This window comes from Streptomyces asiaticus (assembly GCF_018138715.1).
In the GTDB taxonomy this organism is placed as follows: domain Bacteria; phylum Actinomycetota; class Actinomycetes; order Streptomycetales; family Streptomycetaceae; genus Streptomyces; species Streptomyces asiaticus.
Genome location: NZ_JAGSHX010000002.1, coordinates 168,179 through 210,381 on the forward strand (window position 1 = coordinate 168,179; position 42,203 = coordinate 210,381).

At 67.8% G+C, this 42,203-nt stretch carries 52 protein-coding genes and 5 pseudogenes (1 of these 57 cut by a window edge); 41 read left to right on the forward strand and 16 right to left on the reverse strand.

Annotation, left to right across the window (positions count from 1 at the left end):
- The 3 genes and pseudogenes from KHP12_RS06460 to KHP12_RS06475 form a co-directional block, all read left to right on the forward strand.
- Nucleotides 1–68 carry the final stretch of a GGDEF domain-containing protein gene (locus tag KHP12_RS06460; RefSeq protein WP_211831869.1) on the forward strand. Its footprint begins 610 nt before the window's first position, so only the last 68 of its 678 coding nucleotides appear in the window; its start codon lies beyond the left edge, outside the window; its stop codon occupies nucleotides 66–68.
- Nucleotides 65–706, forward strand: coding sequence for an ASCH domain-containing protein (locus KHP12_RS06465; protein WP_372455174.1), 642 nt, complete (start codon nucleotides 65–67; stop codon nucleotides 704–706). Before KHP12_RS06460 ends, KHP12_RS06465 begins: the two co-directional genes overlap by 4 nt.
- Before the next feature lie 60 nt (nucleotides 707–766).
- Nucleotides 767–910, forward strand: a pseudogene (locus KHP12_RS06475) (ATP-binding protein); the annotation flags it as partial.
- Nucleotides 911–960: 50 nt separating this feature from the next.
- Here the strand turns inward: KHP12_RS06475 and KHP12_RS06480 are convergent.
- A pseudogene (locus KHP12_RS06480) lies at nucleotides 961–1,558 on the reverse strand (DinB family protein).
- Nucleotides 1,559–1,772: 214 nt separating this feature from the next.
- Between KHP12_RS06480 and KHP12_RS06485 the strand changes: the two are divergent.
- The 3 genes from KHP12_RS06485 (at nucleotide 1,773) to KHP12_RS06495 (ending at nucleotide 4,068) form a co-directional block, all read left to right on the forward strand.
- The gene (locus tag KHP12_RS06485; RefSeq protein ID WP_211831873.1) at nucleotides 1,773–2,996 is read left to right on the forward strand and encodes an RNA-guided endonuclease InsQ/TnpB family protein; all 1,224 of its coding nucleotides are present in this window, start codon (nucleotides 1,773–1,775) and stop codon (nucleotides 2,994–2,996) included.
- Nucleotides 2,997–3,214: 218 nt separating this feature from the next.
- Nucleotides 3,215–3,604, forward strand: a complete 390-nt coding sequence (locus tag KHP12_RS06490) for an Lsr2 family DNA-binding protein (protein ID WP_308016687.1) — start codon at nucleotides 3,215–3,217, stop codon at nucleotides 3,602–3,604.
- Nucleotides 3,604–4,068, forward strand: coding sequence for a hypothetical protein (locus KHP12_RS06495; RefSeq protein WP_211831874.1), 465 nt, complete (start codon nucleotides 3,604–3,606; stop codon nucleotides 4,066–4,068). Before KHP12_RS06490 ends, KHP12_RS06495 begins: the two co-directional genes overlap by 1 nt.
- A 574-nt stretch (nucleotides 4,069–4,642) precedes the next feature.
- Here KHP12_RS06495 and KHP12_RS06500 read toward each other — a convergent pair.
- Entirely contained in the window at nucleotides 4,643–5,764 is a 1,122-nt protein-coding gene (locus tag KHP12_RS06500; protein ID WP_211831875.1) for an asparaginase, read from the reverse strand.
- A 323-nt stretch (nucleotides 5,765–6,087) separates the two neighbouring features.
- Between KHP12_RS06500 and KHP12_RS06505 the strand changes: the two genes are divergently transcribed.
- The 12 genes and pseudogenes from KHP12_RS06505 to KHP12_RS06560 all read left to right on the forward strand — a co-directional run bounded on the left by KHP12_RS06505 (nucleotide 6,088) and on the right by KHP12_RS06560 (nucleotide 12,558).
- The gene (locus tag KHP12_RS06505; RefSeq protein WP_211831880.1) at nucleotides 6,088–6,663 is read left to right on the forward strand and encodes a hypothetical protein; all 576 of its coding nucleotides are present in this window, start codon (nucleotides 6,088–6,090) and stop codon (nucleotides 6,661–6,663) included.
- Nucleotides 6,664–7,027: 364 nt separating this feature from the next.
- Nucleotides 7,028–7,249 (forward strand): hypothetical protein, encoded by a 222-nt coding sequence (locus KHP12_RS06510; protein WP_211831881.1) that lies wholly within the window; start codon nucleotides 7,028–7,030, stop codon nucleotides 7,247–7,249.
- On the forward strand, nucleotides 7,246–7,542 hold the full coding sequence (locus KHP12_RS06515) for a hypothetical protein (protein ID WP_211831882.1): 297 nt from the start codon (nucleotides 7,246–7,248) through the stop codon (nucleotides 7,540–7,542). Before KHP12_RS06510 ends, KHP12_RS06515 begins: the two co-directional genes overlap by 4 nt.
- 54 nt (nucleotides 7,543–7,596) lie before the next feature.
- Nucleotides 7,597–7,878, forward strand: a complete 282-nt coding sequence (locus KHP12_RS06520) for a hypothetical protein (protein WP_211831885.1) — start codon at nucleotides 7,597–7,599, stop codon at nucleotides 7,876–7,878.
- Nucleotides 7,879–8,049: 171 nt separating this feature from the next.
- A pseudogene (locus tag KHP12_RS53905) lies at nucleotides 8,050–8,184 on the forward strand (hypothetical protein); the annotation flags it as partial.
- A gap of 81 nt (nucleotides 8,185–8,265) precedes the next feature.
- Nucleotides 8,266–9,075, forward strand: a complete 810-nt coding sequence (locus KHP12_RS06530; protein WP_246648461.1) for a hypothetical protein — start codon at nucleotides 8,266–8,268, stop codon at nucleotides 9,073–9,075.
- Between the two features lie 460 nt (nucleotides 9,076–9,535).
- Nucleotides 9,536–9,742: pseudogene (locus KHP12_RS06535) on the forward strand (GNAT family N-acetyltransferase); the annotation flags it as partial.
- A gap of 88 nt (nucleotides 9,743–9,830) precedes the next feature.
- Nucleotides 9,831–10,070: a hypothetical protein gene (locus KHP12_RS06540; RefSeq protein WP_211831888.1), complete on the forward strand. Its 240-nt coding sequence runs from the start codon at nucleotides 9,831–9,833 to the stop codon at nucleotides 10,068–10,070.
- A gap of 284 nt (nucleotides 10,071–10,354) precedes the next feature.
- Nucleotides 10,355–11,656: an MFS transporter gene (locus tag KHP12_RS06545; protein WP_211831889.1), complete on the forward strand. Its 1,302-nt coding sequence runs from the start codon at nucleotides 10,355–10,357 to the stop codon at nucleotides 11,654–11,656.
- A 130-nt stretch (nucleotides 11,657–11,786) separates the two neighbouring features.
- Nucleotides 11,787–12,227, forward strand: a complete 441-nt coding sequence (locus tag KHP12_RS06550) for an HIT family protein (protein WP_211831890.1) — start codon at nucleotides 11,787–11,789, stop codon at nucleotides 12,225–12,227.
- The gene (locus KHP12_RS06555) at nucleotides 12,224–12,400 is read left to right on the forward strand and encodes a hypothetical protein (protein ID WP_211831979.1); all 177 of its coding nucleotides are present in this window, start codon (nucleotides 12,224–12,226) and stop codon (nucleotides 12,398–12,400) included. The genes KHP12_RS06550 and KHP12_RS06555 overlap by 4 nt, the downstream gene beginning before the upstream one ends.
- The gene (locus KHP12_RS06560) at nucleotides 12,397–12,558 is read left to right on the forward strand and encodes an ASCH domain-containing protein (RefSeq protein WP_211831980.1); all 162 of its coding nucleotides are present in this window, start codon (nucleotides 12,397–12,399) and stop codon (nucleotides 12,556–12,558) included. The genes KHP12_RS06555 and KHP12_RS06560 overlap by 4 nt, the downstream gene beginning before the upstream one ends.
- Here the strand turns inward: KHP12_RS06560 and KHP12_RS06565 are convergent.
- Nucleotides 12,524–13,522: a hypothetical protein gene (locus tag KHP12_RS06565; RefSeq protein WP_211831891.1), complete on the reverse strand. Its 999-nt coding sequence runs from the start codon at nucleotides 13,520–13,522 to the stop codon at nucleotides 12,524–12,526. The two genes, KHP12_RS06560 and KHP12_RS06565, sit on opposite strands and share 35 nt — an antisense overlap.
- A gap of 190 nt (nucleotides 13,523–13,712) precedes the next feature.
- On the opposite strand from KHP12_RS06565, the gene KHP12_RS06570 reads away from it, so the two are divergent.
- Both KHP12_RS06570 and KHP12_RS06575 read left to right on the forward strand, forming a co-directional pair.
- The gene (locus KHP12_RS06570; protein ID WP_211831892.1) at nucleotides 13,713–14,051 is read left to right on the forward strand and encodes a hypothetical protein; all 339 of its coding nucleotides are present in this window, start codon (nucleotides 13,713–13,715) and stop codon (nucleotides 14,049–14,051) included.
- A gap of 34 nt (nucleotides 14,052–14,085) precedes the next feature.
- Entirely contained in the window at nucleotides 14,086–14,406 is a 321-nt protein-coding gene (locus KHP12_RS06575) for a hypothetical protein (protein ID WP_246642996.1), read from the forward strand.
- A gap of 71 nt (nucleotides 14,407–14,477) precedes the next feature.
- Here KHP12_RS06575 and KHP12_RS06580 read toward each other — a convergent pair whose 3' ends face one another.
- Entirely contained in the window at nucleotides 14,478–15,128 is a 651-nt protein-coding gene (locus tag KHP12_RS06580) for an SMI1/KNR4 family protein (RefSeq protein WP_211831893.1), read from the reverse strand.
- Nucleotides 15,129–15,474: 346 nt separating this feature from the next.
- Between KHP12_RS06580 and KHP12_RS06585 the strand changes: the two genes are divergently transcribed.
- Nucleotides 15,475–16,011 (forward strand): hypothetical protein, encoded by a 537-nt coding sequence (locus tag KHP12_RS06585; protein WP_308016686.1) that lies wholly within the window; start codon nucleotides 15,475–15,477, stop codon nucleotides 16,009–16,011.
- Nucleotides 16,012–16,170: 159 nt separating this feature from the next.
- On the opposite strand, the gene KHP12_RS06590 is transcribed toward KHP12_RS06585, so the two are convergent.
- On the reverse strand, nucleotides 16,171–16,617 hold the full coding sequence (locus KHP12_RS06590; protein ID WP_246642997.1) for a CYTH domain-containing protein: 447 nt from the start codon (nucleotides 16,615–16,617) through the stop codon (nucleotides 16,171–16,173).
- 356 nt (nucleotides 16,618–16,973) lie between these two features.
- On the opposite strand from KHP12_RS06590, the gene KHP12_RS06595 reads away from it, so the two are divergent.
- Together KHP12_RS06595 and KHP12_RS06600 are read left to right on the forward strand one after the other, a co-directional pair.
- Nucleotides 16,974–18,236: a ParA family protein gene (locus KHP12_RS06595; protein WP_211831896.1), complete on the forward strand. Its 1,263-nt coding sequence runs from the start codon at nucleotides 16,974–16,976 to the stop codon at nucleotides 18,234–18,236.
- Nucleotides 18,233–19,306 carry a ParB/RepB/Spo0J family partition protein gene (locus KHP12_RS06600; protein ID WP_211831897.1) on the forward strand — a complete coding sequence of 358 codons (1,074 nt, stop codon included), beginning with the start codon at nucleotides 18,233–18,235 and terminating at the stop codon, nucleotides 19,304–19,306. Before KHP12_RS06595 ends, KHP12_RS06600 begins: the two co-directional genes overlap by 4 nt.
- Nucleotides 19,307–19,460: 154 nt before the next feature.
- On the opposite strand, the gene KHP12_RS06605 is transcribed toward KHP12_RS06600, so the two are convergent.
- Nucleotides 19,461–19,961: a hypothetical protein gene (locus KHP12_RS06605; protein ID WP_211831899.1), complete on the reverse strand. Its 501-nt coding sequence runs from the start codon at nucleotides 19,959–19,961 to the stop codon at nucleotides 19,461–19,463.
- Nucleotides 19,962–20,357: 396 nt separating this feature from the next.
- Here KHP12_RS06605 and KHP12_RS06610 point away from each other — a divergent pair, with 396 nt between their 5' ends.
- Complete coding sequence (locus KHP12_RS06610) at nucleotides 20,358–21,512, forward strand: MFS transporter (RefSeq protein WP_211831972.1); 1,155 nt, start codon at nucleotides 20,358–20,360, stop codon at nucleotides 21,510–21,512.
- A 225-nt stretch (nucleotides 21,513–21,737) separates the two neighbouring features.
- The gene (locus tag KHP12_RS06615; protein WP_308016685.1) at nucleotides 21,738–22,211 is read left to right on the forward strand and encodes a DUF6233 domain-containing protein; all 474 of its coding nucleotides are present in this window, start codon (nucleotides 21,738–21,740) and stop codon (nucleotides 22,209–22,211) included.
- On the opposite strand, the gene KHP12_RS06620 is transcribed toward KHP12_RS06615, so the two are convergent.
- Complete coding sequence (locus tag KHP12_RS06620) at nucleotides 22,208–22,450, reverse strand: hypothetical protein (RefSeq protein ID WP_211831900.1); 243 nt, start codon at nucleotides 22,448–22,450, stop codon at nucleotides 22,208–22,210. The two genes, KHP12_RS06615 and KHP12_RS06620, sit on opposite strands and share 4 nt — an antisense overlap.
- Before the next feature lie 556 nt (nucleotides 22,451–23,006).
- Between KHP12_RS06620 and KHP12_RS06625 the strand changes: the two genes are divergently transcribed.
- From KHP12_RS06625 to KHP12_RS06635, 3 genes are all read left to right on the forward strand, one after another.
- Entirely contained in the window at nucleotides 23,007–23,549 is a 543-nt protein-coding gene (locus KHP12_RS06625) for an RNA polymerase sigma factor (protein WP_308016684.1), read from the forward strand.
- A gap of 3 nt (nucleotides 23,550–23,552) precedes the next feature.
- Nucleotides 23,553–24,242, forward strand: coding sequence for a hypothetical protein (locus tag KHP12_RS06630; RefSeq protein ID WP_211831902.1), 690 nt, complete (start codon nucleotides 23,553–23,555; stop codon nucleotides 24,240–24,242).
- A 109-nt stretch (nucleotides 24,243–24,351) separates the two neighbouring features.
- Nucleotides 24,352–24,537 (forward strand): hypothetical protein, encoded by a 186-nt coding sequence (locus tag KHP12_RS06635; protein WP_211831982.1) that lies wholly within the window; start codon nucleotides 24,352–24,354, stop codon nucleotides 24,535–24,537.
- A 25-nt stretch (nucleotides 24,538–24,562) separates the two neighbouring features.
- Here KHP12_RS06635 and KHP12_RS06640 read toward each other — a convergent pair whose 3' ends face one another.
- Nucleotides 24,563–24,856: a hypothetical protein gene (locus KHP12_RS06640; protein ID WP_211831903.1), complete on the reverse strand. Its 294-nt coding sequence runs from the start codon at nucleotides 24,854–24,856 to the stop codon at nucleotides 24,563–24,565.
- Between the two features lie 372 nt (nucleotides 24,857–25,228).
- Between KHP12_RS06640 and mobF the strand changes: the two genes are divergently transcribed.
- The 7 genes and pseudogenes from mobF to KHP12_RS06675 all read left to right on the forward strand — a co-directional run bounded on the left by mobF (nucleotide 25,229) and on the right by KHP12_RS06675 (nucleotide 32,370).
- Complete coding sequence (gene mobF / locus KHP12_RS06645; RefSeq protein ID WP_211831904.1) at nucleotides 25,229–27,118, forward strand: MobF family relaxase; 1,890 nt, start codon at nucleotides 25,229–25,231, stop codon at nucleotides 27,116–27,118.
- A 223-nt stretch (nucleotides 27,119–27,341) separates the two neighbouring features.
- Complete coding sequence (locus KHP12_RS06650; RefSeq protein ID WP_211831908.1) at nucleotides 27,342–28,073, forward strand: hypothetical protein; 732 nt, start codon at nucleotides 27,342–27,344, stop codon at nucleotides 28,071–28,073.
- A gap of 208 nt (nucleotides 28,074–28,281) precedes the next feature.
- Complete coding sequence (locus KHP12_RS06655; RefSeq protein WP_211831909.1) at nucleotides 28,282–28,482, forward strand: hypothetical protein; 201 nt, start codon at nucleotides 28,282–28,284, stop codon at nucleotides 28,480–28,482.
- Between the two features lie 1,136 nt (nucleotides 28,483–29,618).
- A complete protein-coding gene (locus tag KHP12_RS06660) occupies nucleotides 29,619–31,019 on the forward strand; it encodes a replication-relaxation family protein (RefSeq protein ID WP_211831910.1) in 1,401 nt (466 codons plus the stop codon).
- Nucleotides 31,020–31,102: 83 nt separating this feature from the next.
- Nucleotides 31,103–31,377 (forward strand): annotated as a pseudogene (locus tag KHP12_RS06665) (hypothetical protein).
- 82 nt (nucleotides 31,378–31,459) lie between these two features.
- Entirely contained in the window at nucleotides 31,460–32,071 is a 612-nt protein-coding gene (locus KHP12_RS06670) for a 2'-5' RNA ligase family protein (RefSeq protein WP_211831911.1), read from the forward strand.
- The gene (locus KHP12_RS06675; RefSeq protein ID WP_211831912.1) at nucleotides 32,068–32,370 is read left to right on the forward strand and encodes a hypothetical protein; all 303 of its coding nucleotides are present in this window, start codon (nucleotides 32,068–32,070) and stop codon (nucleotides 32,368–32,370) included. The genes KHP12_RS06670 and KHP12_RS06675 overlap by 4 nt, the downstream gene beginning before the upstream one ends.
- Nucleotides 32,371–32,451: 81 nt before the next feature.
- Here KHP12_RS06675 and KHP12_RS06680 read toward each other — a convergent pair whose 3' ends face one another.
- Both KHP12_RS06680 and KHP12_RS06685 read right to left on the reverse strand, forming a co-directional pair.
- The gene (locus KHP12_RS06680) at nucleotides 32,452–33,282 is read right to left on the reverse strand and encodes a hypothetical protein (protein ID WP_211831914.1); all 831 of its coding nucleotides are present in this window, start codon (nucleotides 33,280–33,282) and stop codon (nucleotides 32,452–32,454) included.
- A 106-nt stretch (nucleotides 33,283–33,388) separates the two neighbouring features.
- The gene (locus KHP12_RS06685) at nucleotides 33,389–33,976 is read right to left on the reverse strand and encodes a hypothetical protein (RefSeq protein ID WP_211831916.1); all 588 of its coding nucleotides are present in this window, start codon (nucleotides 33,974–33,976) and stop codon (nucleotides 33,389–33,391) included.
- Between the two features lie 170 nt (nucleotides 33,977–34,146).
- On the opposite strand from KHP12_RS06685, the gene KHP12_RS06690 reads away from it, so the two are divergent.
- Nucleotides 34,147–36,021, forward strand: a complete 1,875-nt coding sequence (locus KHP12_RS06690) for an FtsK/SpoIIIE domain-containing protein (RefSeq protein ID WP_211831919.1) — start codon at nucleotides 34,147–34,149, stop codon at nucleotides 36,019–36,021.
- Nucleotides 36,022–36,091: 70 nt separating this feature from the next.
- On the opposite strand, the gene KHP12_RS06695 is transcribed toward KHP12_RS06690, so the two are convergent.
- Nucleotides 36,092–36,409 carry a hypothetical protein gene (locus KHP12_RS06695; protein ID WP_211831920.1) on the reverse strand — a complete coding sequence of 106 codons (318 nt, stop codon included), beginning with the start codon at nucleotides 36,407–36,409 and terminating at the stop codon, nucleotides 36,092–36,094.
- 186 nt (nucleotides 36,410–36,595) lie between these two features.
- On the opposite strand from KHP12_RS06695, the gene KHP12_RS06700 reads away from it, so the two are divergent.
- The 3 genes from KHP12_RS06700 to KHP12_RS06710 all read left to right on the forward strand — a co-directional run bounded on the left by KHP12_RS06700 (nucleotide 36,596) and on the right by KHP12_RS06710 (nucleotide 38,579).
- Nucleotides 36,596–37,195: a hypothetical protein gene (locus KHP12_RS06700; RefSeq protein WP_211831922.1), complete on the forward strand. Its 600-nt coding sequence runs from the start codon at nucleotides 36,596–36,598 to the stop codon at nucleotides 37,193–37,195.
- A 330-nt stretch (nucleotides 37,196–37,525) separates the two neighbouring features.
- Nucleotides 37,526–38,041, forward strand: coding sequence for a hypothetical protein (locus KHP12_RS06705; RefSeq protein WP_211831925.1), 516 nt, complete (start codon nucleotides 37,526–37,528; stop codon nucleotides 38,039–38,041).
- A gap of 241 nt (nucleotides 38,042–38,282) precedes the next feature.
- Nucleotides 38,283–38,579: a hypothetical protein gene (locus KHP12_RS06710; protein WP_211831926.1), complete on the forward strand. Its 297-nt coding sequence runs from the start codon at nucleotides 38,283–38,285 to the stop codon at nucleotides 38,577–38,579.
- A 52-nt stretch (nucleotides 38,580–38,631) separates the two neighbouring features.
- Here KHP12_RS06710 and KHP12_RS06715 read toward each other — a convergent pair whose 3' ends face one another.
- Nucleotides 38,632–38,856 carry a hypothetical protein gene (locus KHP12_RS06715; protein ID WP_211831927.1) on the reverse strand — a complete coding sequence of 75 codons (225 nt, stop codon included), beginning with the start codon at nucleotides 38,854–38,856 and terminating at the stop codon, nucleotides 38,632–38,634.
- Between the two features lie 88 nt (nucleotides 38,857–38,944).
- Here KHP12_RS06715 and KHP12_RS06720 point away from each other — a divergent pair, with 88 nt between their 5' ends.
- On the forward strand, nucleotides 38,945–39,556 hold the full coding sequence (locus KHP12_RS06720; RefSeq protein WP_211831929.1) for a hypothetical protein: 612 nt from the start codon (nucleotides 38,945–38,947) through the stop codon (nucleotides 39,554–39,556).
- 10 nt (nucleotides 39,557–39,566) lie between these two features.
- Here KHP12_RS06720 and KHP12_RS06725 read toward each other — a convergent pair whose 3' ends face one another.
- Entirely contained in the window at nucleotides 39,567–39,935 is a 369-nt protein-coding gene (locus KHP12_RS06725) for a DUF6233 domain-containing protein (RefSeq protein ID WP_308016682.1), read from the reverse strand.
- A gap of 244 nt (nucleotides 39,936–40,179) precedes the next feature.
- Between KHP12_RS06725 and KHP12_RS06730 the strand changes: the two genes are divergently transcribed.
- On the forward strand, nucleotides 40,180–41,076 hold the full coding sequence (locus tag KHP12_RS06730) for a hypothetical protein (RefSeq protein ID WP_211831932.1): 897 nt from the start codon (nucleotides 40,180–40,182) through the stop codon (nucleotides 41,074–41,076).
- A gap of 121 nt (nucleotides 41,077–41,197) precedes the next feature.
- On the opposite strand, the gene KHP12_RS06735 is transcribed toward KHP12_RS06730, so the two are convergent.
- From KHP12_RS06735 to KHP12_RS06745, 3 genes are all read right to left on the reverse strand, one after another.
- A complete protein-coding gene (locus tag KHP12_RS06735; protein ID WP_211831933.1) occupies nucleotides 41,198–41,647 on the reverse strand; it encodes a hypothetical protein in 450 nt (149 codons plus the stop codon).
- A 37-nt stretch (nucleotides 41,648–41,684) separates the two neighbouring features.
- Complete coding sequence (locus tag KHP12_RS06740; RefSeq protein WP_211831934.1) at nucleotides 41,685–41,951, reverse strand: hypothetical protein; 267 nt, start codon at nucleotides 41,949–41,951, stop codon at nucleotides 41,685–41,687.
- Nucleotides 41,944–42,203 (reverse strand): hypothetical protein (locus KHP12_RS06745; RefSeq protein ID WP_211831935.1); only part of this gene is annotated, 260 nt, incomplete at its 5' end. The genes KHP12_RS06740 and KHP12_RS06745, both read right to left, overlap by 8 nt.

The window sequence follows — 42,203 nt, forward strand, 5'->3', positions numbered from 1 at the left end:
CGGTGCCGTCCGTCAACGGCCGACGTGCGGGCCGCCCGGGCACGCACCTGTGGGGGCGAGCCGCATGAGCGCCGCCAAGCCCGTGCTGCCGGAAGGCGACTGGATCCGCGGCATCACCATCAAGCAGCCGTGGGCCACCTGCATCCTCACCGGCGCCAAGACGATCGAGAATCGCTCCGGGCGGCGGAGGCCGGGCTGGAAGCCGGGCTGGGTGCTGCTGCACGCGGGCCAGCGGATCGACCGGCCCGCGCTGCGCATCCCGCTGGTCGCCCGCACGATCCACGGCCGCCAGATGCCGACCGGCGCCGTGATCGGAATCGCCCGCATCATCGACTGCCACCAGGACCCCGCCGGGGAGCAGCCCTGCACCGAGTGGGCGGAGCCCGGCGCCTGGCACCTGGCCCTCGCCGACGTCCAAGGGCTCGCCCTGCCCGTCCCCGCCGGCGGACAGCTCGGTCCTGGAAGCCGTCGCCGGACCTGGTGGCGCAGGTGTTCCAGCAGCTGTCCGCCTTCCGGCCGTGAGCACGCGACGCAAGAACAAGAAGCCGCTGTTCGAACCGGGCCTGATCCCGGCTCCCGGCGGCCTCCTCGAATGGCGCGACAGTCAGCACTTCGACCGCTGGCAGGACCGCCCCTGCGCGCTGTGCGACCTGCCCACGCCCATGCGCTCCCACTACGGCGAGTCCGTGCACAAGGCGTGCGCTGAGAACTGGATCGCCGCGAACGCTACCGAAGCCCGACGCCAGGGGCGGTTCGCCTCCGACATTGGACGAAGACGTTCACCGATCCCCGGCTCTGCGCGGCCATCGTCGACCGGCTGACCTTCAACGGCGCCATCATCCAGACCGGCACCGAGTCCTACCGCCTCGCCCACACCAAAGCCCTGGCCGAACAGACCGCAGCTGGCTGAACGGCGCCGCACGGCCGACCCGAGCCAACCGGGTCGGCAGCGGGGCGAGATCAGCCGTTGACTTCCCGCGCCACGCGCTCAAGTCGGCTCCGGTAGTCTTCCCACCACGCCTGATCCTCTGGTGGCATGTTGTCCTTGCCTTGCAAATATCCGACGGATCCATCGATGAGCTCTCGCACGATGTCGGCGTGACCAGCGTGCCGCTGAGTATCGGAGATCACGCGCACCAGGATGTGGTGCAGCGTCACCTCTCGACGTTCCTCCGGCCACCACGGGACGTGACCGATCGCGTCAAGCGTCAGCGTCGCGATCGTGCTGTTGGAGTGCTCCCACGCCTGGCGATACAGCCCAACGATGTGTTCCCGTGATTCGTCTGCAGTGGCCCACATGTCCGAGTTGGGCTCTGACTCCTCGGTATACCACCAGGATGGCGGCCCCGCGTCAAAGAACGGCCGCCCAAACGTGTCGCCGAAGTACCCCAGCTCCACGCTGGCGACATGCTTGACCAGCCCCAAACAGGTTCGTACCCGTGAGGGTCAGCGGACGTCGGATGTCGTGCTCCGAGAGACCATCGAGCTTCCACACCAGGGCGTCACGCGCCTCTTGCAAGTACCGGAGAAGATCCGCTTTCGGGTTCGGTTCGACCATGCCGAGCAGCCTCCCACCTGGCACTGACAGCCGACAGTGACATTAAAAGCCACTGACATTGATCTTGCCTGCCGACGCGAAACCACTCCCCAAGTCACCTCGAAACGACTCCCCGCGAAAGTGACACAGCCAGCGTCCGCTCTGCGGGGTGATGAGGCAGGCCAGAAAGGCTGAGAGCCCTCAACTGTCCTACCTCATAGGTAAGTTCATGGCCATGACGACCGATGCGAAGGCGAGCGGCGAGGCCGGGCACGCCCGGTACACGTACCGTCTTCGGGTATCCGCTGGTGCGTCCGGGCTTCTCGAAGCGGAGTGGGCACGCTGCCGGTGGGTCTGGAACGAATGTGTCGCGAAGTCCAAGGCTGTGTATCTGCACAACAAGGTGACCGGCGAGAGGCTCACCTGCGGTCCAGCGCAGCTCGATAAGATGCTGACCGAAGCGCGCCAGATGACCCCGTGGCTGGCGGAGGGCTCCAGCGTCCCGCAGCAGCAGGTGATACGCGACTTCGCCAAGTCCCGAGCCAAAGCCTTGAAGGACATCAAGGACCGGCTTCCCATACACCGCCGGACAGGGATGCCGCGCTGGAAGAAAAAGCGGGATGCCCGGCCGAGCCTGAACTACACCCGGCGTGGCTTCCGTCTGAAGGACGGCCGTCTGCACCTGGCGGGCGGCATTTCCTTGACGGTGGTGTGGTCTCGGGACCTCCCTGCCGACCCGTCCAGCGTGCGAGTGTACAAGGACACGCTCGGGCACTGGCACGCCTCGTTCGTCACTCTGGCACTGATAGAGCCGCTGCCCGCGACGGGGCGGGTGCTCGGGGTGGACTGGGGTGTGAAGGACACTGCGACCACTACATCCGACGCCCATGATCTTCCCCACGCCGAGCACGGTAGGAAGGCCGCACAGCGGCTTGCCAGCTACCAACGGAGGATGGCCCGACGCCGCCCGGCCAAGGGGCAGGCAGCCTCTCGTGGTTACCAGGAGGCGAAGCGGCAGACAGCGAAACTGCATGCCAAGACGGCCCGGCAGCGCCGAGATACTGCTCGCAAGTGGGCCAAGACGGTCGTCCGTGACCACGATGCCATCGCGGTGGAGGACTTCCGCCCGAAGTTCTTGGCGAAGACGTCGATGGCCCGCAAGTCCGCCGACGCAGCGATCGGCGTCACGAAGGCCGTACTGATCGAGATGGGTCGCAAGCACGGGCGCGATGTGCGCCTGGTACATCCCGCGCACACCACCATGGACTGCGCATCGTGCGGAGCGAGAACCAAGCACGCACTACCTCTTTCCGAGAGAACGTATGCCTGCACCGCGTGTGGAGCCGTATCCCCCAGGGATAAGAACTCTGCCCGCGTGATGCTGGTCCGGGCAGGTCTGAGCCCGGCAGGCGTCGAGGGTGTAAGACCCGCACGTCCGCTGGACGCGCAGGCAGCCTGAGCCTGGAATCCACCCCTTTCAGGGGACGGAGCAGTCAACGACATGAAAGAGGCCCTCGAAGCCGAGGATCTCGAACTCATCCCCACCAGTGTCGGCCAGGCCGTCGCCGCTTCCGCAGTGATCGCCTGCCGCTCCCGCGATAAGGACGACCTTGTCGAGCTGCTGGGCGCGCTCGGACTGCCCTGCGGCGAGCTGTCCCGGCGGGCACCGAAGGCATCGTGCCGCTGCTCGCCTCGGCGGAGAACCACTCCGCCGCCGACATCCGTAACCGGGCCGCCTGCGTCCGGAGCGACCTCACCGAGCTGACCGAGCGCCACGCCACCGACGCCGCCCAGCGGGATGCGGAAGAACGGGTCGCCAAGGCCAAGGCCGAACTGGAAGCCGCGCAAGCGAAGCTGCGTGAGGTGAAGACCGGCGGCCGCGCCACCACATCCCTGTCCCCCACCCCCGCCTCGGCCTTGGGTCCCACGGGCAGGCGCAGCAAGGAGGAGCTGGCCGCGATCCGGACGTGGGCGCGGGCCAACGGCTACCAGGTCGCAGACCGGGGCACCCCGGCCAAGGCCATCCTGGACGCCTACGACGCCGCCAACCTGACCGAGGCGAGCTGATGGACGCCACGCACCTTGCTGTCGACGGCTACCTCGACACCGTCCCCACGCCCGGCGACAGCCCGGGCACCGCCCGGTTTCAGCTGATCGTCTCCCCCACCGACACTGTTGCGGACGACGTCGTCTGGGCCTGCGCCACCGGCGAGCCCCGCATCGCGCAGGTGCTGCTCACCGAGGTCCAGCCCGGTGACCTGCTGCGCGTCACGGGATTCCTCACCCAGCCCGACGACGCCGCCGCACCCGTCCATCTCAGCGTCGATGCCCTGGAGGTCCTGGCCGCCGCGCCGATGGGAGCCCTGCACGGCATGGTCCTCGACCGGTACGGCCCCTACCGCTGCGTATTCGACGCCGACACCACGACCGTGCCCGTCTTCACCGAGCATGGCGCCTGGGTCGGCGAGGCACCGAACCCGGTCCGCCACGCGCTCCGCGGATTCTTCGCACGACACCTGGCCGCCAGCTGACCCGAAGAAGCGGGCCACAGCTCCGGAGGCGTCTCATCCGTCCATCGGTCGCGGGCCCGCTCAGGCACTACGCCAGGCACCGATGGAAGACCGCCCAAGCGCGGGCCAGGCCCGAAACCAGGCACGAACAAGCGCCCAAGGCTCACAACCGGACCGGGGCCGCTCAAGCCATGCCTGTCAGGGACACAGCCCGGGGACCCTGGAATCCCCAACCTAGCCACCCGATCCGTTCCGCAGGCACAGACACACACGACTTCATGGAGGCCACGGCAGAAGTCACTCGACAGAGGTGCCCTCATTCTCATTGCCGATCACGACGCTGCGACGATGTCCGCCTGGGACACGGCCCTGCTGCTCGCCGAACTCGGCCTGGGGCGGGCCGTCGCACCCGCCCTGCCGGGGCTGCCGGGACGGCGGGGCTGCCGGGGTCCGGGAACGGCCGCCCTCTGCCTCCGGTGCCCGTCCCCGCGCCGCCGCCCCTGTCGTTCGGCTGGGCCGTACGCCGCTGGGACGCGCTCTCTCCGCCGCCGGGCCTTCGCCGGCACCCTCGCCCGCAGCTGCGCGAAGTTGTCCCCTACCGCCGGGTGATGAACTGCGCGGTGCCCAGGGTGGCGAACCACTTCCGGATCTGGCTCTGGTCATCCGTCGCGGCGAGCGAGAGGAGGAGCAGCAGACGGGCCTTCTGCGCGGTCAGGTCCTCCGCTCCGATGACGCCGTCGGTGTGGTCGTCGTAGACGGAGCCGTTGCCGGTGCGGGTCGTGGCGGCGAACAGCACACCGTTCTTGACGGCGTCCTCGCGCGCTTTGGACATGGCCGGGGAGATGCCGCCCGCGCCGGTTCCGGCGGTGACCACGCCGTCCGCGCCGGAGTCGGCGAACGCCTTGACGGCGTCACCGCTCGCGTCCTGGTAGCTGTAAGCGATCTCGATCTTCGGCAGCGCTTTCTTGGCGATCCGGTCGAGGTCGAACGGCGTCTTCCAGGTCTTCTTCCCGCACTTCTGGACCCGGGCGGGGGCCCGGTTCAGCCGGATGTTGTCCTGGTCGATGACGCCGAGCTCACCGCTGTCCCCGCTGGTGAAGGTGTCCATCCGCAGGGCGTTGGTCTTACGGACCTCGCGGGCGGCCTGGATCTGGTCGTTGAGCATCAGCACGGTGCCGTAGCAGGTCGTCTTTCGGCTGGCGGCCAGGTGGATGGCGTTGTAGAGGTTCGCGGGGGCGTCCGTGCCGATCACTGTCCACGGGCGCATGGCGCCGGTGAGGATCACGGGCTTGTCGCTGCGGACCGTCAGATCCAGCCAGTACGCGAACTCCTCCATCGTGTCGGTGCCGGTGGTGACGACGGCCGCGTCGTTCTTCTCCAACTGGGCGTCGACCGTGGCTGTCAGCCGGCGGTAGTCGGCGATCGAGTAGCCGCTGGAGCCCTTGTTGCCGAACTGCTCCGTGGTGACGTCGGCGACGGAGTCCACCTCCGGCTTGAGGTCGCCGACGAGCTTCGCTATCGGCAGTTTGCCCGCCTCATAGTCCTGGAAGGACACCCGGCTCTTGCTGACACCGGCGATAGTGCCTCCCGTGCCGATGACGGCGACCTTCGGAAGGGCCTTCTTCTCCTGCTCCGCGCCGGCGACCGGCGCGGTCGTGCCGACGGCGGCGGTCAGGAGGGTGAGCAGCACGGTGGAACGGCGGGTGAGCGTGCGCATGGGCGGCGTTCTTCTCCTCGGCGGGATGTGCACTGCCACGACCTGGACGGATGCGGCGGAAAGAAACATTCCGCATGCATGTTTCTCGGGAATTCGGTGATCGTGAACAGATGATTGCGGCACGACTCGCACACCATGTCGAGTTCGAGTGTCTCCGGCTCCTGCGCGACCTACGGCATCGCGCTCGCCGAACTCCGCATGGACAACGCCTCCTGAGCTGACGGCCGCCCGCACCGCCCCGATCGCCACAGGTTGGGGCGGTGCGGAGGACTGGACAGACCCGCCCGGCCCCACCCCCACCCACGAGAGGAGGACCACGCCTCATGACCGTTGTACAGCTCGCCTCCGCCCGCCGGGACCAGGACGACCGCCCGCACCACGTCGATGACACCGGCCTGGAGCCGATCGCCGCCCTGCACCAGCGGGTAAAGGCCTTTGACCTGGCCCAGCGGGAGCGGGAGTGCGGTGAGGAGGCCGCCTTTCAGGCTGTGCTGACCGCCAACGCCGTGCTCACCGGCTCCTTCCCCGACACCCTCGACACCGTCGTGCAGTCCATGTCCTGGACCGGGCACCCGCCCTCCCCGGACATGCGGCTGATGGCCTCTGCGGTCACCTACCTCGGCTCCGCCGACGGGCAGCGCGGCTGGTGGCTCCACTACACCCGCCGCGAGGAGAGCATGGGCGAGGACGGCGACCTGGCCCACATCCTCACCCTCATTGCCCCCTGCTCCTGCGGCACCTACCTCACCGTGGAACTGGCGGACGAGGACCACCTGATCGTCCTGCTGGACGAACTCCACACCCCGCCCGGCGCCCCGGTCGACTGCGACTACCGCTTGCGGATCCGCGCCGGCAGCTACGCCGACCCCACCCACACCAGCACCGAGCCGCCCTTCTGAGCTCGCCCATACAGCTATGCACAGGCGCCAGCGAGGCACTCCGATCCGCGGCTGGAGATTCTCCACCTGGCCGATGAGGCCGGTTCACGCCACAGCTACGTGAGCAAAGACGCCGCCAGCGCGGGCCCCGGCCAAGACGACATCCCTGGCCTTCACCCGCACTTCGGTGCCAAGACCATCCCACCTGAATCCGCCCCGGGACGGCCGCCTACGGCCTGAGAAACCAGCCGGCCGCCCCCCGGCCACAGCCCCCCGGCCACACCCATCCCGCCCGCAGGCGAGAGGAGCACCCACATCATGCCGTCCAAGCGCACCACGCCCCACTCCCCCCACCCGCACAGCCCGCCAGGCCGCAGCCGCCGCGATGCGCGCCATCGGCCTCAACCGCCCCCGCCCCCTGCCCCACCGCGGCCCCAGCCTCCTGTGCTCGCGCTGCTCCACCTGCTGGACCGGTGCGGAAGCCGACTGCTTCTCCTGCGGGCTGCCCGCCACCCAGGAATACAGCCACCCCCACGCCGCCCTCCAGGCGCTGCTGATCACCGCCGGCCGCACTCCCGCCCTCAAGCCGGAGCAGGAGACACGGTGACCGCCACTCTCGCTGCCGCATACGACGCGGCCCTGTACCCCCGGGCTCGTCACGAAGCCGAGCCCACCGGCGCACTCTTCACCGCACCCCAGCGGCCACGGACGGCGCCACCCACGCCTGAGCAGCAGCGCCTCAACCTTGAGCTGTTGCAGCAGGGCATCAGCTCCCGCCACCATGCCGCCCCCGAGGACCCTGAGCCCACCGCGATCCGCGCGCTGACCATCCAGCCGCCCTGGTCGGACCTGATCGCCCTCCAGGACGGCCTCGCAAAACGCATCGAGAACCGCGTATAGACCAGGACCTGGCGAGGAACCCTGCTCATCCACGGCGGCCTCACCGTCGACCAGATGGCGCTCGCGCTGCCCGCCGTACGGGCCGCGCTGCCTGACGACTACCAGCCGGTGAAGGGATTCGTCATCGCGATCGCCGACCCCACTGGCATCCCCTCCGACGACGGCGAGTGCACCCCCTGGTCGGAGCCAGGCTGCTTCCACTGGGAGCTCACCAACGTTCAGCGCCTCCACCCGGTCAAGGCCCGCGGGATGCAGGGCCTGTGGGCCCCCAAGCGGCCACTGCTCGACCAGATCGCCACCGCCAACCCGGCCCTCGCAACTCGGCTCGCCGCCTAGGCCCCGCCACACTCCACACCCGCCCAGAGCGCACAAAGGCGCCAGCTCCCTTCCAGGCCTGACTCTCCCGACCGCTGACACCACAGACAGGAACCCGTTCGTGAAGCTCATCGTGGAACACGCCGCCCTCGCCGCCGCCGCGTCCACGCCGACCTCGGATGTCTCGAAGTCCGTGACCTGGCCTGCACCTGCCCACTGCCTGGCGACGGTGAGCCCGACCACTGCCACGCAACCGTGCTCCTGGAACTGGACAACCCCCGAGAGGGCCCGCAAGTGACCGGCCCCGTGCAGGTGCCGACACCGTAACGTCGTGGCGAGTCGAGTTGGAACGAACGACATTCTCTGATTCACATTCTGTGAATCGCTTTCGGCGGGCAGACTCGGAGCATGGCAGGACGAACCTCCCGACCGTCAGTCCCGGCGACGAAACCACTGGTCAAGCCGCGCGTTCGGATCGGCAACCTTGACGCCGCTGCTCTAGTCGGACAACTGCGCCAGCTGCATGAGGACGCCGAGGACGAAGCGGTGGACCGGATGCCGGCAGACGAGGAGCTGTACCAGGCCCTCCTCCATCTCGAAGCCCACGCTGGCGCCTTGAAACACGAGTGCGCGCGACGCGAGGCAGCTGTCGCGCGCGTGAAGTTGTGGGAGTACCTCCGCGAGCAGGCGGACATCCATCAATCGAAGGCAGTCGAGGACGCCAGGGAAGCGAACGTCGAATGGACCGGCCTTGTGTCGGGGCTCGCCGTGAAGACCGCTAGCGCGGCATACAACAAGGCGACCCGGCTCCGAGCCGCAGTGCTGACCGAGGGCTCACACGGCAGCGACAGCCCGGTGCGTCGCACACCAGAGGCAGTGCTCGACGCCGAACGGCGCGCGAGTCTCCGGGCAGCCGAGGAACGTCGTGCTGAGCAAGAGGCTGCGCGACGGCACGGGCTGCTCGCTCCGGTTGCGCAGCGGCTGATCGAGCACCGAACAGGCCTGGACGACGGCGGGGACGTCTCTGACTGGCTCGACGAGATCGCCATGGTCCTCCGAGACTGCCGCACACCAACCCAGATCGTCAGCCTACAGACCTACGTTGAAGCCGCAGTCCGAGCACTCAGGAAGATCGAACGGACGAACGCGCGCCCCGCGGCCTCGACCCTCGATGCCCGGCTTGCGTATGAGGCCGCGGCTGAACTCGTCGACAGATGACCGAGTACCTGGGCGCCTCGGGCAGCGTGCTGCTCGGCGTTCCCACATGATCAACCAGCGCTCCGTCTCATCCCTCCCACACGGCGCTGAACCAACCGCAGTATTCCGACGGAATACCCGAACGGGCTGCTGCGCCGCTGCGCGGCCCGCGACATCGATCCCCCGTCAAGCGGCGCAAGCCACAACAAGTCCGTGACACTTACTGCACGAAACGGAAAACCATGGCACCCATCAAACTCACCGCGGGCCCCGACATACGTCGCGCCGCTGTCTTCTCTGACTGCGGCCAGTACCGCTACCTGCTCGTCCGGCAGTGGCTGAGCGGTGGCCCCACCCCCGGCCCGGCCGGAAGCACCCCCTCATGCCTGCGGGGCGACCGTCGACACCGACCCCGGCCGCCCTGCAGCACTACCTCCCCGCACAAGGAAGAGCCCACGGCCCATGACCGCATTCACCGAGCTGGGGCCGAGGAGCTGCTACCGCCGCGCTGCGAGAGCTGCTCGGCGTCGCACCGCGGCGTCCGCTGCACGCCCGCGTGGCTGCGGACAACGTCGGCTCCATCCAGGTCCTGAAGAAGTACGGATTCGTGGTCACCGGCAGCGAGCGGGATTACGCGAACGGGCGAGGCGAGGAAGTCGACGAGGTGCTCTTCACCTTGCTCGGCTGACCCACACTGTCAAAGTCATCAAGAGAGGTAGTAGGGGCGGGGCCTGAAGTAGTTCAGAGAAGCCTGCATCCGCTGCCCAGTCCTCCAGATGGACCCCCGCCAGAAGCCCCGCCTCATCGAGATCATCCAGAACCTCCGCGAACGCATCCGCGAGGCCCGCGCCAACGGCTGGCTCGGCGAGGTCGAGGGACTCCGGGTCAGCTTCGACGCCGCGATGGCCAAACTCAAGAGCCTCAAGAACACCCCCACCGACGGACGCCCTCAACTGGTTGACCTCGGCATGCCTGTCTTCACTGACGACGCACCACCGCTTCAGTCAGATGAGTAGGTGTTCTTCTCCTAGTGCGTTGAAGCACGGCGCTCCGAGATCCAGATGGTCAGCAGATCGAGCTCGCCCACTGTGACGGATCGTCGTTGCGGAGGGCTGGTGCCCGAGGTCACAATGCGTGGAGGTGCCGGGTGGTCATCCCGGCGAAGTGTTGGAGGCGCTGCTTGTGAACACCGCACCGCGGTGCGCCTCGCCATGCGCGCCAGACGCTGACCACTTCGCTTCGCCCGCCGGCTGATCTGCTTCGTTCACGGCGGGCGCTTCCCCTTTGGGAGACCACCGTAGTGTCCGAAGACTTCGGGACGGTTGATTGCCGTCCTCTGGCAACGGTTCTTGCCGCCAACCTCGTTTCGCTCGCAGGCAATTGCCTCACCTACATGGGCGTGCCGTGGTTCGTGCTGCAGAGCACGGGCAGCGCCGCCAGGGCCGGGATCGTCGCGTTCTGCACGCTGCTGCCCGCAGTGCTCGCTGCGCTCGTCACCGGTCCGGTCATCGACCGGATGGGGCGACGCCGGGTGAGTGTCGCCTCGGATCTCGCCTGCGGGGTCGCCGTTGCGGCGATCCCGCTGCTGCAGTTCGCCGGCATCCTGCTGTTTTGGATGCTGTGCGTGCTGATGGCGATGACAGGGCTGTTCCGGGCGCCGGGTGAAACCGCTCGCGGCGTGCTGTTGCCCACGCTCGCCGAACGCGCCGGAATGCCGCTGACCAGGGCTGCCGGGCTGTACGACGGTGCGGCACGCTGTGCGGCGCTGACGGCATCCGCTCTCGGAGGTGTGCTGATCGCCGTACTCGGAGCCGAGAACGTCCTGTTGGTGGATGCCGCGACCTTCGCCGTGGCGGCGCCACTGTTCGCGTTCGGAGTGCGTGGCCTGCCCGAGGCGCAGGCCCAACGACGGGCCGAGCCGACGTCGCTGCGTGCCTACCGTCGTGAACTCGCGGAAGGATATCGCTTCGTGGCGATCACGCCGCTGCTGCTGGGCCTGTGCCTGATGACGCTGGTCACCAGGGGCCTCGACCAGGGGTGGAGTGCTGTGCTCCTGCCCGTGCATGCCCGTGAGGAGCTTGATGGTGCCGTCGATCTTGGTCTGCTGAACGCGGCGTTCGGGGTTTGCGCTCTCACAGGGGCGCTGGTTTGTGGGGCGGTGGGTAGCCGCTTTCGGCGGTGGCCCGTGTTCACGATCGCCTTTCTCATCGGGGGCCTGCCGCGCTTCGTGGTGGCCGCCTTCACCGACACCTTCACCCCGTTAGCCGTGATCATGGCGGTAGAGGGTCTTGCCTTCGGTGTGCTCAACCCCATCATGGCCACCGTGACGTATGAGACGGTGCCGGAGGACCTGCGCAGCCGCGTGCTGAGCGCGACAACGGCCTCGGTGCAGCTGGTCACTCCGCTGGGCGGACTGGCCGCGGGCTTCCTAGTGGATTCGGTCGGCTTGTCCTCCACGCTGCTGGCGGTTGGCGGTGTGTATCTGCTTGCCACGCTGTGCCCGGTGATCTTCCCGGCCTGGAGGCAGATGGACCGTATCGGTTCTCCCCAAGGCAGGGCGGAGGGCTCGCTGCCGCAGGGTTCAGGGGCGAAACGGGTGTAGTCACGAGATGGCCGTTTCGGCGCTGCTCACGAACACCTGACGTCGGTGCTCCCCGTCGCGCTCAAGCGGGGGCCCGGCCTTCTTAGTCCGGAAAAGAGCCCCCGCCATAGCTGATGCGCTCGGACGGCGCATGCAAGCGGTTGACGCCCGCGTCCAGGTCACCCACCACCACATCAACCGGCCCCCGGTCCCCCGCAAACACCCGCGGAAGGACTGTCCCTTCTGCGTCATCGTCCACGAAGGCGCAAAGGCCACGATCATCCGCGAGTGGAGTGACACGATCGCGATCGTGCCCCGCAGCGGCGGCTGCGTCCCGGGTCACCTGCTCGTCATCCCGCGATGTCACGTCGACGACTTCACCGTCGACCCCGTCGTCTCCGCCACCACCCAGCACCGCGCGGCCGAACTCGCCGCAGACATCGGCGGACAGTGGGACTACCTCACCTCCTGCGGACCGGACGCCACCCAGACAGTGATGCACCTGCACGGCCACCTCGTGCCCCGCACCGCCGACGACGGCCTCGCCCTCCTCTGGACCCACTCCGCCAGTGAAAAGGAGCCCGCCCGATGAAGCGACTCTTCCGCCGCTGCGCCACCGCACCCGGCGCTCTCACCCCCGAGGACCAGGCGGCCGTCGACGCGTTCCGTGCGATGCTCGCCACCAAGAAGCACGTGACGGTGCCGTCCGTCAACGGCCGACGTGCGGGCCGCCCGGGCACGCACCTGTGGGGGCGAGCCGCATGAGCGCCGCCAAGCCCGTGCTGCCGGAAGGCGACTGGATCCGCGGCATCACCATCAAGCAGTGGGCCACCTGCATCCTCACCGGCGCCAAGACGATCGAGAACCGCTCCGGGTCCACAAGGATGCCTAGGAAATCCTTTGTGTCTCAAGTAGGTAACTGAACGGGGATTCTGGCCTGGCAGGTCGTGAGAAGCCTGCCGCTGCTCCCAGCGCAGCGAAAACGGCCCCCCAGACATCGGCTTGGTGCAGTGTCCAGGCCGCACCAGCACCCGCAAACGCTAGCGCTGTCACTGGACGTCCCCACGCGCGGCGAGCCCGGCGAAGCTGTGAGGCGTGGTCCGCGATCGACTCTGACCGCTCGTGCAGCATCCGTGGGCGGTCAATAGGTTCGGCGGCTTCGAGCCCGCGGACGAACTGCCGAAGGTCTTGAGCGTAGGCCTTGTACGACGCACCATGTTCGCGCCGATAGTCCAAGATCTCGTTCAACGGGACCTGGGACAGGTCGATGCCGACATTCAGGATGTCTTGGTGCAGAATCTGTGCTGTCCTTTCAGCCTTGCCGCTTCGCGCTCTAGTCGCCTGGCTTAGGTCACCGACCAGGTGGATCCGGTGATCGGACACTTTCGTCTGCGCGGCAAGGCCTACAGTCAATAGGACGGCAGCGCGTACTCGTTCCGGCATGTCGACCATGTCCGGTCCCAGGTCTGGCCGTCGACGGATGACAGTTCCTGAGCGCAGCATCTGCTCTACGACGAGGTGAGCGCTAGCGAGTTCGGCGACGAGGTGGGCAGTGGAGATGGTTTCCGTCGCCGCCAAATGTCCCATGCTGATGAAAGCGGGGCCGCCTGCCCGGCGGCTGTGTGCCGCCGCCTGTTGGATGGTTCGAGCAGTGTCAGTATCCAGCCAGGTTCCTGGCGCAAAGTTGTGCAGCAGGCCAGCCTGTTGCAGGGGCTGCGCTAGCTCCGCCTCTTGAGCCACCGTTGCACAGAAGTGATCTTCGGGCAGAAGAAGCGCGAGCCCGTCAAAGTAGAGCAGAAGGCTCTTCATCTGGCCCACGGACCGTTCATCCCAGATCCAACCGGGGTAATAGTGTGCAAGTTCGGATGGAACCCCCTGAATCGTCATACGGTGAGTCTGGCACCGCGACGCGCTTGTCGGCTGGTGAATCTCATGAACTGGGCAGCATTGGACACCGCTGTGACAGCAGCCTGATGCCACCAGTCGTACAGGACGCGAGCCCTCTCGGGCGTGAAGTACGCGGGGGTCGGCACCACCCAGCTCTGCGGTGCTCCCCCCCTCCCCGCCCAGTCTTTACGTGGCGTCCGGGAAGACCGCAGAGGTCACCGTCCCCTACGGGAAGCTTAAGCCGGGCACGACCTACACCTTCCACACCTCCGCCTACGACGGCAGCCTGTATGAGACGACATGGTCACCGTGGGCGAAGTTCCGCATCCGCAGCCGGTCCGTGGACATCAAACTCCCCGAGCCGGACAAGAACGCGCCGAAGGTCGACCTGGACGCCTACCAGGAACCACAGGAGGGGCGACCGGAAGGTCATCTGCCCGGACGGCTGGGCAGCCAAGTCCGGCAACCCCGACGCCACCACCGTGCCGGAGCTGACACCGAACAACAAAGACTCGGCGAGTTGCGATGAGTTCGCCTACGCCGCTTCCTACAACAGCGGCGGCATGCCGGCTGCCAAAGGCGGCCTGAACGAGGTCACCTCCGGCGACAAGTGCGTGCAGACCTACGCCACCCGCTCCACCCAGGGGGAATGGCACCTGTACGACGACATCCGCACCGCCGCACCGATCTGGAAGGAGGTCTGCGGCCGCTCCACGATGTCGGGCTGGATCAACTCCGGTTCGATGGCCGGGTTCCCCGGGAACTTCTCCGCCCCGGGCAAGTTCCACCTGCTGGACAAGGACGAGTACTGGGTGGCCTTCCCCGAGTTCGCGCACTGCGACGCCAGCAAGGCGATCGTGACGTGCACCGTCCCCAAGCCGTAAGGCACCCCTGAAACACAAGCGGCCGGTGCGGGGAATCAGCCTCCCTTCGCCGCACTGGCCGCCGTGATCACCTACAGGTCCGTAAGGCGCCGCATGCCGTCCTCGACGCCGGTACGGGCGTGGACCCAGTCCAGTCCGCCCCGGTTCAACACCGGCGTCTCATGGATGTTCTCGGTGCCATCCGGCATCCGCAGACAGCGGCGTTCCTCCAGGGCCGCGGCAGTGGCCTCCAGCCAGTCCGCAAGCGGCCAGCCATCGGTGCCGCCTGGCAGGGGCTCGCTCTCCTGATCGACCGCCCAGGTGCCGAGGTTCCCATATGTGGGCTCGCCTTCACGGGCGTCGAGATACAGGCCGTACCAGCCGTCGCCGGGGTTGCAGGCAATCGGGATCAGACCGGGCTCGCGCTCCCAGTCCTGGACCTGCGTCAGGTACAGGCGCTTGACCTCCTCAAGCCTTAGCCACGTCCGGTGCATCGGGAGCCAGCCAGCCACCGCCCACTCTTCAATGGCGTCCTCGGGCCAGGAACCGATCGCACCGTCGTGGAGCCGGTACCAGGCGCGCAGCACGGGCGGCAGGCGCAGCCCAATCTCTTCCTCCAGAGCAGCAATCTCCTCCTCGCCAGCGGGAGACCGCAGTAGGGCGGCCGAGGCCGGAGCATACTCACACAGCCACGCCTCGACGCGAGCCCACGCTTCCGCCATCCGCGTTATGTCGTCGGTCATGAGGCTCACCGTACCGAGGGCGCGGATTTGAAAGAGGGAAGATCACATCCGATGCGGCACCGCACAGGGCCTGGGTGCAGATCGAGGTCCCTGGCGGCCCTCCAAGCAGCCACAACCAGCCCAGCCCACCCGGAACCGAGCGGCTTCACCAGCAGCCCCCACTCCCCCGCGACTCCGCCGTGCTCCAACTATCACGCCGTGATATGCACCCTTCTTGGCCAGCGCTGCACTCTGTCTCACAGCACCCGCATCCGTCCGCGGTCATGGCAGAGTCATGCGCATGCTTACCTTGATACTGGGAGCACGCAGACACTTCGCTGCGACCGCTCTCTTACTGGGTGCTGTCGTGTCCCTGACCGCCTGCGGTGAGCAGCGCGGCACGGACGTGGCAGTCGGCTCTTCGACCACACCCCCGAGTTCCAGTTCCAGTTCCCCCGGCGCTTCTCCTTACGTGGAGCCCGGGATCGTCGACGGTGCCCCGCACCACGGGGACAACAATGCCTACCGTCGCTCTGGTGAGATGTCCGCCGCCAGTGCCAAGGACGCTCAGAAGGAAGCCGACCGTATCGAGCCCGTGCTCAAGCGACTGTGGGGGCAGAAGAAGTGGGATCCCAAGAGCGTGCGCGCGGCGTTGCTTGAACTGGGGTACGAAGAGGAGCGGACCGGGCCGAAGGGAGAGCACTTCGGCGGGACGCTCACCGTACGGGAGATGGATCCGCGCTACGAGGTCGACCACAACGTCACTCCTGAAGGCGCCTTGATCGGCCTTCGCGTTCATGACGACGCCTGCGTCACAGCGTTCGTCCAGAAGATCAATTACGAGGTCAAGACCAACGGGCCATTCATGGAGACCGGCTGTTTCGAGCCGTCCTACGGCCACTGAGAGCCGGTGCGGGGCACGTTTCGGCGAGGCTCCCTGGACGGGCTCAAGCCGTCTGCATGAACGCGTCCGGCCTCTCGGCATCGATTATCACGCCGTGATAGTCGGAAGGCGCTTGCACCGATACCTCGTACCGAAGGCGTGATTATTGTCCCTTCCCCACTACTGAGGAGTCTCCGGGCGGATTCCGTACTCGGCCAGCCACGCCAACAACTCCCGCTGGGCAACCCCGACAAGTCTCCCTCCGGTGAAGCGAACGTCATCCGTCACCTCAGCCACGCATTCCGGAGGCGGCACGAAAGCCAGCGCCTCTTCATCGCTGGTGAACTCGGCCTCCCCCAGGACCAAGCCCTCCAGAGGGCCGTCGAAGACATCAACGCCCAGGGGAGGAACGCTGAACCGTGTCTTGGACAACACCGCGGCCGGCAGCGAGGCGAGCACGTCGTACTCGGCCTCGGACAGGTACGTATTCGTGATCAGCCCTTGCACGGCACCTGGCCGATCAGCAGGCACTTTCTGGGTGAGCTTGAGCTCACAACCGCCGATATCCGGGCGCTCTGCCCGCCTCAGACGCAGACGTGTCCCTACCAGATACCGGTCCGTGATCATACGAGTGACTGTGACCGACGAAGGAGCCGGAGGCCCCGCAAGCAAGAACCGTCGCTCCCGCTCGACACGCGCGTACTTCCCCTGGCTGACGACCTCACCCTGCACAACACCAGCCCGCTCCGTCATGGAACGAGCCTCTCAGATCAAGCTGATCGGCACCGGACGCCCACGATCAATTGAGACATGAAGCCCGCACTCGTCTCATCCGATCGTGGGCACCCCAGGTCACCGGCTCCACTCTGCCCACGATCGTTTGAGACAGGACAATTATCACGGCGTGATACCTCAGAGCCGGTTGCTACCTAGGTAACGTGTCTGTGCTTGATTGGATCACGCTCGTTAGTAAGGTGTCAGGCATGGCTTATCCCGCTTCCGCTGGCGACCGCGAGAAGGTCGTCTCCAAACTCCCCGGGTGGCTCCGCCAGGACCTCAAAGTCCGTGCAGCCCAACTCGGCACCGAGATCCAGAGCGCAGTGACGCAAGGCATCGCCTACTGGTGCGACCTCGCGTCGACCCCGCCCAATGTCGACACATCCGGCGCCGACTCGTTCTCCACCTGGCTCCCCCAAGGCCAGTGGGAAACCTTCAAGACCACGGCATCCGATCGCAAGGTCTCGATCACCCAGGCCCTCGCCCAGGCCGTACAGCTCTGGCTGCAAAAACACCCTGCGCCCACCGTGCAGAGACCAGAGATCCCCCGCCGCATCATCACCTGCAACCAAAAAGGCGGCGTCGGGAAGACCGCTGTCGCCGCAGGCACCGGCGAGGCCATGGCGGAAGACTCGAACGCTCTCTACCCGGTGCGCATCTCCAAGCACTTCGCTGCAGCGCTGCTCAAGGAGAGTGCGGGCGATACCAGCGACAGCGGCTCAGACCCGCTGGCCATAGAGGACCGGCCCGGCCTCGGCCTGCGTGTCCTGCTCGTGGACTTTGACCCCCAGTGCCATCTCACCCAGCAACTCGGGCACACCCCGCTGCCCATGGACGGTGACAGCCTCACCAAGCACATGGGCGGCGAACCCGCCGGCAAGCTCCGCGACCTGATCGTCCCTATCGAAGGCGACCAGTTCGGCGACCGCCTGCACCTCCTGCCCAGTTGCAACGACGCCTTTCTCCTTGACGTCAAACTCGCCGGCGTCCGGGCACGTGAAGCCGCTCTCGAACGAGCCCTCGCACCGATCGAAGCCGACTTCGACGTCATCATCGTCGACTGCCCGCCCAGCCTGGGCCTGAGCATGGACGCCGCCGTCTACTACGGCCGCCGCCGCGAGAACGAACCTCCCGGCTCCTCCGGCGCCCTCGTCGTCGTCCAGGCCGAAGACAGCTCAGCCGACGCCTACACCCTCCTGACCACCCAGATCGAAGACCTCGGAACAGACCTCAGCCTGGACATCGACTACCTCGGCATCGTCGTCAACCACTACGACGCACGCCGCGGCTACATCGCCACCTCCTCCCTCGAAGCCTGGATGGACATAAGGGACCCCCGAGTCGTCGGCGTCATCGGCGACCTCAAGGAACAGAAAGAAGCTGTCCGCGTGAAACGCCCCCTCCTCGCCTACTCCCCCAAGTGCGATCAGGCGGTAGGCATGCGCGCCCTGGCACGGGAGATCTCATGAGCAGCAAGGCATCGAAACTCGGAGCGAGCGCCTCCTTCGGCCAGGCCCGGCCCGTCAGCGCCCGGAGGGCCGCGATCAGCGCCGCCACCGGAGCACGCACCGAAGGCGTACCCGACCCCACAGAGCTGCCCGTCGGGCAGATCAGCCAGAACCCCGACAACCCCCGCGACCATCTGCGCGATCTCGAGGACATCACGCAGAGCATCAAGGAACTCGGCGTCATCAACGCCATCACCGTCGCCAGCATCGACGCCTACCTACAGGAACGCCCCGACCGCGCCGACGACTTGGACGAAGGCGCCAAGTACGTCGTCGTGGACGGCCACCGTCGCCTCGAAGGCTCACGCCGCGCAGGCAAGGACACCATCAAAGTGATGGTCGACGACGCCCGCGTGGCAACCGATGAGGCCCTCCTCGAGGCCGCGTTCGTCGCCAACTTCCACCGCGACGACATGACCGACCTCGAGCAGGCCCACGTCCTGGATTCGCTGGTCAAGTTCTACGGCAGCCAGACCAAAGCCTCGCAACGGCTCGGCCTCCCCCAGGCCACCATCTCCTCCAAGCTGTCACTGCTCAAGCTCTCCCCCGACCTCCAGGCCGAACTGGCCAGCGGAGAGCGGCAAGTCGAACACGTCCGGAACCTTGGCAAGCTCAGCCCCGCCGAACAGCGGGCTGCCGCGGACACCCGAGCGGCAGAAGCCAAGCGGCGAGCAGAGCAGAAGCGAAACAGCCAGAAGGCGGCAACTCCAGCCGCAACCCCCGGCTCTACCCCAAAGCAGAAGACTGACGACTATCACGCCGTGATAACTCAGGACGCAGGTCAGACGACCACAGAGGCATCGGCGGAGGGAGCGACCACCCAGACGCCGGCCAAGACGGCGACTGGTACAACGTCTGCCCCCGTGCCGGCGCAGCCCGCCGATCGGGGAAGGGACTCCACGGATCGGAGCGAGGGGCAAGACGCTGTCCAGATGGTGCCATGGCGTGATGTACCTGCGGTCGCCAAGCTCATCCACGCTCGTATGACGGATGACGAACGTCGTGAGTTGGTCGCCCTGCTCCAAGCGTGAACCGCTCGTCGCGATGTCTACCACAGCCGCGTATGGAGTGAGCAAGCCAACGCAACCTTGAGGACACCGATACAGCACTGGTGACCGCCTGCCACCCCGGCGCCGAAGACCCCGGCCCCGGAGCGCGTCCTTCGAGAATGTCTGATCTCCGTGATCACTGCAGCAGGCCAGCCTCGGCCGCCCGATGGAAGACGTCTCCGCACGTGGGGGACGGCATCGGCGAGCGTTCGGCGAGGACGAGCAGTGCGTGGTGCAGTTCCCTGCTCAGTTGGAAGAGCCAGCGACTGGCTTGCTCGCCTTTGTAGGCGTACAGGCGGAAGAGGTCGACGGCCTGTCCATCACGGCCGTCGGCGAAGGTGTCCGGGAGCCCGGCGAGCAGTTCGATGTCGCGCTTGCCGGTCGCCGCCTCGGCCACGGCACTGAGGGGTAGAGCGTCGAATTCTGCGGTGGACATGGCAGCTTCGGCCGCGACGGCGTGGGCAGCCATAGCCGCGAAGATCTCGATCAGGCGCTCACCTTCGACCGTGTCGATGCCCCAGGTCCGCAGGTTCTCGTGGCGACGTACCCGTCGCCATGGTTCCTGGTCCATCAGTGGCAGCAGAACACGGCCCAGGTGCGCACAGCGGCGCCAGAGCATGTCGTGGTCCGAGATCACGGTCGATCCTCTCTACGGCGAGTGGAAGCCCTGGGGCCGAGGATCACCCGAATGCCACTGGCCCTCCAACGTCCCACTACGCGCAGAGCACGTACAGGACGGGGCTGTTTGCCGTGCCATGGCCCGTAGAGCCGCTCGAGCTCACAATGGCCGCGACCGTAGTGGTACGCCAGCCGACCTTCGGGTCAGCGGGGTGGTTCACGCAGGCTGCCGCTGCGGTCGACGACCGCAGCGGCGGCACGCACTATGAATTCGGTTGCGGCGTGACCGGAGGCCCAGTGAGGTAGCTCCATGGAGGGTGCCACGGAGCAAGAGCAACGAGCGAGGGCAGCAAGGGGCCATACGGTCACGCGGCAACCGGCTCTATGGCACAGGTCAGCGGTGCTCGCGGCCCTGATGCTCGCCGCCTTCACCTTCAACACAGCCGAGAACCTGCCGATCGGCCTGCTGGAGCTCATCTCCGCAAGCCTTCGGGTGTCAGTGTCAGCGGTCGGTCTCCTGGTCACCGGCTACGCCGTGGCGGTGGCACTCGCGTCTCTGCCGCTCGTCCACGTCACGCGGGCCGTGCCCCGACGCCATGTGCTCACAGGGCTACTGACCGCGCTTGTCGTGTCCAGTCTGATCGCGAGCCTGGCCCCCTCCTACTGGCTTTTGCTCATGGCGCGGCTGCTGACCGCGCTCGCCCAGGCGCTGTTCTGGGCCGTAATGGGGCCGGTCGCGGTGGGCCTGTTCGCGCCCGAGGTCCGCGGGCGTGTGGTCGGTGCGCTGTCCGTCGCAGGTTCTCTCGCCCTCGTGCTCGGTGTTCCCGCCGGGACCTGGCTGGGCCGACAGAGCGACTGGCAGGTGCCCGTCGCCATGCTGGCGGCTCTGGGACTCGTCTCTCTGGTGACGATCGCCGTTCTGCTGCCGACCTCGCCTCCGGAAGAAGAACCCGCCGCCTACGCAACCAGTCCCGACGTCCGGCGGTTCGCGACCGTGCTGACGGCCGGGACCCTGTCCGCCACCGGGGCCTTCACCGGATACACGTACATCGTGAAGTTCCTGGGCGACGTGAGCGGATTCTCCTCGAGCACGGTCAGCGTCCTGCTCGTGGTTTTCGGTGTCGCCTGCCTGGCCGGGGTGAGCATCACCGGAGCGCTGCTGGACCGCTTCCCACAGTCCGCGCTACCCACGGCCATAGCCACGCAGGCGGTAGGCATGCTCGGCCTGCACGCAGTCGGCACTCATCCGGTCGCAGCGGTGACGTTCATGGTCCTCATGGGCGGAGCGCTCGGACCGGTGTTCATGGTCACCCAGAACGAGATGCTGCACTGCGCGCCGGGCCGCACGGATATCGCCCTCGCGGCGAACTCAGGCGCCTACAACGCCGGCATCGCGGCCGGCGCCGCAATCGGGGCACTGGTCCTGCCACTCGCCGACGTGCGAGGGGTCTTCCTCGCCGGCGGGCTGCTGACCGTCGGGGCCTGCGCAGTACTACTCGGCAGTCGGCTGCTACCTGTGAGCCCGCTTCAACACTCCCGCGGCCAGTCCTCCATTGACGACCTGCGTTGACGAGACTGACCTTACGTCCCTCAGCCATTCACGCTGCTCTGACCCGGGCAGACAGGCGCCAGGTCTAGATAAAAATCGTCACCAAGCCGAAGCTGACTGCTCCGCTCCATACGGGGCGCATGGCTACCTCCACAGGCACCCCCCTGGGGTTTCCCAGCCTATGCGAGGCATGGGGGTGATGCCCCGGGGCAGTCCGCACCCCCATATTCGAACTAGAATCGAACGGTGAGCGTTGAGGAGGAGTGGCGGTCGAAGGCCGGACCGTGGGCCAGGGCGACGATGCCGGACGGTCAGGAGCTGGATGTCGTGGTCACTGTCCGCCATCGCTCGAGGGACGGCCGCTGGTGGTATGAGTGCGAGGCCATCCTCCCGGCGCGGCACGAAGGGGCTGATGGCACCACGAAGACGATGGGAGCCCCGACCCCGATCAGCGTCGAGTCTGAGCGGATCGCCAAAATCCCGGGCGAGGACTACTCGCTCGTGCCGACGGACGGGGCGATCGCGGGTCGCCAGTGGGTGATCGAGCGGCTCCACCAGTACACCGAGGATGCCCCCTCCCGCCGCCTTCACCGCCGCGACTGCTGGCAGGTCCGCAACGAGCACACACTCATTCCCACCCGCGAAGCGGCCGAGAGTCAGGCCCATCCGGACATCGCGATATGCGACGTCTGCCGCCCGGACAAGGCGCTGCCACGCTAAGCCCCGGCAGCGTCCTCTGAGTGCCGTGCGGCCTTCTTCACCGCCTGCTCCACCTCGCACCTTTTCAACCCGGCCGATGCGGCGTGTTCGGTCACCGCCGCCTGCACCCGCTCGGCCGCCACGCGCCACTGCTCCCAGCGGGCCCGATGCTCTTCACCGTCGAGCCCGGCGAGCCCTGCGTGCTCAGCATCTGCGGATTTTTGCAGGTCAATCAGCTCATCGGTCGCCAGATCAGACATGTGCGCGATTCTACGTGCAGGGGGCAACGGACGGCCCGGTCCTCGATGGGCGCGGTGTCGCGGCAGGGCTGGGGCCCGTGAAGACGTGCGGTCGAGGCTCGCGGCAGGACCCCGGGCTGGGGTCGAGGGCGGCCCGCGGTGGCGGCTGGCGGGGCTCGCGCGGCCGCTCGGGCAGGGCCGTGCGGAGGCGACATGGTCGGGGTTGTCGTTCCAACGCGCTGGTGGATGCGGTGATTCACCCGCACGGGGGGTATTAGGGGGCGCGTGCCACTTCCTGCACGCCCCCTTCAAACTGTGATGTGCAACACGGCGGCGGCCGCGCCCGACGGCGCTCGGCGGGGCGCCGCAGTCGTAAACACTCAGCTCATGAGCGGTTACTTAGCGGTATCGAATATCACCTTCCGCATTCGTAGTGTTTCGCGTAGTGATTTTCCTTGGGTCGTTCATGCGTCTCTACGCGTCAATACGACTTAGGTGGTGTCCAGGCCCCCTCGGCCTAGGCATCCGCGAACCCGGGTGCCGCACCCCCGCCATGTCTTCAAAGAAGAGGACCTTCGTGACCGCAAACGGCGACCTGTTCGAGGATGACAGCCCGTCGCTCGGGGAACCCCTCACGCTCCCCTTGGAGTTCGAGGCGCACTACATCACCAACCAGGAGGCGTATCACCAGTACGCGCTGGCCTACCTGAAGACTTTTGAGGCCGCCGAGCAAGCGGTGCACCGGGCCTTCATCGAGATCCTGCGGAACTGGAACACCCTGCTGGCGGAGAGCAACCTCCAGCAGCAGACCTGGGCCATCATGCGCCGGGTCGTCATATCCCAGGCCCTGCTCGACACGCAGGCCAGGCTCGCCAGCGGCGACCACCCGGTCCACAAGGCACTCGCCAAGCTGCCGCCCAAGCAGTTCGACGCCATCGTGCTGCGGGGGTGGATGAACAAGAGCGCCGAGGAGATCGCCTGGTACATGGGCATCACCACCAGCACCGTGGACTACCACTGCCGCAAGGCCCGCGAGCGCCTGGCCCAGGCGCTGGGCAGGACCAGCCGGACGAAGAAGACCGGCAGGACCACGCGCAAGACCAAGAACCAGGGGGAGTAGCCCATGACCACCATCGACCAGCTGCTGGCTGACGCGGCTCCGCCGGTCCGCGAGCACCACTTCGACGTGGCCGCCGGACTCCGGCGCCTGGCCCGTGAGGCCGGCTACATCCTCCCCGGCCTGGAGACACAGCGGGCGCCGGAAGCCGGACAGCGGCTGAAGGCCGTTGCCCGCTGGTGGCTCACCAGCCCCCAGGCAGCCGCCCACGTCGATCAACTCGTCACCGAACTGGACGAGAACGCCCCCGACCCGCTCCACACCGCCACGCCGCTGGACGTCCACGGCGTCCAGGTCTTCGCCTGCCTGCTCCACCTCACCGGCCACCCCGAAAGCGCCCAGTTCTGGTGGGAACTGGCCGCCAGCGCCGACGTCCGCGGCGCGGCCTACTGCCTCCACCTCCACCACCTCAGCCGCGGCGAGGAACGCGAAGCAGCCCACTGGCTGCTACAGGCCAAACGGGAACGCGACCAGGACATCGGCGACGACGGACCCCCCGAGGACATCGAGATCCTGGACAACCGGTTCTTCAAGACCTTCGAGCAGTACGTCCGCCACCACGACGCCGCCACCATCGCTCCGACCGCCGACCTCGACGCAGAAGTCGACCGCCTCGCCCGCGCACGCGACGGCCTCGTCGGCCATCCCGACCAGCAGCTCGCCGAGCGCCTCCACGCCTTCGCCAGCCGCTACTGAAACGCCCTCGAAAAGCACAAGGAGCCCAACTCCCGACCCCCGGTTCCGAGGCCAACGGGTCGAGACGGGCCCCTCGCGACGATGCACCCCCAGCAGAGGAGCACCTCCGGTGAAGAATAGCTTCAATCCCGAACCATCGGGAAGTAAACGGCGAATCGGCCGACTGAAGCGCTGGGTCGCCCGACGTCGACGCACCATCGCCGCCCACATGCTGCGCGGCGCCTGCTACGGCATCGGCACCGGCGCCGCCGGCCTCGGCTTCTGGTGGATCGAATGGTGGGCTGAGCACCACTGACCGACCACCTCCAACCGCCCTCGGCTCAGGGACCGGTGAGGATGGTGTGGGTGCCGATGCGGCGCCACACGATGTGGCGGGCACCCTTCACCTTCTCCCGGCCGTAAGACCAGGTGGCGCGTCCGTCCGGTGCCCAGGTGAGTTCGTAGACGCCTGGTAGGCAGCGGACGCGCTTGATGCGCAGGCCGGGGCGAAAGCACCCGGCGCGGAGGTCTGGGACGAAGGCTCGAGTGACGACCTGGCAGAAGCGTCGGCGCTGTTCGGGTGTGAGGTGGTGGAGGTCGGTGGTGAAGCGGGGCAGGGCCTCGTAGGTCGGCACGCGGTCCTCCAGGAAGCACGAAGCCCCCGGCGAGTGCCGGGGGCGGTGGGTGTCTTGTCTGGGGTGAAGGGAGTCGGTGACGTGGTGCAGGGTGGAGCGTCTTTGGCCGGTGGGCGGGGGAGCGGTACGTAGGTGCGCGGTGGTTGACGGTGGAGGCGGCTGCTGTTGGTTTTTTGGGTGTGTGTGGTGTGGGTGGCTGGTCGTCGCGCAGTATTTGCATGGGCCCTGAGCGTTAAAAGCGGTGCCCGCCGGGCGGGCGCGACGTCGTTGCCGGTGCCCGCCGTGCGGGACCGGCGGTGAAGTTCTGCTGAGCCCTCCCGCCCCATGGGATCGGGGCTTTTTCGCAGGTCAGAGCCGGTGTTCCCTGTGGGGATGATCAGTGTTGCGAAGGTGCAGCCGGGGAATGCGTGGCGGTACTACCTGCGGGGCGTGGCCGTTGGGGATGGTCGCCGTCCGGCCCGCAAGCCGCTCAAGGCCGCTCAGAAGGAAGTTGGTCTCCCGCCCGGGGTGTGGATGGGCCGTGGTCTGCCCGCGCTTGGGCTCACGGCCGGGGAGACGGTGACGCAGCGGCAGATGGAGCTGCTGTTCGGCGAGGGCCGGCATCCGGATGCCGACCGGATGGAGCGTGAGCGCCTGGACGACGGCGTCGACCCCGACACGGCGCGGTTGGATACCGTTCTTGGGCAGCCGATCGAAGAGATCGAGAAGCGGAAGCAGACGCCGCTGCTCGCGCTCGACTTCGTGTTCCGGCCGCAGGCGTCCCTGACCGTGCTGTGGGCGCTGGGTGACGACCACACCCGGCGGGTCATCGAGCGGGCGCACGAGCGGGCCATCGCCACCGTGCTGCGCTGGCTGGAGGATGAGATTGCAGAGACTCGGTGGTCCTCCGGCCGCAAGCGTGCAAAGACACCGGCTCTGATCGTCGCGAGGTTCAGGCACTTCGACAACCGAGACGGCTCTCCGCTACTCCATGACCACTGCCTCATCTTCAACCGGGTGCAGCGCCCCGACGGTGCTTGGTACGCGCTGGACACCCGGCGCCTGTACCAGCACGTCGTGGCGGCCGGGACGCTCTACACCCTCACGATGACGACGGAGGTGTGCGAGGAGCTCGGACTGGCAACCGTGCCCCGCGAGGTCACACCCGGCCTGCGTCCGGTGATGGAAATAGCCGGCGTCGGCCAGGAGCTGATCGACTGGTCCTCCACTCGCCGTCAGCAGATCGAGGACGCCCTGGAGGGCATCACCGACCAGTACGTGAAGGACCATGGACGGCTGCCCGGCGAGCGCGCCCGTCACGGGCTCGGGCGGTGGGCGGCGCAGAACACCCGCCCGGAGAAGAAGACCCCGCGTCCCCTGCACCAGTTGCGCGCGTGGTGGCGCGCGTCCGCGATCCGGCGCTTCGGGCAGCAACTGGTCGACGGACTCCTTCGGCGGTGCCGTGCGGCAGGTGCGGCGATCCGGGCCCGGGTACAGCCGCTGGTGGACACCGGGCTCGCCGCCATCGACGTCGCCGCCGTCGTCTACACCGTCCGCGGTGCGCTCGCCCGACGCCATGTCCTCGCCGAAGCCCGCCGGCACCTCGCCGAGACCCTCCGCGGCCGCGCGTGCCCGCCCGGCCTGGACGACTACATCGCCGACCAGGCCCTGACCCGCCACACACGCCAGCTCACCGTGCCCCGGCCCGGCCGCCGGAGCCCGGAACTGGATCAGATCACCTACACCGCCGACTTCCGCCGCCCCGCCCGCTGGTGGATCGCCGGTACGGGTAAGCCGCCGCGGGCGGCGACCAGATACGAGCGGGCCCAGGTCGCCAGCCTCGCCCTGCAGAACGCAATCCGCACCGCCCGCGCCGCCCCCGCCGCAGCGCGGGACGAAGCCCACGCCGCGACCGCTTCAGCCACCGCGCACACCGAGGACCACAACCACGACCAGGCGGCGACCACACCGCACGCCGTCGACCACCCGGACCGGCCCACCGTCCTCACCCCCGCGCATCCGGCCGCCGCCCACCACGCCCACCAGCAGGCCGCGATGCCGGAGCACCTGGAGGGCCGGACGACGGACCCCGCGACGTGGCTGCGCACGCCGGAGAACCTCAGCCGGCTCGCCGCCTTCACCCGCGAGGCCGACGCCCGCCGCCGCGCTATCGCCGACCGGCAGCGGCCGGAGCGACCGGCCGCCGCGGACCGTCCCACCGACCAGCAGCAGCACCACACGCCCCGGCCTGACCAGGGCAGGGGAGCGGCCCGTGACCGCTGATGGATGCAGACCGGCCAGCGTGTGGCCGATCTGCGCCTTCACTCCGTCGTGGCCTCGGTGCGGGTCGAGAATCGAGAAGCGTTGGCACCCGAGCCGGGAGGCCCTCGGGCCCGGGTCGGCCGACACCGAGCAGTTCCTGCACCGCGGCCTCACCCTGCGCCCCGAACATCGCGTCTCCTGATCCCGCCGCCCACCAAGTACAGCCTCGTATTGGAGCGCCACGTTGACCTTCGAGCCAGTCGACCTGAACCTGACCGATCCGACCAAGGGTTACCTGCACTTCGTCCTCTACACCGAGGCGCGCCTCGGCGTCGCCTCGGGATCGCTGAACGCCGGGGTGTCCATCGAGGCGTCCCAGACCCGGACACCCCACTTTCAGGAGTGGCTGAGCAGGCTGGTGCGCTGCGAGCCGAACGCGATGCACTGCACGCTCGTGGAGCGGGCGCAGATCCCGGCTCTGTTCCACCCGTGCGTTACGGAGGACAAGGACAGCCCGTCGGCCGTCGGCGGCTCGGGCTGTGTGTGCCGCCGGGCCTTCTACGACCCCGAGTTCGGGCTGCCCGTCGTCGGCGAGCACTTCAAACACCGCGGTGAGGGAGGCACGGACCAGTGGACCTACCAGACGTACGCGCCGCTCGACCTGCGTCCTGACGACACCTTCAGCTCCTTCATCACCGGCCGCGGCCTGTTCTGGGCCCGGACGGAGAAGGGGCTCCTGTCGATCCTGCCGCAGCGCAACGCCCTCGGTTACAACCTCGGCTACAGCGGCGGCGGCCCGCACGCCCTGGCCGCCTACCTCACCCAGGTCGCCGACTCCGATGGACAGAACACGGCCGCTGGCGCCCCGTATGAGAAGGCGCACCCCGCGATCCTCGCCTGGACCGAGAGCAGCGCGGCCGACCGCGGCAGGAACGAGCTGACGCTGCGGGACCTCAAGGCCATGCAGCAGAGCTGACAGACGCCACGCGCTGATGCCCACGGACCCGCCCGTGGGCGTCAGCGCGTGCGCCGCCTGGTACGCCGGGCCAGCGGCGGGCCCCGTCTCGCGGGACGGGTGACGAAGTCGCCGGAGCGTCTGCCGGGACGCGGCCGACGCGCACGTCCTGGAGGTGACGGAGAGGGGCCAGGGTGCACAGGACCAACACCCGAGTAGGGAGGCCCGCATGGCTGACCCAGCCCCGCTGTACCTCTCGCCGGAGCGCCTGGAGCAGCTCCAGCGAATCACCGACGCGATCCGGCTGCGAGCGGCGCTCTACCCGCCCCCGAAGCCGCCGCAGCGCCGTCGCCGCACGCGGCAGTACCCCAACGGCAAGCCGAACCCGCCGTGGCAGCCCCAGCGCTACCACGGGCGACGCCGGGGATGAACCGAACGACGCGGTGCGCACCGCGTCCGACGACGAAGCACATCCTGCGCACCGGTGCGCGCACCGGCGATGGCGTTCACTCCCGACCGCCGCACCGGTGCGCAGGACGATGCGCCCCGGCGATGCGCACCGCACCGCGATGCGCGCACTCACGGTGCCTGCGCAAGGGTGGCGCGGCCGATTGCGCACCCCTCCTTGCCGGGGTGCGCAATCGGCGACGTTCTTCCTAGACCACGTTCGCTACCGCCCGCATCCTCTCCTTATGCGTGCACGATGCTGCGCATCAAGGAGAGAACTCTTCCGCCCGTCCCCGCCCTCAAGCCCTTCACGCTGAGCGAAGCGGTGCGTGGCGCGGTGCGCACCCCACACCACGATGCGCACCGCCGGGAGGGAGGACACAGCGTCGTGCGCACCCGGGCAGGAGTGAACCGCGCCGAATCCGTACCGCTGGCGGGGGAGCGCCGTTCATCGCGCACCGCGCACTGCACCGGTGCGCACCACAATGCGCACCGGTGGCACCGCAGCGGCCCGTCGGATCTGCTCCGGGGCGGGGCGCGGCCCATGACGTCGATCACGGACAGACCCGCCCGGACCAGGAGCAGTCAAGGCGAAATCGGGCACCCCTCGGCGGTGACCGTCAGACCGCGGACAAGGGGTGCCTCCTCACGGTGGGTCCGGCCCGTACGCAAACCGGCGTGCGGGCCGGACAACCGACGCCCCGGCCATCAGGCCGGAGAATCCGAGGACACCGTGCCCGCACCCGACCGGCCCGCCCCTTCCCGCCGCCGCGCCCGTCCGCGATCCTGGAGCCCGGCCCGCTGCCGCCTCACCGTCCGACCCGGCCGCGCGTATCGCGTCGGCTGCTGGGCAAGTCCCGGTGAGGCCCTGCCGCCGGCGCTTGCGTTCCCACTGCCGAAGCCACTTCCGTGCCCGGCACCCGCGCACCCGGCATTTCCCCTTGTCACCACAGGTTTGCGGGCCCGCGCCGGGTCGTCACAACCCTCTTCTCTCCCCTTGTCCTTGAGTTGGTTGTCGGTGGTGGGGGAGAGCATCGGGTCCGGGGGCCCGGTCCCCTCCACGGCCGGGGGCCGGCGCCCGGCCGCTGGCCGGTCGCGGACGACGGGAGGGCGAGCCTGATGGCCAGCAAGCGCAAGGCGAACGAGGCGGGATCGTCCAACGACCTGCGCGGCGATGTGCTGCGCGTCCTCGGAGTGCTCAAGGTCGCCACCGCCGACCAGATCCAACGGCTGTGCTTGCCGCACCTGACCTACCGGCACACGACCAAGCCGACGGCGGCCAAGCAGAAGGAAGCACGCACCGCCTCCCACCGGGCCGCAGCGAACGACCTTCGCCACCAGGGCCAGCTCCTGGACGGCGGCCGCACCAAGAGAGGGGAAGAAGTCCGCATCCTCACCGCTGCCGGGCTGGCGGCCGCCGGACTCGAGCTGGACCGCGAGCCGGAAGAGATGGGCGGCATGCCCAAGGGCGCGGGAAGCTCCGGGGCCTCCCACCCGATGACGGTGAACGAGACAGTCATCGCCCTGATCCGCCCGAAGCCGAACCTGGACCTGGTCGCGGGTGAGCCGCCCGAAGCGGTCGCCGCCGCACAGGCCGCCGTCGACGCCTCAGACGGGATCGGCACCCTCGCCTCCTACGCCACCGAGGTCGCGCTTCCGGTGAAGGGCACCTGGAAGAACCCCGCGATCGGCAGCGCCCGCGCCGACGTCGTCCTCACCGCCCCGGAAGCCGACGTGCCGCTGCTGTTCATCGAGGTCGACAACTGCACCGAGGACGCCGTCCTCATCGCCGCGAAGTTCGACAAGTACGCCCGGTTCTTCAAGCGCAAGGAGAAGGACACCGACGGCATCGAGAAGCCGCTGTGGCGCACCCGCTGGGATGTGTCCGCCCCGTGGTGGTACCACCAGGTGCACCCGCCGGTCCTGCTCGTCTTCCACCAGGTCGGCAAGCGCCCCGCCCTGGGGCAGATGAAGAAGGTCGCCGACCTCACCCGCCGTCACTGGGAGGGCCAACGGTACGACGGGTACGGCGGCTACCACTGTTACCCCGGCTGTATCCCGATCGTCGCGACGACGCTGCCCTGGCTGCGCGAGCACGGCCCGGCTGGCCCCGCGTTCTGGCGGTTCGGCCGTCAAGGACGGCAGCCGCTGCTGGAGGCGATCAGCAACCCCCGCCAGGACGCTGCCCTCGCTCGTCAACGCGCAGCTGAGCGCGAGCGGGAACGGCGCCGCGCGGAGCAGGAAGCCGCGGCCCGCGAGGCGCGGCGGCCGGTATGCGCGGACTGCGGCTGCAAGTTCAGCGACGACCGGTGGAAGGCCGTCGAGCGGCGCGACTGGAGTCTGCCGCGCCAGTCGCACCCGCGTCTGTGCGAGGACTGCCAGAGCCGGGCCGTCGCAGCCGAGCAGCAGGCCGAAGCCGACGAACGCAAGCGCCAGGAGCAGGAGCGCCTGCGCCAGGAGGCGGAGGAACAGGCCGCCGCACAGAAGGCCAGCGGCTGGTTCTCCCGCTTCCGTCCCTGACCCGGGCAAGCCCCAACCGGCGGCGCGGGCAAGCCACGCAGGGACAAGCCCGCGCTGTCGGTGGCGGCTGGAACGCTGAACGGATGAACGGCGACGATGAGCAGCTGCTGTGTGGCAGGGTCTACGGCCGCGACCACGACGGCCCTGACTCGGGCCTGCGGCCGGGGCATACCTACGTCGAACTGACCGGCGGTCCGCTGGACGGGCTGTTCCTGGACGTCACTGGCTGGACGACCGATGAGATCGATACCGGCGCCGCACTGCCCACCGAGCTCGGGCAGTTTCCCGGTGGTCGCTCGCTGTACGACCGCGTCCCGGCGACCCGGACCACTTCGACTGGTCGGGCGACACTCCCTGAGCACAGCACTGCCAAGGGGCATAGTGCCAAGCTGCGCGGCACCGAGAGGATGGGGCAGATACCAGGCGACAGGAAGGCGCAGATGGACAACTTCTTTGAGTGGGTGGGGCGCTTCTGGCCAACAGGCCGCCGCGATCTGCACTGGCACATCCTGCCGTCTTCGGAGGAGGCCAACGCTCTCGCTACGCCGTACACGGGACTTGCTCGGCCGGGGCTGCAGAGCGTGCCGACGCAGTGGATGCACTGCACCCTCCTGCACGCCGTTGGACTGAGCAGCAGCGACGTCGACACGGACGCGCTGCTCAAGGACGTCGGAAGCTGCACGCAGACGGTGCAACCCTTCAGGTTGACGTTCGACCGGCCCGCCGTGGGCAATTTCGCGGTGGAGATCAGTGGATGGCCCGGACGTCCTTTCGCCGCGATCGTGGATACCCTCACCCAGGTGATGACCCGCACAGGAGCCGCTTTCAAGGCCGCACCGAGTCGCTACCCCCACATGTCCCTCGCCTACGCCTCGGACGGCGCTGAGGACGTCGACGCGGTCATCCTGAAGGCTGCGCTGGCAGACATCGAGCAGCCGCTCTCCGGGACGGTGGTCGTGGATCGGCTGCATCTCGTCGAGCAGCACCACGACGGCGCGCACATCATGTGGCATCCGATCGCCGAGGTGCCGCTTGCGGGGGTGCCAGCATGATCCTGCCCCCCAGCAACCGCCCGGTGCACGGTGACACCGTCGAGATCATTGCCTCCACCACCTCACTGACCATCACCGGGAGCATCACGTCCCAAGGTGTTCTCCGCGACGGCTGCGGGCTCGTGGAACTGACGTTGCCCGATGCTGATCCGCAGCAGCGGCGCGATATGGAACGGAGCACCTGGATCCAGTACAAGCTGTACCGCGGTGGTGCCCTGGTCTACTCATCCGGGCATCTCGAACTCAGGGAGACTCGGAGGGACGACAACGGAGCGCTGGTGCTGAGCGCTTCTCCCTGAACCCGCTGCTGAGGCGACCTTCGCGCGACGCCGGGGCCCGGACCTCTCGTTGGAGGACTGGGCCCGGCGCTGTGAACTGGCTCAGGCGTGCATCTTTATCGGGTAGTCCATGTCGTCGATGTCGCGGAGCACGCTGACGGCAAGCATGACTGCGGTCACGGCGTTGACTGGGGTGTACTGGGTGGTCGCGGCGGCGTGAGCGGTGGCGTGCCGGTTGAAGTTCTGAGGGACTGGGTCCGGCGGCCAGAACGTTTTCAGCGCCTGCGGGAACGGCAGGAAGGCTGCGGCCTCGCGGAACTGGCGGATCGTGGGGTCGTCGTCCTCCACGGCCGGGATGTTCTCCAGGACCTTGGGGTATCCCTGCCACTGGCCGTTGGGCTTGAGCCATTCGGGATTGGCGAAGGCCAGGCCGCGGATGAGGGTGTCCCACACGTTGGCGGCCAGGGCCTGGGCGCCGTTGAACATGCCGTGCTCAGCCATGCGCACGCACTCTTCGAGCAGTGCCCTCTGCGCGATGAACCGCGTGTCGGTGACAGATGCGAGAGCCGCCTCGCAGGAGGCGAGGATCGTCGGGCGGCAGTCGTCGATGACCTGCGCACGGGAGGCTGGGGCGTCGGTGGTGAGCAGCTGCTGGATGACGTCGGCCGGGGGCACCCAGGCCAGTGGAACGCCCTCTTGCATCAGCGCGATCATCTCCGAGTAGTTGAGGCGGCTGCCCCGCCAGTTGGCGGGCATCATCGCGTCCAGACGTTCCAGCGTCGGCTGGAGCGGGGCGATGGCCGCGGCTAGGTGATCCATCGCAGGTATGCGGATCTCCACCGGCGGCACGACCGCCGCCGCGACGGTTCGCCGGATGTCCTCGGTGGCGGCAGCCAGAATTCCCGTCAGGTCCGGCCCGAAGCTGTTGTTCATCTTGATGCCCTCCCTTGTGCGTGGAGGGCATCATCCGGCACGAGGGCGCCTGGAGGAATCCGGTCCGGGCACCTTACGGCGACCCAACTCGCCCTCCTCAGCGCGGTTAGTCGGTCGTGGGCGGCCCGATGTGTAAAGACCAGGACCCGGTGTAGTCGTCCAGGTCGATCCTTAGCGGCTCCAAGACATCGTCGTCGAGGACATCAGCTTGGACGATGCCGCCGGCCCCCAGGTGCACCGATACACGAAGCTGCCGGCCTATCCGGTCAGGCACCTCCAACCCCATGAGTGGCAGCGACACCATGGAGCCGGCCTTGAGAACGAATGGCAGCTCGATGCACTCAGCATCGCTCCCGATCTGCACCGGTGCCCCGAAGTGCACAGAAGGGTTGAACAGCATCTGGGTACGCCGCGCCTTTCTCCACCCCAGTCGCTCGATTGCCCGCAGCCGCCATAGCGCCCGCTTCAGACGATGGCCGGTGATGTCCCGCCAGATCGAGTAGCCGACGATCGTTACGTCTAAGCGGCCCACGTTCGACACGCTGGTCCGCACCCACCATCGGCCTTCTTGCTTGAGGCGGGTGGGCCAGACCTCCACCCGGCCGCCCGTGAGGCGGTGACTCCACATCTGCCAGCCCAAGCCGCTGGCCCCAGTGACGGCGCCGAAGACCGCCAGCGCGTTGGTCCAGTTCATAGTCGGAGCCTAGAGAGCTCCGCCACAGCCATCCGGCGACAGATCAGACCCGTTCCCAGCGAAATCTATCCACAGGGAGATCGTCTTAGCGTCCTGCCCAGGGTGGGTGTCCGGTTCCGGCGACACCGTGACGCCCCACGCACACCCCTCACGAGAGGCGTTGGACAGCCATGGCGCAGACGAAGTTCGACCGGCAGGTGGAAGAGACCGCCGAGGCCCTCATGTTCGGCATCGGCCGCTTCCTGGGCGGCCGGGACATGGACGGCATCAGGCGGACTGACGCCACGTTCTGGCACTCCGGCACCCGCGTCCTGCCCAAGGTCGAGGGTCGCGTCGCACGTTCGTCGTACCGGGCCGGGTGTCAGCGCCTCACCTTCCGCGTCAGCTTCCTGAGCGCGGCCGGCGGGGGCAACTCCTGGATCTGGGCGCACCAGGACACCGCCCAGGCCCTGTGGGAGGACAAGGAGGGCACGCTCCACGCCCTCCAGACCGGCGGGATCGGCGCGGCCTCCGTCGCGGCCGTCGGCGGCCTGGCGTACGGGATCCTCACCCGCAAGCGCCGCGAGCTGATGCGCGAGTGGGTGGTGCCGCTACACCAGGCACTCGCCGTACCGCTGGGCATCGCGGAGCAGACCGACCCGCGCCGCTACCTCCACGTCCCCGTCAACTTCAACGACGACGACGCGGCGATACGCATCGACGTGCCCGCCCATCTGCGGTTCAACGAGGACCTGGTGGCCGACCTCATCGTCAAGAAACTCGCTCTGGAGAACGTCTCCTTCACCTGGCGCCGGGCCGGGAAGGACACGCACGTCATCGTCAAGAAACGGCACATCCCGCCCAAGGCGCTGCGCCTGTCCGACCCCGGCATGCGCGAGATCCTCGCGAAGATGCCCGAGTCCGCGCCGCTGATCGGCCTGGGGGCGAACAAGAAGAAGGTCTCCGTCGACCTGGACCACGACTCCCCGCACGTCCTGATCTCCGCGGGCACCGGCGGCGGCAAGTCGACCATCCTGCGCTGTATCTGCTGCCAGTTCATCCACCATGGCGCTCTGGCCTACGTCCTGGACTACAAGCGGATCTCCCACACCTGGGCCCGCGACGTTCCCGGCGTGACGTACTGCCGGGACATCGCCGAGATCCATGACGCCCTGATCCAGCTCGTTCAGGAAGGCCGGCGCCGTATCCGGCTCGCGGAGCAGCTGGGCGACGACGTCCTGGAGAAGGAGCCCTGGCGCGTCGGCCCGCGGCTGGTGATCCTGCTCGAAGAGGTCAACGCCACCATGGCGCAGCTCAAGCGCTACTGGCAGCGGATCCGCGAGAGCGGCGACCCGAAGGTCTCCCCGGCCATCGACGCACTCGCCGAGATCCTGTTCATGGGCCGCGCGGTCCGTCTCCACGTGCTGCTGGTCGCCCAGTCCGCCACGGCCCGCGCGATCGGCGGGCCGGAGATGCGCGAGAACTTCGCCACCCGCATCCTGGTCCGCTACACCCTCAACGCCTGGCGGATGCTGGTCCCCGAGGTCAGTCCGGCACCCGCCCCCACCCGGCACCCCGGCCGCGTCCAGGTCGTCCTCGGCGGCCGCGCCCAGGAGACACAGGTGCTGAACCTATCCGACGCCGAAGCCCGCGAATGGGCGATCTCCGGCGTCCACACCAGCGGCGAGGCCGGTCCACCCCTGCCCAAGCCGCCCACACCCACACCCACACCCGAACCCGCGCCCGTCCTGCCCGCCCCGGCCGCCGACCCCGACGTCCTCACCGACGTCCAGAGCACCACCCCCCAGGCACCGGCCCCCGAGCCGCCGCCCGCCGCGCCCTTAGCCCCGGCGCCGGACGACGCCGTCGTCGGGCTGCGCACAGCCCAGGCCGAGCACCTGCCGCAGCTCACGCTCGCCGCGCTGCGCTGGGCTCGTGCCAACGACCCGGACTTCCCGGCCTCGGTCGACAAGCAGGGCACCGAACTCCTCTACCGCGTCGGCGATCTCAAGCGCTGGGCGCGCAACCGGCCCCGCGGCGCCATCGGCTCCACCGACCCGTCCTGACTCGTATCGCCGGACACGCCACGGGTCCCGGGATGTCAGCCACGACAACGTCGGGGCCCGGATGGAACGTTCAGTCTTCCCCGTCCTGGGCGGGCTCGTTCTGGTGCAGGCAGTACACGCACATGGACTCCGTGTTGACCAGCCCCATGCACCGCCGGCAGGTGCCTCGCTCGAGGACTGGCCCGCGACCGTCCGCACATCCCGGGCAGGTCATCACCGGCTGACTGAACCCGAAGCTGATCACCCAGCCGTCGCTCTGGGCGGCGTCGCGCGCCATCTGTGAGACCTCGGAGGCGGAGCGTGCGTCTCCGTCGTCTCCGGTCCCCACCGCCAGATAGACGGCAAGACAGTCATCGGCGTCGCATACGACAGCTACCCCTGTAGGCATCCGGTTTCCTCCCCGCCGTGGCACCCGCAGCCACGATCCAGCGGCGGCCTGCAACCGGCCGCGCCCAATATGACCATCTTGCTGAAGCGGCAGGCTCACGCGCCGGATTCCCGACGGGATCGGCCGACGCCGCTCCTGGCCATCCTGGGTGCCTTCCACGGATAGACCACGACGAGCAGCAACGACGTGGACCGCTACAACACCGCCCACGTCCGGGCGGCCGCCGACTATGTGATGTCTGCGGCCCGCCAGCGGCCTGGCTCCATGAGCCGTGGATGGCTCGCCGAATTCGAGGGTGGACGAGACTCCTGGTCGTTCGGTGACCGGGATGGCAGGCTCTGCCTCCAGTTGGAAGGGAGCGCCGCGATGACCGAGATGCCGGAGACGGAACGTGAGGAATGCACCGACTGTTTCGCCCAGCCGGACCCCGACAACACCCGTATCACGTACGCGATGAAAGACGGTGGGATTCACGAAATCTGGCACACCCCGGACTGTCCAGAGCTCACGATCATGCGGATCAACCTTGAGGAAGGGCACAAGCAAGTCCTGGAACAGGACGCCTGGGCCAAGGACGTCTTCCCTGCCGCACACGAGCGGCTCAAGCAGACCGCCGCTGCTATGCCCGGCGAGGCCGCTGCTCAGCCGTTTGTCGCCGCCTTGACCGAGCTGGTCCAGGCGCAGGCGGACAACCTCGTCGGTTTCGTCGCTCTGCACCGCTGGGCAGAGATTCTGGAACGGCACTTCCCGCCGGAGCTCCCCGACCCTGGCCACGCCGCCGAATAGCCACACCATCGGTGGCACACACCACCCGCTCCGGGCCTCTCTCAGAGCCCCGGAACCGGCGTGAGCTCGTGCGCAGGCCCCGACCGATTCGGAAACAATCCTGGGTCTTCCGGCGCAACCTGCAACTGAGATGTCTCTCAAAGATCGCTCCAGCCCTTCGCGGCGCCGCCGCTCAGGGGGGAGGTCTGGAGCGTACTGGCTGCGTCAAGCCGCCATCAATAGATCAACCGGCGGACAGAGAACACGGCATAGGCTTGACCACGCGGGTGTCCCGCTCGGCGAACCCGGCTATCTGTCGCAGACGGACAAACTCCACCACACTTACAGGACATGGGGGATGCCACGCTGTGGGTAGCAGTGTTGACGGCTGTGACGGCGATAGCGGCAAGCTGGGTGACCAGCAGAGGCAATGCACAAGCGGCACGGGTCCAGGCCCTTGCCGCAGCAGAAGCTCAGCAGGCCGCGACCAGGCGTGACGCCATGCGCACGGCTCATCTTGCGTTCAGCGAGCAGATCAATCACATGGGCGCTCTCTATCGGAAGACTCCTGCGTTCTTGGGAATTGGTGACCCATCGGAACGGTCGCCCGCTCTTGATCGGCATTTAGAAGAGTTGCGTACGGCGTACGGCGAGTTTCACCAACAGCTCAACGTCATCACGCTCGATGGTGGCCATTCCTCTCGGCTGGCCGCCGACGCTGTACATGCTGCTTCCACTCACGTGTACAAGACGTTGCTGGGCATAGCGGCTGGTACTCAAGGGCCCGAGGACTTCGCATCAGCCGTACGTGCGTACTGGGACACAGCTACAGCGTTCCTTCACGCTGCGCGGCAGGCCGACGAGTAGCGATGGGCGCAGAGACCGAACTCTCCGGCGGGTCCATTCACCTCCTCGCATACGACGCTGAGGGCCACGATCAGGGGCCTCCCTCGACCCGGAGGCCGTACGCGATGTCGCCACGGCGGCCGCCGACGCCGGCGCCGCCGCTGTCTCGGCCAACGCTGAGATCTGGGTCCGTGTCCAGGACCGACACGTCTGTCCTGGACAAGCCCGCGGTGATGTCGGTGGTGGCTGGAACGCTTGGGGGATGAACGGCGATGAGCAGCTGCTGCGCGGCCGGGTCTATGGCTGCGACCACGATGATCCCGACCCGGGCCCGCTCCCGCACCAGACCTACGCCGCGCTCGTAGGCGGGCCGCTGGATGGGTTGCTGCTGGACATCACGGGTTGGCTGCTCGAGGAAGTCGACGGTGGGGCGGCCCTGGTTACCGAGCTCGGTCAGTTTCCCGGCGGGCGGTCGCTGTATGACCCGCGCCCCGGCGAACCTTGCACACCGGGCCCGGGCGTGAGCTGCCGCTTCTACTACTCTGGCGACACCCCCTGACCGACCCGACCACGGCAGGTCAGCGGTCGGTTTCGCCTGCCGCACCCTCCGGCTACGACCTGCCTTCGGTCAGCTGGCCCGCGGTATTCTCGATCCACAGCAGCGTCCACTCGACTCCGGCCTGCCACCCCGGCTCCGCGCCGGCGTACCGGCCTTCTGCCTCGGCCCGGATATTGGCGGCGAGGGCACGCAGATCCTTCTGCAGTCCCTGCCGGCGGGCCATGTCCATCGCCTCGCGCATCTCGTCAGTGATCTCACCGGGTCGGAACTCGCTCATCGCCCCACCTTGGACGACTGTCCCCGCCGAGGGCCAGACCCCAAGGCTGTGGCCCGGGAAAGTTCGGTGCCCGATAGCGTCCTGCCCCATGACCACCACCGACACGATCGCGGCCCTGGCTCTGGGTGTTGCGGTCGTCGCTGCCGTTGCCGCCATCGGGTCCTGGAAGGCGGCGCGCAACGCCAACGGGGCCGCGCAGACTCTGTCCCGGATCGAGCAGCAACGCCTGCATGCCGATCTCACCCCGGACTTCCACTGCACGATCCTGGCCAACGAGGCCCGCTCCACTGCCATGCTGCGGGTCCACCTCGAAGGCCCACCCGGGCTGCTGTCCCACCGCGCTATCGAGATCACCGTGTCCATCCGCAACGACAACCCACACCGGGGCGATGGGCCCCGACTCGCCGGCACCGCCACTCCCGAGCAGGTACGCGCGCACATCTGGGGGCCGTGGAAGTTCAGCGCGGACGGCCGTGACCACACCGGCCGAACGGTCGCCCCGCAGCAGCTGGCGGTCGGCGAGTGGACGCGGTACGGCCTGACCCCCACCTCACCGCCGTTGTGGTCGGCGAGCACCACGGACGACTGGCGCCGCGACTACGTGAACGCGCCGGTACGCCTGAGCATCACCGCCAGGTCGAAGGACAGCGAGTGGACCGTGCCGCTGGAAGTCCCCGTTACCATCGAGACCGCCGCCTGACTACGACAGGTCAGGAGTCGGTGATGTGGTCGAAGCCGCTCAGCAGCGGCGTCAGCTCCTGGGCGCACCCGCACAGCGTGCACAGCTGCGTCCCCGGTTTCTCCGCGACGTCCAGGGCCCGCTGCACATCGAGCAGCGGCGAACCCTCGGGTGCCTCTTCACAGTCCGGCGCGTGCAGCACACCGCGGGCCGGGCCCCGCCCCTCGCGCACCTTCGCCAGGACCCAGTCCGAAGGCCGGCGCTCACCGAGGACTTCGCGGACCACCGACGTCGGCGCCGGCGGAAGAGGTTCGGTGGGGACCTGGTCCGTAGTCGACGCATCGACCGGCCGCACGTGCTCGGGCGCCCGGACCCACACCCGGTACTCCGCAGCCTCCACGCCGCAGTCCAACTGGTGACGGGGCAGTATTCCGAACCTGCGCTATTCCACACCCGACGTGGCTTCTGGGGCCTGCCGGGCCGACAGGACATGCACGTCGGCGTCCTCCAGGTCGGCCGATGTATGACGACCGCGATGTCGGAGGGCAGGTACCCGACACCGGACAACGGCTCCTTCGTTCCGCGCGCGGTTCGTCTAGCGAAAACCTCGGCGACGGTGCACCCGGCGCCCCTATAGTCCGGGAATGATCGAAATACCAACCTTCGCGGCTTGGATGGAGATGAACCGAGCCCAGGACTTTCCCAACGAGGCAACCGCGTGGGCGGTCTACAACGACCGGGTGTATCGAGGCATGGAGGCTCTCTTGGCACACCCAGAGGTCGCGGCGAACCGCCAGGAGGCTGCCGTGGCCGAGATCGCAGCGACTGCCTTCCTCGAATCCGTCTTCGGCGCCGCCTGGGTCAAGGAGCGATTCCCCCTTGCGGACCACCGGGAGGAGCTCGGCCCCTGGGTGCAGCAGGCCTGGCAGCGTCAGGAGCTGGCCAGGAGGGTGTTCGAGTTTCAGAGTGAACCGTGGTTCGCAGACTTCGTCTCCTATACCGAGACGAACGATGTCGCGTCGGCGATCTTCGAAGCAGACGTCCTCCAGACCCTCATGCGCATGCCTGCCGGCATCGCCAGGGTGACCGAGTCGGGCGTCAAGGGCCAGGACTTCGATATCCTCCTCAACTTGGCGCACGTCGGTGACGTCCCCGTCGAGGTGAAGTACAAACAGGACGACACGCCCTTCTCGGAGGCCACGGTCCGCAATACCGTCAAGAGTGCGGTCAAGCAACTGCCGCGGGGGCAAGCCGGGTGGCTGTTCATCCACGTCCCGACTGCCTGGATACGCCCCGGTCGCGGGGACGAATATGACGAGGCGCTCTACAAGGCGCTGCGGCAGACGTCGCGGATCGGTGTGGTCTTCACCGCTGTGGACAAGCCTTTCCACGATGAGGAGGCGGGAAAGATCCGGCACCGGCGATTCTGGGACCTTTACAAGGATGACGGCGCGTCGCAGGAACTATGGGAGGCCGCCCTCCTCCTACGGAATCTCCTCGAAAGGGGTTGGGACTTCTTCGCTCCGCGCGCACCGTTCTGACGTGCCCGGCCCTGCCGCGTTTAACTGGCGGAGAGGCGGTATTCCAGGGGTGCGCTATTCAGCCCAGTCCAGCAGGCTGGTCGTCGGCTCCGTGGCCGCTCCGGGGGCATCGGCGCGGGTATCAGCTGACGATGATCCACACGGAGAGTGCGGCCCCGGTTGATGCGATGGCTGCATGGAGCGCGATCCAAACCGTGTACAACCGGATCTTCCTCAGCCGGGGAAAGCGCCTGCGTTGTTCACGGGAACTTGTCCTCAGAGCGGCCTCGATCTCGAGATCCGGGAACTGCTCGGCGATCTTCTTTCGTAGCCCCCGCGCCTGCCCAACGTGAAAAGCGCAGCGTTCATGAAACTTGAGGCAGGCGAACGCGCCATAGAGTCCGAGCACCATCATTGGGAGTGTCACCACGAGCATGGTGGGGCGGAGACCAGTTTTGGCGATGAAACCGAGTCCTGCTGCCACAACGACAATGATGATGTTGGTTAGCATGGCTCTCTGGTTCTCCGTCTGGCGATCTGCCTCTCGCTGTTCTTTCCAGAGGTCGAGCAGCACATCGATCCCGTCGGCCATTCCTATACCGTGGCGTTTACTGAGACAGACGCGACAGTCACTCGGGCTGATGAGATTTCAGTCTGCGCGCTACTTGACTGAGGTGGCATTCTTTTTCGACCTCCGGGCTCCCCTTCACGAAAGGTTGCAGCTCTGGATGCTTGTCAATGAGATTGGCCGCCTGCGTGATTTGGGCCATGCAGTCCGGCTTGGTCGGTGTGTTGTGGCTGAGCTCGGCCCCGAAGATGGCTCCCACGATGACTGCCGCTGAACCCACGACGGGGACGACGACGTACTGCAGGTACCATCGCCAGGTGCTAACCATCCAAGGCTCCCGATCGAGCCTTGGCCAGCGCTTCAGCTTGTCGGTAGGCGCCTGAGCGGGCGAGGAATCCTTGAAGCCGATCCAACTCTTCGTCAGCGTGCGGCCAAAAGTTCGGGTCCAGCCTCTGCTCCTCGATGCGCGGGTTTAGTGCTGCGGCCAACTGAAGCCCGACAGCATAGGCCGCAAATACGCAGCGTCGACGTTTATTGATGCCGCTAAGGAGAATCCCAATCGCAACAGTAAGAACCAAGC

What these genes read in the sequence shown, in the direction of transcription:
- KHP12_RS06680 (WP_211831914.1), bottom strand. Translation starts at nt 33,282, where the DNA reads ATGAACAACAGCTTCGGGCCGGACCTGACGGGAATTCTGGCTGCCGCC.
- KHP12_RS06565 (WP_211831891.1), bottom strand. Translation starts at nt 13,522, where the DNA reads ATGACGATTCAGGGGGTTCCATCCGAACTTGCACACTATTACCCCGGT.
- KHP12_RS06495 (WP_211831874.1), top strand. Translation starts at nt 3,604, where the DNA reads ATGGACGCCACGCACCTTGCTGTCGACGGCTACCTCGACACCGTCCCC.
- KHP12_RS06560 (WP_211831980.1), top strand. Translation starts at nt 12,397, where the DNA reads ATGAGCGCCGCCAAGCCCGTGCTGCCGGAAGGCGACTGGATCCGCGGC.
- KHP12_RS06705 (WP_211831925.1), top strand. Translation starts at nt 37,526, where the DNA reads ATGGGGGATGCCACGCTGTGGGTAGCAGTGTTGACGGCTGTGACGGCG.
- KHP12_RS06690 (WP_211831919.1), top strand. Translation starts at nt 34,147, where the DNA reads ATGGCGCAGACGAAGTTCGACCGGCAGGTGGAAGAGACCGCCGAGGCC.
- KHP12_RS06685 (WP_211831916.1), bottom strand. Translation starts at nt 33,976, where the DNA reads ATGAACTGGACCAACGCGCTGGCGGTCTTCGGCGCCGTCACTGGGGCC.
- KHP12_RS06530 (WP_246648461.1), top strand. Translation starts at nt 8,266, where the DNA reads ATGGCAGGACGAACCTCCCGACCGTCAGTCCCGGCGACGAAACCACTG.
- KHP12_RS06630 (WP_211831902.1), top strand. Translation starts at nt 23,553, where the DNA reads ATGACCACCATCGACCAGCTGCTGGCTGACGCGGCTCCGCCGGTCCGC.
- KHP12_RS06555 (WP_211831979.1), top strand. Translation starts at nt 12,224, where the DNA reads ATGAAGCGACTCTTCCGCCGCTGCGCCACCGCACCCGGCGCTCTCACC.
- KHP12_RS06465 (WP_372455174.1), top strand. Translation starts at nt 65, where the DNA reads ATGAGCGCCGCCAAGCCCGTGCTGCCGGAAGGCGACTGGATCCGCGGC.
- KHP12_RS06500 (WP_211831875.1), bottom strand. Translation starts at nt 5,764, where the DNA reads ATGCGCACGCTCACCCGCCGTTCCACCGTGCTGCTCACCCTCCTGACC.
- KHP12_RS06660 (WP_211831910.1), top strand. Translation starts at nt 29,619, where the DNA reads ATGGCCAGCAAGCGCAAGGCGAACGAGGCGGGATCGTCCAACGACCTG.
- KHP12_RS06600 (WP_211831897.1), top strand. Translation starts at nt 18,233, where the DNA reads ATGAGCAGCAAGGCATCGAAACTCGGAGCGAGCGCCTCCTTCGGCCAG.
- KHP12_RS06670 (WP_211831911.1), top strand. Translation starts at nt 31,460, where the DNA reads ATGGACAACTTCTTTGAGTGGGTGGGGCGCTTCTGGCCAACAGGCCGC.
- KHP12_RS06610 (WP_211831972.1), top strand. Translation starts at nt 20,358, where the DNA reads ATGCTCGCCGCCTTCACCTTCAACACAGCCGAGAACCTGCCGATCGGC.
- KHP12_RS06735 (WP_211831933.1), bottom strand. Translation starts at nt 41,647, where the DNA reads ATGGCCGACGGGATCGATGTGCTGCTCGACCTCTGGAAAGAACAGCGA.
- KHP12_RS06485 (WP_211831873.1), top strand. Translation starts at nt 1,773, where the DNA reads ATGACGACCGATGCGAAGGCGAGCGGCGAGGCCGGGCACGCCCGGTAC.
- KHP12_RS06710 (WP_211831926.1), top strand. Translation starts at nt 38,283, where the DNA reads ATGAACGGCGATGAGCAGCTGCTGCGCGGCCGGGTCTATGGCTGCGAC.
- KHP12_RS06520 (WP_211831885.1), top strand. Translation starts at nt 7,597, where the DNA reads ATGGCGCTCGCGCTGCCCGCCGTACGGGCCGCGCTGCCTGACGACTAC.
- KHP12_RS06730 (WP_211831932.1), top strand. Translation starts at nt 40,180, where the DNA reads ATGATCGAAATACCAACCTTCGCGGCTTGGATGGAGATGAACCGAGCC.
- KHP12_RS06620 (WP_211831900.1), bottom strand. Translation starts at nt 22,450, where the DNA reads ATGTCTGATCTGGCGACCGATGAGCTGATTGACCTGCAAAAATCCGCA.
- KHP12_RS06655 (WP_211831909.1), top strand. Translation starts at nt 28,282, where the DNA reads ATGGCTGACCCAGCCCCGCTGTACCTCTCGCCGGAGCGCCTGGAGCAG.
- KHP12_RS06505 (WP_211831880.1), top strand. Translation starts at nt 6,088, where the DNA reads ATGACCGTTGTACAGCTCGCCTCCGCCCGCCGGGACCAGGACGACCGC.
- KHP12_RS06575 (WP_246642996.1), top strand. Translation starts at nt 14,086, where the DNA reads ATGCCGGCTGCCAAAGGCGGCCTGAACGAGGTCACCTCCGGCGACAAG.
- KHP12_RS06740 (WP_211831934.1), bottom strand. Translation starts at nt 41,951, where the DNA reads ATGGTTAGCACCTGGCGATGGTACCTGCAGTACGTCGTCGTCCCCGTC.
- KHP12_RS06550 (WP_211831890.1), top strand. Translation starts at nt 11,787, where the DNA reads ATGCAAGCGGTTGACGCCCGCGTCCAGGTCACCCACCACCACATCAAC.
- mobF (WP_211831904.1), top strand. Translation starts at nt 25,229, where the DNA reads ATGATCAGTGTTGCGAAGGTGCAGCCGGGGAATGCGTGGCGGTACTAC.
- KHP12_RS06595 (WP_211831896.1), top strand. Translation starts at nt 16,974, where the DNA reads ATGGCTTATCCCGCTTCCGCTGGCGACCGCGAGAAGGTCGTCTCCAAA.
- KHP12_RS06695 (WP_211831920.1), bottom strand. Translation starts at nt 36,409, where the DNA reads ATGCCTACAGGGGTAGCTGTCGTATGCGACGCCGATGACTGTCTTGCC.
- KHP12_RS06580 (WP_211831893.1), bottom strand. Translation starts at nt 15,128, where the DNA reads ATGACCGACGACATAACGCGGATGGCGGAAGCGTGGGCTCGCGTCGAG.
- KHP12_RS06675 (WP_211831912.1), top strand. Translation starts at nt 32,068, where the DNA reads ATGATCCTGCCCCCCAGCAACCGCCCGGTGCACGGTGACACCGTCGAG.
- KHP12_RS06590 (WP_246642997.1), bottom strand. Translation starts at nt 16,617, where the DNA reads ATGATCACGGACCGGTATCTGGTAGGGACACGTCTGCGTCTGAGGCGG.
- KHP12_RS06510 (WP_211831881.1), top strand. Translation starts at nt 7,028, where the DNA reads ATGCGCGCCATCGGCCTCAACCGCCCCCGCCCCCTGCCCCACCGCGGC.
- KHP12_RS06715 (WP_211831927.1), bottom strand. Translation starts at nt 38,856, where the DNA reads ATGAGCGAGTTCCGACCCGGTGAGATCACTGACGAGATGCGCGAGGCG.
- KHP12_RS06720 (WP_211831929.1), top strand. Translation starts at nt 38,945, where the DNA reads ATGACCACCACCGACACGATCGCGGCCCTGGCTCTGGGTGTTGCGGTC.
- KHP12_RS06540 (WP_211831888.1), top strand. Translation starts at nt 9,831, where the DNA reads ATGGACCCCCGCCAGAAGCCCCGCCTCATCGAGATCATCCAGAACCTC.